A 44,803-nucleotide genomic window follows, 5' to 3' on the forward strand; every position below is an offset into this window, starting at 1 on the left:
CTTCGCCTATTTAATAATCAACTTATCACAATATGACAATCTGAATAGTAACTATTACCATATCAATAACAACTACTCCTGTCAACTTAAGTATATATGAATTCCAACGCAGAGCATTGGAACTAGTTCGGACTCGACTGATGTAAAAGCTATATGAAGCTCAAGTATTGTTAGCTATAGGATATGAGAAGCTTATAGTGGAGGGATTTAGTTATTATTCCTAGGAGTAAAGCTTTTGAAATTAATTTGCCTATAATTAAGAAGTTCTAGACTATTACTACCAACTATGAAGATGATAGTGTTTATGTTCTACATTTTCGTGGTTATGTTTATGCTTATGGACTAATTGCGCTTTTATAAGTGTTGGCATATCTTCTAAAAGTGCATCTACTCTTCCGTCGTAAATAATCTCGTGATTTGCTCCAATAACAATAGCTCTATCTGCTAACTCTTTTCCTAGACTGATGTTATGAGTTGATATTAAGGCTGTAACATCTAATGAATCTAAAAACTCCACTAGCCAGCCTGTAGTTGGTGGATCTAGATGGGCTGTTGGTTCATCTAGTAGTAAGACCTCAGGTTCAGCGCAAAGCAAGGATGCTAAAAGCACTTTTTGTTTTTGTCCACCACTAAGTGAGAGTGGGCTTGATTTTAGAATATTTTCTATATCAAACTCTTTTGCATAGTGGTGCACTCTATCTTCTATATTATCAAAGCCAAAGTGCTTAAGCCCAAAGGCTATTTCATCATATACACTTGGATTAAAAAGCATGGAAGATGGATCTTGCATCTGCAATGAGATGCTTTTTCTAAACTCTTTTGAGTTTGCTTTTAGGTATTTTTTATTTACAAGATTCTCTTTAAAGTAAAACTCTCCACTTTTTGCATACAAAAGACCATTTAAAAGTTTAAGAAGTGTTGATTTTCCTGAGCCGTTTATTCCAAGAAGAAGTACTTTTTCGCCCTTGTCTATTTTAAAACTAACATCTTTTAAAACTTCTATCTCGTTTAGCTGAAAGTCTTGGTAGTTGTAGGAGAGGTTTTTACACTCAATCATCTATTAGTCCTCTTGAGCGAAGTCCCATACTTTGCTCGCTTGATTTGTGGAGCATTGTAGCAAAAAGAGTGCTAAGTAGTGGCTGGATCTGTTTTTTACTTAGTGATGCTCCTCTACTTTTAAGTCCATCGTAGTAGTTTTGTAGCATATTTTTAAGTAGTATAATTTGTGCGTAAGTAAAACCATACAAAATGGCTAAAACTTTGCTAAATTCTAGTGCTTTATGTAAATTTATGCGCCTAACTAGAGTAAATGTCAGTAAAGTTATTGCAAAAGCTCTAAGGTTTATAAGAACAAGTGCAAAACTATCTACAGGTATAAAGAAGCTATAGATTATGTAAGAAAGTGAGATACTAAGATTAAAAAGAGCAATAACTAATAGTGCTTTTTTGAAAATTTTGAATCTTGCTTTACCTCCAAGAACCATGGTAATAATTATGCTTGAGAGCATAATGAATTCATTATGAACAAAACCCAAACTCAATACAACAACTCCATAGGTAATGAGCCAAGATCTGTCACTCACCAAAAACACTCCTAAACTGAGTTCGTAAAAACTTCACACTACTTAGTGTAACCAAACCTTCAATTATGGCTATAAATATATGTGGAATAACTACAGAGGGTAGTGTAACGCTAAGTCCAAAAGGAAAATAAAGAGGAGTTTCGCCATCAGACGCAATAAGTGGTTGAATACCAAGAACAAGGGCAATGATTATTGATGGGAAAAATATACTACTCCATCCAGCCATAAATATCGCAATGTTTTTTGATCTAGATGCAAAAAGCTTATAAAACAAGTAGGAGCTAAAACTCCCAACAAATCCCATCGCTATAATGTTTATTGGGTATGAAGTGATTCCACCCTCTCCAAACAAAAGTGCTTGAATGAGCAAAACCAAAGAGATAGAACTAAAAGCTATCCATGGGCCAAAAAGCAAAGAGATTATGGCTATTCCACTTAGATGCATAGTAGTTCCACCAGGAAATGGAATAGCTATGAGCATCATCACAAAAGAGATGGCACTTACTCCTGCAATTAGAGGAATTTTTTCAGCGTCTATCTCTACTTTTTTATATGCTAGAGCTAAGAGAGATGCACTGATGGCAATTGCTGGGATATATGTTTGTGGAGATATAAAGCCATCAGGTATATGCATTCTTACTTCTTAAAAGAGTGAGCTAAATGTAAAGAGAAGTCTATAATCCTCTTTGCCCTCAGCCCCTTGTTGTAGATCTTCTTCATTTAAATTTGTCCATGTTGGTATTTTAACGCCAACTGCTACAGAAGTAGTTTTATAAGAGAGTCTTGCTCCTGGAGTTAAGTATATCATCTCGCCACCTGTTGCCTCAGCTCCCCTGCCATTTTCTATATCTCTTCCAAGATGCATGTAATTTGCTTCGATATTTAAATCCAAACGCAATTTACTAGCTGGTTTTGAGTATAGCATATAACTCAGCGCTGTGTTTACTCTAAATTCATCTCCAAAATCTACTTTGGTGCCATCAAAATGAGTATTTTCTAAAAATGTATTATACGACATATCTCCTACTAGAGTCCAGTCATTTCCAAACCACTTTGTAGCACTAACCCCAAACATAAAAGATGGCTCTCCAAAGCCAGTTTGCATACCTGAATCGATTAGTGATCCATCAGCAGTTGTAGCATCAGATTTTCCTGTTGGTAGAGTAAAACTAAACGATGTTGTAAAGTGCCAATCTTGCATGTCATCTAAACTCTCACTGCCTGGTGTAAGCATTAGTCCATCATCATATTTCATACCTAATACAAATTGAAACGAAATATCGTGAAAACCTGATGTGCTAAAAGCATCATCTTGCGATTTTACATAGTAAGGAACAAAAACATAGGCGCTAAAATATGAGTTAAACCCATAACCCAAACCATACATAAAATAATCACTTGACTCTGCTTCACCGTCTCGCGCACTAGTATATGTTTTATATTTTGCATGATCGACTTTTAAGTAAGCTAGTAGCGAACCCTCTGGCAGAGTTGAAGATGAAGTAGTCTCAAGTGGTGCACCAGGACCTTCTACTCCTGCTAAACTGATAGATGGAACCCCATGGTGTGCAAAAGCACTTGTTGAGAGTGCCAAAAGCATAGCATAGATTTTATTGCATTTTTTCATTTTTATTATCCTTTTTTTTAATGTAAATTAGTCCAAAAATACCAAGAAGTATCATGAGACCAATAAGTGCTTTTAGAAGTGTATTGTTACTGTTTGTATCAACTTGAGCTTGCATATCTTTACCAACTTCTATATCAACAATCTTTCCATGCCCATCCTCGGAAAATGCTTTTACTTTCCATTTTCCATCAATGTTTGGCAAAAAAGAGACACGAGAGAGTGCATCAGATCTGCCAACAGCAAATGGAATCTCGCTATTGGGTGCATATACTTCATAGTTTTGAAATGAAAAATCATCCTTTTGTGAAAATGAAAAAGAGACAACTACACTCTGCTCTTTTGAGATAGTGTGATTAAGATTATGCGAAAAAAGAAGCGTTGTAAAAATAACTAGCAAATAGATTGTTTTCATTTTAAAACTTTTATATTTAGTGTGCTTGAGTGTATAATCTCATCACTCTTAATGCCATCACCTTTAAGCGTTAGAGAGGCTTTTATATTTTGAAGTCCGGCTTCTTGGATCCGTATATTTATCTTTCCATCTTTATCGCTAACACCCTTAACTTTGTCTGCATATGCCACACTTACACCAGCTCTAGATTTGCCATCATAAGTAACTAATAATCTCGCTTTATCTCCTACTTTTATATTTGAGAGCTTGTTGGTTAGACTTAATTCTAGTCCCTTGTTGAAAATTTGCTCAGAGTCATCACTATCGATCCTTTTAACAGACTCTATACTCTTAAAGCTACTTATTGCCATCTTAGTTTCATCTTTTGACTGCTTTTTTGTGCCATATGGTGTTTTTGTATAGTAGACTTCATTTAAAAGTACAAAGAGAGTGTCACAATTAGCTTTTAACTCTTTACTCTCTACCTCAAAAACTCCTAAATTGCTAGAGCAAAAAACTCTATCGATATCCTCTTTTTTTATCTCTTTTTCTTCTCCATGCGAATGATTCATATGCATATGTCCATAGTGAACAACAAGTGCGTCATCGATCCACATATCGTGAGCGAAGAGTGAGTATATAAGTGCTTGTGTTATTATTATTTTTTTAATCATGGCGAGATTATGAGATATAAATGGTAAAATCATTCTAAAAAAAGTGAGGTCTTATCTAGAAATGGAACAAAAGCTTTGTTTTTACTGTAATAACAGGCTATATCAGCTTAAAAATAGAGTGGTTAAATGCTCCTCATGTGCAAAAAAATATAGTCTTTTAAAATTACAGCGTGATCTTAATGTAGTTGATACCTTTGTAGAATCAGCCACAGCAAGAGCATGTGCCATAAAACTAGATCTTAGTTATCAAGTAGTTTTTAACAGATATGAGTATATGCGAAAGCTACTTATTCGCCATTCGCATGATTATTATGAGTACAAAAGAGAGAGATTTGATGAGTTTGAAGAGTATATGTATATATGTAAAAGCAAAAAAAAAGATTACTCTAGCATTATTCAATCACAAAATTTTATAACTTTTGCATATGAGGAGAAAGTATATACATTTTTGCTTCCATCATTAAAGAGGTTTGGGACAAAAGTTGAAGATGCAGAATCAAAAGTAGCACATAAAAATGAGTTCAAAAAATTTATGTTAACGAACCGTATCTCTAAACTAAAAACTAATGAGAGTACAATTACAAAATTTTGGAGATTTTTTGAAATCTTTATAACACCGTATAAAGGTGTTAAAAGTGAATATTTTTTAAGTTATTTAAAAGAAGCGGAATTTAAATTTAACTATACAAAAAAAGAGCAAAGAGGGATTTTAAGAGATCTATGGAGAAGTAGATCTACTATGTAAATAAAGCTGTCTCAACGCTCCAAATATGATCCATTTGTTGCATATTTGATTGTTTAAGCCTTTTTAAAAAGTACTCTCTTGAGACTTCTTTTGCACCTAAACTTTTAAGATGTTCTGTTGGTACTTGAGCATCTATAAAATCATAACCCCACTCTTTTAAATGTTTAACAAGCATAGCAAAAGCCGACTTTGATGCATCGCTTTTGTGGCTAAACATAGACTCTCCACAAAAGACTCCACCGACAACTACACCATAAAGTCCACCCACTAATTTTCCCTCATAGTAGGTCTCCACAGAGTGTGCTAAACCCAAATGGTGTAACTCTTCATAAGCTTCTATGATCTCATCTTGTATCCAAGTATCTTCTTGAGATTTTCGTGGAGTTTTTGCACAATGCATCATTACATCTCTAAAGTTTGTATCAAACTTATACTCAAATTTTTTCATACTTTTTTTTAAAGATCTGCTTAGTTTAAAATCGTCAAGATCTAAAATAAGTCTGGGGTTTGTTGACCACCAAATTATGGGATCATTTTTGCTATACCAAGGAAAAATCCCATTTTGATAGGCTCTTATGAGTCTTGATGGATTTAGATCTCCTCCCCATGCTACGATGCCATCTTCATTAGCATCTCTTGCATCAGGGAAGTCTAACGTATACTTATTTAGCTTTGGAATCATCTAGTTGTTTAAACCTTAGTATGAGCTTGTCTTTAAAGCCAACTTCAACCTTACCACCATTTTTTAGTTTACCAAAGAGTATTTCATCGCTTAACTTATTAGTGATGTTATCTTGTATATATCTCTTTAATGGTCTAGCCCCCATCTCTTTTGAGTAAGCACTTTTAGCTATAAATTCTCTTGCATTTTCTGAGATAGTTATAGTCACTTTCTTCTTTTTCAAGTCACCATTTAATTCGTTAATAAATTTAACTACTACATCTTTTACGGTCTCTAAACTCAATTGTTCAAACTCAACAATAGCATCCAATCTATTTCTAAACTCAGGAGTAAAAAATGACTTTAACTCTTCATCTTTAGCTATTGAAATATCTTTATTAAATCCCATAACAGATCTCGCACTCGCTCCAATATTTGAAGTCATAATGAGAATAACATTTTGAAAATCTGCCTTATATCCGTTGTTATCAGTTAGAGTTGCATTGTCCATGATCTGAAGTAAAATATTTACTAGATCTGGGTGAGCTTTTTCTATTTCATCGAGAAGTAAAACTGTATAAGGATGTTTCTTTATAACCTCTGTTAGAAGTCCACCTTGCTCATAACCAACATATCCAGGAGGTGCTCCAACAAGCCTTGAGAGAGCGTGTTTTTCCATATATTCACTCATGTCAAATCTCTCAAAATTTACACCTAGTACTTTGCTTAGTGAGTGTGCTAGTTCAGTTTTACCAACTCCTGTTGGACCTGAGAAAAGAAATGAAGCTATAGGTTTGTTTGCTGGAGTAAGACCTGCTTTAGAGATTTTTATGGCTTTTGTAACCTCTGCTATTGCCTTGTCTTGACCTATAACTCTTAACTTTAGTTCGCTCTCTAAGTTTATAAGCTCGTTTGTCTCATCTTTACTTACTTTAGAGTTTGAAATGCCTACAATTTTAGAGATCGTTCTTTCTATGTCCAGAGCTGTAACTTTTCTGTTTTTTCTATCTTTAAGATGAAAAGATGCGGCAGTCTCATCTATAATGTCTATTGCTTTGTCAGGTAAAAATCTATCTGTTATATACCTTTTTGATAGATCTACTGCACTCTTTAGTGCCTTTTGTGTATAAGTTACATTGTGATGATCTTCATATCTGCTCTTTAGTCCTTGAAGTATTTTATAGCTCACTTTTGCAGATGGTTCGTCAATATCGACCTTAGAAAATCTTCTACTAAGAGCCTTGTCTTTTTCAAAACTATTTCTATACTCTGCAAATGTTGTAGCACCCATGCAAGTTAGCTCACCAGAAGCTAGAGCAGGTTTTAACTGGTTTGCTGCGTCCATAGTTCCACTTGTAGATCCCGCACCTATTAGAGTGTGGATCTCATCTATAAACAAAATTGCATTTGGATGTGCTTTTAACTCATCCATAACACCTTTTAAACGCTTTTCAAAGTCGCCTCTATACTTCGTTCCAGCTAACATGGCACTTAGATCTAGTGCGAAGAGTTCAGCCTCTTTTATAATCTCTGGTACTTCACCACTTACAATGCTTAGAGCCAAGCCCTCAGCAATTGCAGTCTTTCCAACTCCAGCTTCACCAACTAATATAGGGTTATTTTTCTTGCGTCTACAAAGTATTTGTATAACTCTGCTTATTTCACTATCTCTTCCAATTACAGGATCTATCTTACCCTCTTTAGCTTTTTGCAAAAGATTTATAGAAAACTTACTTAAAAATGATTCGTCAACTTTAGTCTCTTTATTTTCACTATGCGAGATTAGCTCTAAGATATCTAGTTTTGATATACCATGCTCACTTAAAAGAGTGTAACTAAAGCTCTTTTGCGCATCAAATAAAGCAACTAATAAATCTCCCACATCTGCATTTTGTTGTCCAGCACTTTGAAGATGGATAATCATATTGTCAATGAGTCTTGATAGTGCTACAGTCTCATATGGATCTTGATCGATATTTAAAGGAAGAGGATCTATGCTAGTTGAGATGTAGATGCCTAGAGCCTCTTTCATCAACTCAATATCTCCACCACACGCTCTGATGATGTCTGAACCTTCTTTTGAGTTTAGTAGTATAAAAAAAACATGCTCAATTGTGAGGTATTCATGTCTTAAACTTTTTGCATATAAAATTGATTTTTGAAATATATCATTTAAACTAGTACTTATCATTTTACTCTTCTTCCATTACTGCTTTTAGTGGAAAACCACTCTCTTTTGCTTTTTTATGCACTTGCATAACCTTAGTCTCGGCTATCTCATGAGTATAAATACCACAAAGACCTCTATTTTTTTTATGAATCTCAAGCATAGTCTGCTGTGCATCTGAGAGACTTTTATGAAATATGCTAATTAGAATATCGACCACAAAGTCCATTGAAGTATAGTCATCATTTAGTAAATAGACCTTGTATTTTTTAGGATATCTGATTTCTACTATAGTTTCTTGTTCTAAATCTACTCTTGTTGCCATCTCTATCTGCTCGCCTGTAGAAAATCTTTTATAATATCTTTTGGATTCTCTAGTCCCATAGATACGCGAACAAGACCATCAGATATACCTAAAAACTCTCTCGTTGCTTCATCAAAATCCCTGTAGATTGTAGATGCCATATGAAGAGCTAGCGTTCTACTGTCGCCAATGTTAGCAGTTAGAGTAGCTAGTTTTGTTTTGTTTAAAAATTCAAATGCTTTTTCTTTAGTTTTAAAGTCTATACAAAACAGAGATCCACATCCATTTTTAAAATCATTCAAATACCTTTGATGATGTTCGTGTGAGCTTAGAGAAGGATGATTTATATCAAGCCCATTTTTGCTTAGCTCAGAGCTTACCACTTCTATACTCTGTGATATTCTTGAGAGTCTAAGAGGAAGTGTCTCTAGTCCTAACATCGTCTGATAACTAGCATGTGCAGAAGCACTCATCCCAAAGTCTCTTAAAGCTCTTTTTTTAGCATTTGCAAAGAGTGCTATTTTGCCTGTGCCTTTGATAAACTTTTGCAAAAACTCATATCTTGGAGATTTTAGTTTGTCCTCGCCCTCATTAATTGCACGAAAAACTGCGCAACCACCAAGAGCAGATGAGTTTCCTGAGATAATTTTTGTAGTTGAATAAACACTAATATCAGCTCCAAGAACCAGCGGTGAGATGCAAAGAGGAGTTGTAGTGTTGTCAATTATGAGAAGAACACCATGTTTATTTGCAATAGAAGCTATTTTTTTAATATCTGGAAGCTTCATGTTTGGGTTTCCAACGCTCTCTAAAAAGATAATTTTTGTGTTTTCATTTATTGCATTCTCAATTGAGTCAAAGTCATCAACATCAAAAAAATGTGGCTTAATCCCAAAGCGAGAAAGAGTTTCTGAAAAAAAAGCGTAAGTTCCACCAAATAGACCTCCTATAGAGATGATCTCATCGCCCATTGAGACAATAGACATAACAGCAAGTGTTGTAGCTCCCATGCCTGAACTTGTAGCAATTGCACCGACTCCGCGATCCATCTCTGCCATTATGGACTCTAGCCTTGCATTTGTTGGATTTCCCATGCGAGCGTAGAGTGGTTTTTTAATACTTCCATCAAAGATGCCCTCGGCAATTTCAGGTGTCAAGTAGGAAAAAGATGCAGAAGATGTTATAGCAGGACTTACTGCCCCATCTTTACTTCCCACTGCTTGGACAAATTTGGTACAATACTCTTCAAAACGATTCATTAATATGCCTTATATAATTGTAAGGGATTATACCAAAGTAGAGATAAATGTGAAAAAAAGAATTTTTGTTACAGCCACAAACACAGATATAGGTAAGACTTACACTACAAAACTGCTTTTAAGAGAGTTTGCAAGTCGCGGTTTTAGAGTTGGCGCTATAAAACCCATTGAGACTGGAGTGATAGATGCAGATGCCAAAGATGCGAAAGAGCTTTTTAGTGTTTTAAAAGAGCTTAACTCTGAATTTAATGAGCTCTCCATAGAAGATATAGTGCCCATAACTTATGAGCTACCAGCCTCTCCCTTTGTTGCATCGGGTGGTGAAAAACTAGATCTAGACAAAATTAAGAGATCTATAGAAAAACTAGAAAGATATTGTGATATTCTCATAATTGAGGGTGCTGGAGGGCTTTTTGTTCCAGTAGATGCAGATCTTGTTATGCTAGATCTCATAAAAGAGTTTAACGCTTCAGCTCTTTTAGTTACTCATTGCTCACTTGGATGCATAAACGATACACTGCTTAGTAAAAGAGTTTTAGAAGATGCCAAGATAAAACATCAAGTTGCATTTAACTGCCGTGAGGAAGATGAGAATTTTGAGGTAATATCTTTACCTTACTTTTTAAAGAGTGGATTTGAAGTTATGAAAGTTGAAGAAAATATTGACACTATTTGCGATGTCTTGTATAATCTCTAAACTTTATTTTAAAAGATGAATATGCAACATTTAATACGCACAGATGACTTTAGCATTGATGAGATAGAAGCTCTTTTTGTAGATGCAAGAGAGTTTAACAAGGGTTTATTTGAGAGAATTTTACAAGACAAGATTGTTATAACACTCTTTTTTGAAAATTCAACTAGAACTAGAAGCTCTTTTGAGATAGCTGCAAAGAGGCTTGGTGCTGAAGTTGTTCATCTTGATGTTGCAAAAAGCTCAACACAAAAGGGCGAGACTTTAGTAGATACTGCAATGAATCTTGATGCAATGAATCCACACGCTATGATAGTTCGCCATCAAAATGCAGGTGTGCCAAAAATCCTCTCAAACCACACCAGATCTGCCATTATAAACGCGGGAGATGGTGCTCACGCTCATCCAACTCAAGCACTTCTAGATCTCTTTACTTTAAAAGAGCACTTTGGAGATGTAGGGGGCAAAAAAATAGCCATAGTTGGAGATATAAAAAACTCAAGAGTTGCAAACTCAAACATAGAGCTTTTAACTCGCTTTGGCATGGAAGTTATCTTGGTCGCTCCTCCGCACTTTTTACCAAAAACAAAATTAAGAACTACTCACTACTTAAAAGAAATCATAGATGAGGTTGATGTTATTATGAGTCTTAGAACTCAAACAGAGAGACACTCTTCACAGAGCTATGCTTCACTAAAAGATTACGCTAGTGACTTTTGTATCACAACAGATCTAGTAGGAGACAGAGATATAGTTCTTCTGCATCCTGGACCCGTTCATAGAAATGTAGATATTTGCGATGCACTGCTTGCAGATGAGAGATGCAAGGTACTAGAGCAAGTTACAAACGGTGTCTCAATTAGAATGGCGGTTTTAAAAAAACTCATTTATAATGTTTGAAAAACTAAACGCACTTGGAAAAAAAAGAGTACCTTTTTTAGTTATAAGTGACTTTTTGGCTTCAAAAGTTGAAGTTATAAAGCTCGCTGATTTGCATCTTCATGATATTGAATTTTCTATAGATCAAGAGTATACTTTTAAAAAACACAACGAGATCTTTGTCAAAGAGAAACCTGACTTTAAAGCTTATAAAGAGAAGTTTGACAAAGTTATAGAACATATAAAGTCTGGAAATACCTATCTTTTAAACCTAACCGCACCCACTAAAATAACCTCAAGGCTTACTCTTAAAGAGATCTATAAAAATGCTAATGCAAAGTATAAACTAAGGTACAAAGATGAATTTGTCTGTTTTTCACCTGAGAGATTCATCACAATAAAAGACTCGTACATCCACACTTATCCAATGAAGGGTACTATTGATGCATCCACTGAAAATGCAGAAAATAAAATTCTAAGTGATGCTAAAGAATTTGCTGAGCATACTATGATAGTAGATCTGCTTAGAAATGATCTCTCTATGGTCGCGCAAGATATAAAAGTGGAAAAATTTAGATTTGTTGAGATGATAGATGCTGGAGAGAAAAAACTTTTACAAGTTAGCTCTCATATTAGTGGGTTTGTAGGATCTTCTTGGCATGAGAGAGTGGGAGACATAGTTCAAAAGCTTTTACCTGCTGGAAGTATAAGTGGAGCGCCTAAAAAGAAAACTTTAGAGATTATAGAAGAAGTAGAATCTTATGAAAGAGATTTTTTTAGTGGGATCTTTGGTCTTTATGATGGAGAGAGTTTTGATAGTGGCGTTATGATTCGCTTTATTGAGAAAAACAAAGATGCCTATGTTTATAAAAGTGGCGGAGGTATCACACTAGATAGTGAGGCAAAACTTGAATATGATGAACTCAGAGACAAGATCTATCTTCCTTAAGTCTATGAGAAATATTACACAAAATTTTATATATTTTTTACTCTTAATAGCCTTTCATCTAGGTTTACTACACCTTTTTATTTTGGGATATTATGCTCTTTATTTTGTGATTCTATTTTTTATCTCTTATGGAGTTTATAGATTTTTTAAAAATATCTCTTATCTAATTCTTTTTATGTTTTTAGTGCTAGTATTGATTTTTACAAATACTCAGATATATGAAGATATGGTTTTTGAGAGTTATCTATATTTTAACGCAACACATTTGAGAATCTTCGTTAACAGTGAAGTTTTATACGCACTTTTGCTACTTCATCTTATCGTTTTTATTAATTTAAAAAAGTTTGAGAAGATTTGGGCTATAATGAACAAAAAAATATTTAGGATTTGAAATGTATATAGAAGAATTAAAGTTTTCATTGTGGGCTGATTTTATTGAGAGAGACTATCTTGATGGTGAATTTAAAAAACTTGTAAAACATGGCACTATTAACGGTGCTACTTCAAATCCAGCAATATTTAAGAGTGCAATTTTGACTTCTAGTGCATATAAAGAGCAACTCGCATCATTAAAGGGACAAGATCCTAAAGCAAAGTATGAAGCAGTTGCAATATTTGATATTCAAAAAGCAGCAGATATCTTAAAACCACTCTATGACAAAGGTGATGATGGATATGTAAGCATAGAAGTTGATCCATTTTTTTGTGATGATGCAGATGCTACCACAAAAGAGGGTAAGAGACTTTTTTGTGAGATAGGTAGAGAAAATGTGATGATAAAAGTTCCAGCTACAACTGCTGGATATATTGCCATTGAAGAGCTTGTCGCAGATGGCATCCCTGTAAATGCAACACTTATCTTTAAAAAAGATCAAGCTATCTCTTGTGCTAAAGCAATTGAGAGAGGACTTCAAAGGTACAAAAAAAGTGTAAATAGCGTAATTAGCATTTTTGTAAGTAGAGTAGATCGCGCTATAGACGCAAGGTTAAAAGAAGCAGGAGTTGAAGTCGCTCTTAGTGGGATCTACAACTCAGCTGACATATATAGTGTTATACAAGAGATGAATGTAGAGGGTTGTAGAGCTCTTTTTGCAAGTACTGGTGTAAAAGATGACACACTTGAAGCCTCTTACTATGTAGATAAACTACTCGGATACAACTGCGTAAATACCGCACCAATAGAGACCATAAAAGCTTTTGATGAAACTGAGATAAAAGAGCAAACTTTGCCAATAGATCCAAACATTATAAAAGAGCATTTTAAAAGAGTTAAAGATGCTGGAATAGATCTAGATGAGGTGCTCGATGGGCAGATTGAAGATGGACTTGTTTCTTTTAAAGAAGCATTTAAAGACATATTGGAGTCATTATGAAAAATGAAGTTGATGTCTCAAAGTTAACTTTTGCCCAGCTAAATAGAATAAGATCATATCTTAAAAAGATGATAGAGTTAAAGGGAAGTGACCTTCATGTAAAAGCAAACTCGGCTATAAGAGCTAGAATAAATGGAAACATTGTTCAGTTTGCAGGAGATATATTTTCCAAAGAGGATGCTTTAACATTTGCAAAAGAGCTTCTAAAGGGAAGATTTAACGAGTTAGTTGAGAACAAAGAGATAGATCTAGTCTATCCATTTGATGAGAGAAATCGCTTTCGTGTAAATGTTTTTTTTCAGATGGATGGAGTCTCTGCCGTTTTTCGCGCTATTCCTATCACTATCCCAACTTTGAGTGAGTTGAAGATGCCTGAAGTTGTAAGAGAGCTTGCAAACAAAGAGAGAGGGCTAGTTCTTGTAACTGGTGTAACGGGTAGTGGTAAATCAACTACGCTTGCCGCTTTAATAAATGAGATCAACTTAACAAAGAAAAAGCATATCATCTCTATAGAAGATCCTATAGAGTTTGTTCACAAAGATAAGGGTTGTATTATAAATCAACGTTCAGTTGGACAAGATACACTCTCATTTGATAAAGCTCTTCGTGCAGCTCTTCGTGAAGATCCAGATATTATTTTAGTTGGAGAGATGCGAGATCGTGAAACAATTAACCTTGCACTTCACGCTGCAGATACAGGACACTTAGTTTTTTCAACTCTTCACACCATAGATGCAAAAGAGACGATAAATCGTATTATCTCAACTTTTCCAACAGATGAGCAAAACCGTGTAAGACTCTCGCTCTCAGGTGTAATTCAAGGCATAATCTCACAAAGGCTCATTCCTACAATAGATGGTGGAAGGGTAGCGGCTATGGAAGTTTTAGTTCGCACCCCAACTATTGAAAAACTAATTATGGAAAATCGTGATTATGAGATAAAAGATGCAATAGAAAAAGGTAAAGAACACTATAAATCTCAAAGTTTTGATCAACATATTTTAGAGCTCTATAACAGTGGCATTATAACAAAGGAAAAAGCAAAGGATAATGCAACAAGTGCATCTGATTTGGAGCTTAGAATGAGTGGACTAGTCTCTTCTAAGACTACAAAAAATCCAAATTCAGGTAATAGCAAAGAGACAGATTTAAATCAAGAAGAAGATATCTTCGATTTAAAGTAGAATTTAAAGCTTACTTGTGTATAATTCCAAATATTTTTTAATTAAGGATTTAATATGTTAGAAGGCATAATTAGAGAGAGTATTGGCAAAAAGGGCACTAAGGCTCTTCGTCGTGATGGATATCTAATTGCTAACATCTACGGAAAAGGGCTTGAGAATATCAATGCTGCATTCAAAATGAATGAATATATCCGTACTGTTCGCAACAAAGATACTTTAGCATTTCCAGTTTCAGTGAGTGGTAAAGAGATGAATGTTGTAGTTCAATCATATGAAGCACATCCTGTGACAGGTATTTTACTACATGTTGATTTAATGGTAGCACAACCAGGTGTTGTAACTACTTACAATGTTCCAGTAGTTCCAGTAGGTGAAGCAATTGGTCTTAAAAACAAAGGTCTTGTTCACAAAGCTAAACCTCGTTTAACTGTAAAGGGAGCTATAGAGAATGTTCCAAGTAAGTTTGAGATAGATGTTACTAAGATGGACGTAGGTGATTCTAAACTTGTTCGTGATCTTATAGCTATTCCTAATGTAGTTATGTGTGATGCTGATCGTGTTGCAGTAGTAAGTATTATCAAAGCTAAGTAGTGATGCTAATAGTCGGACTGGGTAATCCTGGCCCGGCATATTCTAAAAATCGCCATAATATTGGGTTTATGGTTATAGATGAGCTAGTTCGAAGAAATAGTGCTCAAAAAATATCTTCCTCGTCATTTAACGCTGAACTCTTTAAGTTTTCAAATCATTTTTTATTAAAACCACTTACCTTTATGAACCTCTCTGGTAACTCAATTGCTGCTGTAAAAAACTTCTATAAGATTGATGATGTGCTTGTAATACATGATGATTTAGATCTGCCCTTTGGAGCCGTTCGTTTTAAGCGAGGTGGTGGTCATGGCGGACACAATGGACTAAAATCAACTGATGAGAAGATCTCAAAAGAGTACGCAAGAGTAAGGCTTGGCATATCAAAGCCAGAGCATAAAGGCGAAGTTTCATCTTATGTTTTAAGTGATTTTAACGAAGAAGAAAATAAGCATTTATCTAGCTGGATAACCCATGTATGTGAAGCTATAGAGCATTTAGAGACTTCTTCTCTTGAAGATGTTAGCTCAAAGTACTCAGTTAAACAATTTTCGCTAAAATAAGATTTAATTTTTAATACTCTTAGACTCATTTTTTGAGAAGGAATAATTTGCTATTATTTAAATATATCTCTTTTCATTACTTGAAATTCTTCTTTATAATACTTAGTGCTTTAGTGATGTTTTTAGTCGGTTTTGATTATATGGATAATGCTGACTCCCTATCTGAATCTGCTAACTTAATGCTTATCTACCTTGTGTATAAGGCTTTTTTTGCCATTGATATGCTCTTACCACTCTCTTTGATTTTTGCGATGATTTCTACAAAGATTTTTCTTATTCGCTCAAATGCCTTAGTCTCCTTTTACTCCCTAGGTTATTCAAGAATTGATGTTTTAAGACCTTTTGTTGTAGTTTCAACTCTTGTTATAGTTTTGTTTATATCGCTTCATTCCCTTTCTAGTTTTTCTCGTGCAGAAGAGTTTTCTAAAAATATTCGAAAAAATTCAGCATATCTAAGCCCTACAAAAGATCTCTTCTTTACACACAAAGATAAGTATATATACTTCTCCGAGATGCTACCTCTTCAAGAGAAAGCTAAAGGTATTAGAGTTTTTACTATCAAAGACAATGTCCTAAAAGAAGTCATAGTGGCATCATCTGCTGTTTATAGAGATGACTCTTGGTATATAAGAAAAGCAGACATCATTACAAAACCAGATGATATGAGTTTTGACTCTCCGGGTATGAGGATAAAAGAGGGCAAAGGATTGAAAATACTAGAAGGTTTTAGACCTAAGATGCTAGATCAAGTATATGAGGGGAAGGTAAACTTTACTATAAAAGATGCCATAGATGCACTCTTTTTACTAAAAGATCAAAATATAAATATAAGTGCTATAAAAGGAGCGCTCTATAAAATTTTTATATATCCATTTTTTGTTCCTTGCTTGGTTGTAATCATCTTTTTCTTTGTTCCAATTAGTGTTAGGTTTTTAAATGTATCTCTTTTTAGTTTTGGTGCGATTCTTGCAACTCTGCTTTTTTGGGGAGTTTTGTTTATGCTTATAGAGATATCAAACAACAAAATAATACCTAGTGAGGTTGGAGTTGTAGCCCCTGTGGTTATACTCTTTTTAATAGCCTTGCGACAATGGCGAAAGTATCGCTTAAGAAGATGACGTAATAGTTGTTTTGACATAACAAAAACATAAGCACTTATAGGATAAAATCACTTAAAAATTATTTGGAAATTTCATATGAACTTTAAACAATTAGCATCAAAATACAAAACACCACTATATGTCTATAATCTTGATTATATGAGCGAGAGATATAAAGAGCTAAAAGAGGCATTTAAAGGCAGAAAATCAATCCTAGCTTACGCTGTAAAAGCAAACTCAAATCTTAGCGTGGTTAAACACTTTGGAGATCTGGGAAGTGGGGCGGACTGTGTCTCTATTGGTGAAGTTCGTCGTGCTTTAATGGCTGGAATTCCACCGTATAGAGTTATCTTTTCGGGTGTTGGAAAGAGTGATAACGAGATCAAAGAAGCGATTTTAAGCGATATTTTATATATAAATGTAGAGAGTGAAGCTGAACTATTTCGTGTAGAGCAGATCGCAAAAGAGTTGGATAAAGTATCTCGTATAAGTGTGAGAGTAAACCCAAATATAGATCCAAAAACTCACCCTTACATCTCAACAGGACTACATGACAACAAGTTTGGAGTAGATATAAATAGCGCTAAAAGAATGTATATCTTAGCTAAAAATTCTGCTTCACTAGATCCTGTAGGTATCCACTTTCATATAGGCTCACAACTAACACACTTAGAGCCAATCTATGAGTCAGCAGTTATTGTAGCAGATATGGTTCGCTCACTTGAAGCCATAGATATAGAACTAAGATTTTTTGATATTGGTGGTGGACTTGGTGTGACTTATGATTCTGAGGTGACGATAAAACCATATGATTATGCACAAGCTATTCTTGGCGCTATAAAGGGACTAGATCTGACAATCATCTGCGAGCCAGGTAGGTTTTTAACTGCAAATGCTGGATACTTTTTAACTAAGGTTTTATATGAAAAACAAAATGGAGATAAGAAGTTTGTGGTAGTTGATGGCGCTATGAATGACCTGCTTCGTCCTAGTCTCTACAACGCTTACCATAAGATAGAAGCACTAGTAGAAGATAAGAGTAAAACTAAAGTGGTAGATATTGTCGGTCCAGTTTGTGAGAGTGGAGACTTTTTTGCAAAGAACTATGAACTACCAGAAGTAAAACGAAATGATTTACTAGTTATTCATAGTGCCGGAGCTTATGGCTTTGGTATGGGAAGTAACTATAATACAAGAGGTAGAAGTGCTGAAGTTGCGGTAAAAGGCGGCAAAGATAGGCTCATAAGAGAGCGAGAAGAGTTTGAAGACATCATAGCCTTAGAAAAACAATTTTTGGAAGAGTAGATGTACTTTATAGATGTTCAAGGCACACTTATAAGCGATGAGGATAAATCTCCGATTCGTGGAAGTATAGAGTTTATAAAGAGATGTAATGAGAAAAATATTCCATATATGGTTGTAACAAACAACACTAAGAGGGCATCAAAAGATTTTTACAATTTTTTAATCTCACAAGGTTTTAATTTTAGTTTTGATAAGTATCTAGATCCACTTATGATGCTTGAGTCTCGCGTAGGAAAAGACTCTGTTGCTGCTTATGGTGCTGATGAATTTTTAAAAACTCTCAAAGGTATGGGATACAGCTTAGACTATAAAAATCCAAAAACAGTTCTTTTGGCTATTAAAGAAGATTTTACCAATGAAGACTATGCGCAGATGATAGAGTTTTTACTTGGGGGTGCAAAATTAGTTGGTATGCATGAGACTTCTATCTATGCAAAAAACTCTAAGAGATACCCTGGAGTTGGAGCGATTTTAAAGATGCTAGAGTTTGCAACTTCTACTAGTTATGAAGTCGTTGGAAAGCCAAGTGTTGCTTTTTATGAAGAGTCTTTGAGTGGTTTAAAAAAACAAAATCCTCAAGCTAGATTTTGTGATATTACTATGATAAGCGATGATGTTAAAGGAGATCTTTGTGGAGCAAAAGAGATGGGAATAAAGACCTTTTTTGTAACAAGTGGAAAGTATAAAAATGAAGCAGAGATAGTTCCATTTTTAGATCCAGCCCTAAGACCAGATAAAACCTATGCAGATATGCAAGAGATTTTGGAGGAGCTATGAAGAGCTTAGATGATTGTAGAGTAGCTATAGATAAGTTAGATTCACAGATGCTAGATCTACTCAATGAGAGAATGAGAGTAGTTCACAGAGTAGGCGAGATAAAAAAAGAGTCTGGCGGCGCTATTTATAGACCAGAGAGAGAAAAAGCCATCATTGACAGGCTTGAGGCTCAAAGTAAAGAATCTAGTGGATTACTAAATAGAAGTGCTATTGCAGCTATATTTTTAGAGATCTTTGCAGTTTCAAGAAACCTAGAAAAACCAGAACTCATAGCCTACTTGGGACCTGAGGGAACATTCACACATCAAGCCGCAGAGAGCCGTTTTGGTGCTATGAGTGACTACCTCTCACTAGGATCTATCTATTCGGTATTTAAAACTCTTGAAGCAAAAAGAGCTAAGTTTGGAGTAGTGCCGATAGAAAACTCAAAAGATGGAATAGTTGGGGAGACTCTAGATCTGCTTGCAAAGAGTAGTGTGAAAATAGTCGCAGAGCTCTATATGCCCATACATATGTCTTTTGTCACAAAGGCAACAAAGCTTAGTGATGTAAAGAAAATCTACTCAAAAGATAAAGGTTTTGGACAATGTAGAGAATTTTTATCTGAACATGGGCTTGTAAATGTTGAGCAGATCCCAGTTGACTCAACTGCAAAAGCTGCAATACTTGCAGCACAAGATAAGAGTTCAGCTGCTATCTGTTCTCACATAGCAGCAAAACTCTATAGCGTTCCAACAATGTTTGAAAATATAGAAGATGAACATGATAGTTCTACTCGTTTTGTTATTTTAAGTGACTTTAAAAACGCTATAAGTGGAGATGATAAAACCTCTATTTTGGTAAAACTAGAAGATGCAGTAGAAGCCGGTTCACTAGTGCATTTTCTAAAAGATTTTGATGATGAAAATATAAATCTTTCAAAGATAGAATCTCGTCCATCAAAAGGTAATGTAGGTTTTGGTTATTGGTTTTATATAGATTTTTATGGGCATATTGATGAGGCTCATATTCAAAAAGTGCTAGCAAAGCATGACGCTGAGGTGACTTGGCTTGGAAGTTATGTAAAGGGTGAAGATGAAATTTAATACTAAGATGAAAGATATTAAAAACTATGAAGCTGGAAAGCCTATAGAGCTTGTAGTGCGTGAGTTTGGGATTGAACCAAAAGATATTGTAAAGCTTGCCTCTAACGAGAATCCTTATGGATGTTCTAGTAAAGTAAAAGATGCTGTCTCAAATATTTTAACAAAAATGTCACTCTACCCAGATGACTCTATGATGGATTTAAAAGCGGCACTTGCAAAAAGATTTGATTTAAAAGATGAAAATATAATCATTGGCTCAGGAAGTGATCAAGTTATAGAGTTTTTAATTCATGCAAAAGCACAAGAGGGTACGAAGATTCTTATGAACTCTATCACATTTGCAATGTATGAGATCTACGCTAAGCATGTTGGAGCTGAGATTTTGCGAACTGTTTCACAGGAGCATGATTTAGATGAATTTTATGAGATCTATAAAAAAGAAAAACCTTCTATTATTTTCATATGTACACCAAACAATCCAACAGGTGATGCGATAGATGCACAAAAACTATTTGACTTTTTGATGAAGATAGATAGTGATACTTTGGTGGTAATTGATGGTGCTTATATGGAGTATGCAATCTCTAAGGATTCAAAAAAAGAGGTAAAGCCAAAAGAGCTTATAGAAGAGTTTGAAAATGTAATCTACCTAGGAACTTTTTCAAAAGCTTATGGACTTGGCGGTATGAGAATTGGTTATGGACTAGCTTGTTCAAATATTATAAAAGAATTATATAAACTTAGACCTCCATTTAATGTTACAACGCTCTCACTTGAAGCTGCAAAAGTAGCTCTTGGTGATGAAGAATTTGTTAAAAATAGTGTAGTTGCTAACTTTAGTGAGATGAAACGTTATGAAGAGTTTGTAAACGAGAAAAAAATAGATATAATTGAGAGCTATACAAATTTTGTTACTTTATGTCTAAATCCGAGCCAAAACTCTTCACAAATCGCAAATTTGCTTTTGAAAAAAGGGATGATTGTAAGAGATTTAAGTAGTTATAACATGAATGCTATTAGGGTAACAATTGGAACAAAAGAGCAAAACAGCCGCTTTTTTGAGCTGATACAAGAGATATTATAAACGGGAAGTAGATGAATTTTAAAGTACTTTTTTCTCAGCTAGTTATTCTTTATACAAAGCTTACTAAGCAACAAAGAGCTATTATTGCTATGGCTATCGTAGGGATAGTTGCTTTTTTAATTTTTTTGGTGGTCTATACTGCTAAGAAGAAAACGGCTGATGATTATGAGATTTTATTTAACTCTCTAAGCTCACAAGATGCAGCTAAGATAGTTGATCAGTTAGAAAAAGATGGAATATCTTATAAACTAGAAGACAACAACATAATAAAAGTACCAAAAGATGTGGTCTATAAAGAGCGTATAACCATTGCGTCTATGGGCATTCCTAAAAATACTGGCGTTGGTTTTGAACTCTTTGATACTCAAGAGTTTGGAGCTACTAGTTTTGATCAAAATATCAAATATCTCAGAGCCTTAGAGGGCGAACTCTCAAGAACTATAAATGCATTAGCTCCAATAGAGTCGGCAAGTGTTAGTTTGGCTCTTCCAAAAGATACACTCTTTATCGCTAAACAAGTAGATCCAAGTGCCTCTGTTATGGTGACTTTAGTTGATGGAAGAAAGCTCTCATCTAAACAAATAAGAGGTATAAAAAATCTTGTTGCCTCAGCAGTGCCCAAGATGAAATCTTCAAACGTGATGCTTGTAAACTCTGATGGGGAGACTTTAGGTGATGAAGATGAGATGGCTCAAATGGGCGAACTCTCGGTGGTACAACAGCAATATAAAACAAAGGAAGAGAGAAAAAGACAGCAAAAAATTATGCAAGTTATCTCTCCGTTTGTAGGTGGAACAGAAAAAGTTGTAGCCCAAGTAAATATAGACTTTGACTTCTCAATTCAAAATTCTACTTCTGAGACATTTGATCCTGAAAATGTTGTAAGAAGTGAGCAGGTAAGTGAAGAAAAAAGAGAAGGAAGTGCACCAGCAGAAGTTGGAGGAGTTCCTGGGACTGTTAGTAATATAGGTCCAGTAGAAGGCTTAAGAAGTAACCAAACTAGTGAAAAATATGAAAAAAATAGTGGCACTACTAACTATGAAGTTGGCAAAACAGTCTCAACTACAAAGTCACAATTTGCTCGTATAAAAAAGATTAGTGCGGCTGTTATAGTTGATGGAAAGTATAAGTATAAGTTAGATGAAGCAAATAAACCAACAAATGAGCTTGAATATTTAGCGCTTCAAGATAGTGATCTTGAAGCACTCTCTTCACTTGTTAGCCGTTCTATTGGCATAGATGAGGCAAGAGGCGATCAGGTAAGTGTTAAAAATCTCCAGTTTAAAAGAGATGCAACTTTGAGTGAGATTGATGGGGTGTCAAGAGCTTTAACATTTTCTCAAACTTACATAGCACCATTTTCTGGGTTATTTAAGTATCTATTTGTAGTTATTTTGCTTCTAATACTCTACAAAAAAGTTATCTCTCCGTTTGCACTTAGAATGCTTGAAGTTTCAAAAGAGGATGATGATTTAACCCGTCCATCACTTGAGATAGAAGATGATGAAGAAGAGGACTTAGTTGAGAAAGTTCAACTGATGCGTAAAAAAGTTGAGAGTCAACTAGGTGTTGGAGAAGGCTTTAATGAAGATGAGTTAAAGCATGAAGTTCTTCTAGAAAAAGTTAGAAACATGGCAGAAGATGCGCCAGAAGAGTTAGCAGCTCTTCTTCAATCTCTATTGGTTGGTGAAGATGAACAACCTTATGTAAGAGAAAAGAGGTAGATAGTTTATGAGTTTAAATCCGACGCAACAAGCAAAACTAGATGAAATGAGTATGGCTGAGAAGATCTCTATACTGCTAATGCAGTTAGGGGAAGAACCGACAGCAGCAATCTTTTCAAATATGAATGTAGATGCAATAACAGAAATCTCAAAGTATATTGCAGGCAATAAAAGTGTTGAAAAAGCGATAGCGACTACTATACTTGAAGAGTTTCATGCAATATTTCAATCTGGTCAGTTTATTACATCTGGTGGTTTGGAATATGCGAGAGAACTTTTATATAGAACTTTAGGGCCAGAAGAGGCTAAAAAAGTTTTAGATAAGCTCTCTAAGAGTATGCAAAATATTCAAAACTTCTCTTATCTATCAAAAATTAAGCCTCAGCAGCTCTCAGACTTTATCGTTAATGAGCATCCACAAACTGTAGCTTTGATACTAGCTCATATGGATCCAACTGAAGCTGCAGATACTCTTCAGTTCTTCCCAGATGATCTGCGTTCAGAAGTTGCTATGAGAATGGCTAGACTTGGTGATATTTCTCCATCTGTAATTAAGAGAGTCTCAGCTGTACTAGAGTCTAAACTAGAATCTTTAGCATCTTACAAAGTCGAAGTTGGTGGACCTCGTGCGGTTGCTGATATCTTTAACCGTCTAGGGGCAAAAAGTGCAAAAGCTACACTATCGCAAGTTGAGCAGATAGATGAAGAACTAGCAACTCAAATTAAAGAGATGATGTTTACATTTGAAGACATTGTTACTCTTGATAAGACCGCTATTACAGAGATCCTTAAAGCGGTTGATAAAAAAGAGCTTATGCTTGCTCTTAAGAGCGCGCCTGAAGAGCTTAAAGAGAAATTCTTCTCTGGTATGAGTGAGAGAGCTAAAGAAGCATTTGATGAAGAGATGCAATTTTTGGGTGCTGTTAAGATGAAAGATGTTGAGAATTCTCAAAGACAGATTGTTGAACTTGTAAATGGACTAGCAGAGGCTGGATCTATACAAATGGGTTCAAACGATGAAATGGTAGAGTAGAGATGGCAACTGTAATCTCAAATGAAAAGCTTGTACAGCACAATGTCGACAAATATACTTTTAAAGTACTAGCTATGGGTCCATCATCAAATGCTAATGTACAAAAAAGTTCTTTAGAAAAAGTTGAAGAAAAAGAGCTAGAAAAACCTCAAACGAGTGTAGACTCAAGCTCAATAAGTACAAATTCAAAAGACTCACTTATAGAGTCACTTATGAAAAAAACCGATGAGATGTCATCTAACTTTATAAAGTTGCAAATGAAGTTAGAATCGATGAGCCAAGATCATAAAAAAGAGATAGAAAAAGTAAAAGAAGAGTCATTTCAAGAAGGTATAGTAGAGGGTAAAGAACAAGCTTTAAAAGAAGAAAAAGGAAGCATCAAAAACTCTTTAGAACAGTTTGTAAACTCTATAAAAACTTTGGAAAACAGTGCGTCAGAGTATGAAAAAGCATTAGAGGGGATAAAGTCTGAGCTAATCAGTGCTGCAATTGATATCTCAAAAGAAGTTATAAATGTTGAGCTTTCAAAAAACTCAAGTGAGATAGCTGAAGTGTTATCAAGGGAACTTATAAAAGATCTTCAAGGAGCCTCAAAGATAAAACTAAAGGTAAATCCTAAAAACCATGGAGATTTATCGAAAAATCTAGGTTCGCTAGAGCATGTTGAAATAGTCTCAGATGGTGCAGTTAGCGAGGGCGGAGTCATTGCTATTAGTGATGCAGGAAATATAGACGCGCAAATCTCTAAAAGATTTGAGAGAGTTAAAAGAGCGGCCTTAAGTGAATAAAAAATGATAAATGTAAAAGAAAAAAGTATAAAAGAACTAGAAATTCTTTGTCAAGATATAAGAGAAAAAATTTTAGAAGTTGTTAGTAAAAATGGTGGACATTTAAGTTCGACGCTAGGTGCAACTGAACTAATTGTAGCTATGCATAAAGTTTTTGATGTAACAAAAGATCCTTTTATTTTTGATGTGTCACATCAATCTTATGCACATAAACTACTTACGAAAAGATGGGAAGATTTTGACACGCTTCGTCAGTTTGGTGGAACTTGTGGATATACAAAACCAAGCGAATCAGAGTATGATTACTTTGTAGCTGGGCATAGCTCTACCTCTATATCTTTAGGAGTAGGTGCGGCTAAGGCTATAAAGTTAAAAGGTGAGCAAGAAACAAGAGTTCCTGTTGTAATGATAGGTGATGGCTCAATGACTGCTGGAATGGTCTATGAAGCACTAAATGAACTAGGAGAGCTAGACTATCCGCTAGTTATCATTCTAAACGATAATGAGATGAGCATCGCCAAACCCATCGGTGCAATAAGTAGAATGCTTAGCTCGGCAATGGCATCACCAATCTATCAAAAGTTTAAAAAACATACTGAAAACTTTGTAGATAACTTTGGAGAGAGTGCTCACTATATAGCTAAAAGGATGGAAGAGTCTTTAAAACTCATCACTCCAGGAATCTTGTTTGAAGAGATGGGTATTAACTATATAGGACCTATTGATGGGCATAACCTATCTCAACTTATAGAGATAATGCAGACCGCTAAAAACCTAAAACAACCAGTTGTTATACACGCTCAAACCATAAAAGGTAAGGGTTATGAGATAGCTGAAGGCAAAGAGGAGAAGTGGCACGGTGTTGGTCCTTTTGATCTGAGCAATGGTCACAGTTCTAAAAAGTCTTCAACTAAGAGTGCCACTCAGATCTATACAGAAGCCCTAATGCATTTAGCAAAAAATAATGACAAAATAGTTGGTGCTACCGCTGCAATGCCAAGCGGAACAGGACTTAGCGAACTTATGGAGGCGTTTCCTGATAGGTTTTGGGATGTAGCCATTGCTGAGCAACACGCTGTAACATCTATGGCGGCTCTGGCAAAAGAGGGTTTTAAACCTTTTTGCACCATCTACTCAACATTCCTGCAACGTGCTTATGATCAAGTTATACACGATACCTGTTTGATGGATCTCCCTGTTGTTTTTGCACTAGATCGTGCTGGAATAGTTGGTGAAGATGGAGAGACACATCAAGGCGCATTTGATATTAGTTTTTTAAGAGCTATTCCAAATATGACACTCTTCGCTCCAAGAGATGAAAAATCATTTCATCAAGCTCTAGGCTTTGCATCAGAATTTGAGCATCCATGCTCACTTAGATATCCAAGAGGATCATTTATAGAGACAGACTTACCAGAGTCAGCCCCTTTTGAATTGGCAAAGTCTCAACTACTTCGTTCAAATGGTAGTGGTATATTATTTGTTGGTTATGGAAATGGAGTGGGACGAGCTTATGAGACAGCTGAGCTACTAGAAGTTGAAGTTAGCATTCTAGATTTGAGGTTTGTAAAACCACTAGATGTTGAGATGCTAAAAGATCTGTCTAAAAAACATAAAAAATGGTTTATCTTTAGTGATAGTTCTAAAATGGGCGGAGTTGGATCTGCTATCTTAGAATTTTTCTCAAAAGAGAAGATCTCAGGTGTAGATCTTGTGAGTTTTGAGTATGAAGATGAGTTTATAACTCATGGAAATACAAAACAAGTCGAAGAGTCTTTGGGACTTCTACCAAAACAATTAGCTAAAAAAGTAGAAGCACTTATTTAATTCTAATGTCCTCTTCCTAATAGTTCTGATGCTTCGATAATAACTAAGAAGCCATCAGGATCATGCTCCTCCATTAAAGCTCTAAGTGCTGGGATTTTGTTGTTACTTATGACAAGCATCATAAGTTGTCTATCTTTTTGTTTTTCAAGACCTAATCCACTTAAAATAATCCCCTCTTTATCAAATCTTTTTACTATATGCTCACTTATAAGTTCTATTTTTTTCGATGATATATGAATCACTTTTTCAGTTGGGCGACCAGATATAAGTATATCCATGCTTCTTAAAGTCATATAAACAGCTATAAGACTCCATAAAGTGCTCTCAAAACTCTCAAATGCAACTCCAGCGCAAAGAACAATAAAAGTATCTAATGCAATTATCACATTTGACTCCTTTAAGTGCATTTTTTTTGCAATAATTCTAGCTACTATTGAAGGTCCACCAGCTGTTGCATTACCTGCAATAATAAAACCAAGACCTAAACCAATAAAAATACCACCAAATACACTAGCTAGGATAGATTCATTTGTCCAAGCTGATAATTGTAGATACTCATGAAAAAGATCTACTATAAAGGACGTAACTACAATAACATAAAGAGTTCTTATGGCAAAACCCTTTCCAATGTACTTGATGCTCATAAGTACTAGAGGTGTATTTATGATAAACATTAGCACCCCCGTGGGAATACTAGTAAAGTGATTTAGTAAGATTGAAATACCTGGCGTTCCCCCTGAGACTATTTGGTTTGGAATTAGAAACATAACAACACCGGTTGCTAAAAGTGTGGCGCCTATAGTGATGTAGATGTAACGAAGAAACTCTTTTGGAATGGGTGCATTAGCGAATTTATTTATCAAAACAATAACCTTTAACTTATTACAGTGTGCCACTTGCAGATTAGTAAGGAAGTAGCTAGTTTAATTTTACAGAGGGTTGAAAAAGCCAAAATCAAATTTCAAATGCTATAATAATTCAATACAAATGAGATTTTTATTAGTAAAATTATATCGACACTATCAAATATGTGGCTGAAAATTACAAATCTCAAACTAGGAGTACAATATGTTAGATGGCATAGTTATCTCTCTTGCAAAACACACACTTCTGCATCACTTCTCTAAAGAAGAGGCTATAGATAAACACAGGCTGTTAAAGCAATATCCACAACTCTCTCAAAAGAGAGCTTCTTTTGTTACATTGCATAAAAGAGGTGCTCTTCGTGGATGCATAGGTTCTATAATTGCCCATAGATCTCTCTATGATGATATAGTCTCAAACACTCTTATGAGTGCTTTTAGAGATAGTAGATTCTCGCCATTAAAAGAGGATGAACTTAGTGAGCTTAGTATTGAAGTCTCCATCTTAAGCAACCCTAAAGAGATAGAGTATAGTAGTTATGAAGAGTTAGTAAAGAAAATTACTCCAAATGAAGATGGGCTAATTTTAGAGTTTGATTCTTACCATGGTACTTTTTTACCTCAAGTGTGGCAACAGCTTCCAAAAACAAAAGATTTTTTAGAACACTTAAGTTTTAAAGCGGGTGCAGATCCTTCCATATACACGCAAAAGCCCAAAATCTTAAGATATAGAGTAGAAGCGATAGAAGCAGAATTTGATGAGATAGCATCGTTATAGTATTTAATTTCTAAGGAGAGATTATGAGACGAGAAATGAGCGTGGTTGGTTCTTTTTATCCAAGAGAGGCCAAAGATATTTTAAGATATTTTAATAACTTCATTGCTTTATATGATGAGAATACTTCATTGGCTGATGTCAAAACAAAGGCTGTAATAGTTCCTCATGCTGGATATGTCTTCTCTGGATATACGGCAAATATTGCTTATAGGATCTTAGCAAAGAGTGGTGTGAAAAACTTTGTGGTTATCGGTCCATCGCATAGAGTTGCATTTGATGGGGTTAGTATGTGCGCATCAGCAGAGTATCTTACTCCTTTTGGTCCAATTGCAAAAAGTGAGCTTATATATGAGGTACTAGAGAGAAATTTTGGATTGTCTGAAAAAATAACTCACGCAGAACACTCAACTGAGGTGCAATTTCCTTTTATAAAACACTATATGAGTGATGCAAAAGTTGTTGAGTTAGTCTATGGGAAAGAGAGTGCTTCTTCTATATCAAAGATGATAGATCTAGTTTTGGGTTTAGAAGATTGTGGAGTCATTATCAGTACAGATCTTAGCCATTTCTATAACGAAGAGTATGCCAATAGACTTGATAATATCTGCATAGAAGCTATACAAAAACTAGATCTCTCACTTTTGCATCAAGGATGTGAAGCTTGTGGGATTTTAGGAGTTGAAGCTATGATGATGAGTGTAAAAAAAGAGCAGCTTGAGCCAATTTTGCTTGACTACAGAACAAGCAGTGATGCTAGTGGAGATGAGAGTAGTGTGGTTGGTTATATGAGTGCTTGTTTTGTTTAGAAAGCTTTTAATCAAGCATCATAATAACACCAGCAAATCTTCCAGTTTCCTTAGAGGATCTGTAGGAGAAATATTTACTCTCTTTGCAGCAACTGCACTCCTTGCTTATCTCGATGTTTTGCTCTTTTATGCCAGAAGTTAGGAGTTGAGACTTTAAGATTTTAGTAAGATCTAAAAAAAGAGAATCACCTCTTTGATCCATTGCAAATCCTAGATCTAGCTCTTGTGCAACTTGTCCAATCTCATGCCCAACCTCATAACAACAAACTCCTATAGTTGCACCTATTGTTACAACAATACCTTTTGCATCAGATCCAAAATCTTTTACAAAACTATCAACTACATTTTTTGCGATGTTTTGAAATGCTCCCTCTCTTCCTGCGTGAGCTACAGCGATAACTCTTTTGCTCTCATCATAAAAAAGCAGAGGGCTGCAATCTGCTACCATTACCATAAGAGGGATATTTGTTTTGTTGGTTATGAGTGCATCACAAGTTGGAGGGTTTGAGAAATCATCTTGTTTTTCTACTATATGAACTGTGCTAGAGTGGATCTGTTTCATATGAACAAGTGTTTCTTTCTTGTAGTTTAATCTAGAGGCTAAGATCTTGTGATTTTGTAAAACAGAGTCTATATTATCGCCTACATGAAAGGCTAGGTTTAACGAGTTATAGGGTGCTTTGCTAGATCCACCATTTCTTGTAGTAAATGCGTGAATGAGTTTTGAGTCTTTCTTTAATCTTGGGCTTTGATCAATTTTCATATAATAATTATAGCAAAACAAAAGGGTTTAATTTGAACAATCTTAGTATATATCCTCCTACGCTTGATGAGGGCACTATAGAGACAAAACGAGAAGAAATACTACAATATTTTAACAACACTTACACACTTTTTGAGAAGGTTTTTGAGACTTTAAAAAGCGATGAGATCTTTTATAAAAAGTCAGAACCATCAAGACATCCAATGATCTTTTACTTCGGTCACACAGCTACTTTTTTTATAAACAAACTTATACTTATGAAGATAATAGATAGACGTGTAGATGCTTCCTTTGAGTCCATCTTTGCAGTAGGCGTTGATGAGATGGCATGGGATGATGTGAACTCAAAAAACTATGCGTGGCCAAAGGTGCAAGAGGTTAGGGAATATAGATCTAAGGTTAAGGCTATTGTAGAAGATCTCATTTTAAACCTAGATCTAAAACTCCCAATAGAACAAAACTCTCCTATGTGGGTTATTTTGATGGGGATCGAGCATGAGCGGATCCATATAGAGACCTCACTTGTACTTCACCGTCAGATGCCACTTGAAGATGTTGAGCGTGCAGAAGAATTTAAAATTTGTTCGCATAGCTCAGAGGCTCCAAAAAATGAGATGATAAAGATAGATGGTGCTTATATAAAGCTAGGGAAAAATACTCAACATAAGCTTTATGGTTGGGATAATGAGTATGGAACTTATGAAGAAGAGGTAGATGAGTTTAGAGTTTCCAAATATCTTGTAAGCAACGCTGAGTTTATGGAGTTTGTTGAGAGTGGTGCTTATGAGAGGGATGAGTTTTGGGATGAAGAGGGCTTGGAATATCTCAAAAACACAAAGGCGAAACATCCTGCTTTTTGGGTCAGTGAAGATGGAGTGTATAGATATAGAACTCTTTGTGAAGTTATTGATATGCCACTTGATTGGCCAGTAGATGTAAATGCTCTAGAGGCGGAAGCGTTTTGTAGATATAAGAGTAAAAAAGATGGAGCGCTTTTTGTTCTTCCTAGCGAAGCTGAATATAGAGCAATTTATGAGCAAGTTAATCTTCAAGATCTACCTGAATTTCATCAAAGTCGCGCAAATCTCAACTTTTATCATTATGCTAGTTCTTGCCCTGTAAATGAGTTTGGTTTTCACACAAAGAGTGGCGAGTCTATCTTTGATGTGGTGGGAAATGTTTGGCAGTGGAGTAGAACCCCTATGCGACCATTTGATGGGTTTAAAGTGCATGAGGCTTATGATGACTTCACAGCTCCAACATTTGATGAGAAACACGCACTTATAGTTGGATCTTCTTGGGCTAGTAGTGGAAACTTAATCATGAAGCACTCTCGATATGCTTTTAGAAAACACTTCCCTCAAAATGCAGGCTTTAGATATGTTATCTCAGAGAATCAAAATGAGAGTAAATCAGATATATATGAGAGTGATGAGTTAGTTTCACAATATTGTGAGTTTCAGTATGGAGATGAGTACTTTGGAGTTAAAAACTTTGCAAAAGAGTGTGCAAAGGTAGCGAGCGAATTTAGCACAAACAAAACAAAAGCGCTAGATCTAGGATGTGCTACAACAAGAGCTAGTTTTGAACTTGCAAAGGAGTTTGATGAGGTTGAGGGGGTTGACTTCTCGGCTCGTTTTATTCAAGTGGGAGTAAGATTAAAAGAGAGAGGTTATGTTGCCTTTACATCTAAACTTGAGGGTGATCTCGTGCAAAATAAAAAGGTCACAATCAAAGAGTTAGGTTACGAGGGCATTGCTCATAAAGTCTCATTTTGGCAAGGTGATGCTTGTAATCTTAAAGCAAATCTAAACTCATATGACTTAGTTATGGCTACAAACCTCATAGACAGACTCTATAATCCAAAACTATTTTTAGAGACTATCCATGAGAGATTAAATAGCGATGGGATACTTATGATAACTTCTCCATATACATGGCAAGAGAGTTCAACTCAAAAAGAGATGTGGCTTGGTGGTTTCGTAGATGCTAAAGGCAATGAGGTAAGAACGCTAGATAGCTTAAAAGAGATACTCAGTGAAAACTTTGAACTTGTGCATCTTAGAGATATGGAGTTTGTTATAAAAGAGACAGCAAGAAAATTTCAACACACCATCGCACAATGCAGCATTTGGAAAAAGAAGTGAAGTATAGTTTTAAAACACACTCAGATAGAGAGAACTCAAAGGCTGAGAAATATACTCTAAGAGAGGAGTTGTTTGGCACTAAAGATGTGCTTCCTGCTTGGGTGGCTGATATGAATATAGATACACCTTATTTTGTACTAGAAGCAGTAAAAAAAAGATTAGAACATTCCATCATTGGCTATCAGTCGATGCCAGACAGTGCATTTGAAGCTCAAATAGAGTGGATGAAGAGTGAACATGGTATCTCTTATGCGCTAGAGGATCTGCTCTACTCTCACTCCGTTGTTGCATCTATGGATCTAGCGATCGATGCCTTTAGTGATGTGGGTGATAAAGTTATAGTACAAACTCCAATCTATCCTCCTTTTTTAGCAAGTCTAAAGGAGCAAAAAAGAGAAGTTTTAAATAATCCTCTTGTGCAAGGTAGTGATGGAAAATATAGTTTTGATATAGAAGATCTTAGATCTAAGATAGATGAGAGGACTAAACTTTTACTTCTTTGTTCTCCTCATAATCCAGTTGGTAGAGCGTGGAGAAGAGAAGAACTTGAAGAGATTTTAGAACTCTGTTTAGAACATAACATCGTAGTTTTTAGCGATGAGATCCACTCAGATCTAGTCTATGCACCAAACAAGCACATCCCTTTTGCATCGCTAAGTCAAAAGGCTAGAGATATCACCATAACAGCCATAGGAGTTGGAAAAACATTCAATATGGCAGGTTTTGCGATGAGTAGTGTTGCCATTGCAAACAAAGATCTCAAAGAAAGATTCCTTAAAAGTTATCATAGAGTGCATATTGGGCAAGGTAGTGTTTTGTCGCAAGTGGCTTTTGAGACCGCTTATAGAGAAGGCAAAGAGTGGTTAGGGGAGTTAAAAGTTCATCTCTGGGGCAATTATGAGCTACTTGTAGAGGTTTGTAAAAAACATAAAAATATCATAAAAGTTATACCAATAGAGGCAACTTACCTTGCATGGCTTGATTGTCGAGGCTTAGGGCTAAGTAACAGGAAAATAAAAGAGTTTTTTGTAAAAGAGGCAAAGTTAGGGCTTAATACGGGACTTAGTTTTTCAAAAGAGGGCAGTGGCTTTATGAGGTTAAATTTTGGAGTTAGTCGTGATGAGATGCAAGAGATTGTTAAAAGATTAGATGGGGCTTTGTTAAAGTTTAGCAATGAGTGATTTAGAAAAAATAGAGTCTTTTATAGATAAGCATCATGTTTTAAGTTTAGCAACTAGCGATGGAGATGAACTTAGTGTTTGTAGCCTTTTTTATGTTTATGAAGATCAATGTTTTGTGGTGGCGAGTAGCGATGATACTACACATATAAAACACATTTTAAAAAACCAAAAAGTAGCAGGAAATATTCTTTTAGAGACAAAAGAAGTAGGAAAGATCCAAGGAGTGCAGTTTCAAGGAAGTTTTACAATGCTTGAAGATAAGAATTTAAAAAAACTATATTTTAAAAAGTTTCCCTATGCAATTGCAATGAGGGCGAAACTTTGGGAGATAAAAGTTAGTTATTTTAAGTTGACTGACAATAGGTTAGGGTTTGGTAAAAAGATTATTTGGCAGGAGTCTTAAGCTCAAATAGTGAGCATTCGGTTCCACTACTTTGAAAAACCACAATAGATGGAATCTGTGCAGACTTGAATCCATAAGCTCTACATCCATGAGGCTGTTTTTTTTCCCAAGTAACATAATAAAATTTACATCTTCTACAATTTATTCTTTTCATCTATCTTTCTTTGTTTAAGTATGGAATATTAGCATATTAGGTAAAATAAACAACTTATTTCAAGATAAAAAGTTTCCCTAGTTCCAATGCTCTGCGTTGGAACTCATATATGTGTTTATAGTATATATAAACTCCCACGCGGAGCATGGGAGCCAAAAGGGTACCCCTTGAGGGTGTGAAATAAAATTAAGGAATATAATTTGGACAAGATATTATTGATGTTACAACTTCAATCGCAATTAAATGATGCAACAAATGGAGAAAACTGGGTTAAGGGATTGACCAAAGATGCTAAAGAGATAAACTGGGAAAGATGTATCTATATGGAGTGTGCTGAGATGATTGATAGTTTTTCGTGGAAACATTGGAAAAACATCAAACAAGAGCCTGACTGGGCAAACTTGCAGATAGAAGTAGTTGATGTATGGCACTTTGTGATGAGTTTGGCTATAGAGAATTACAATAAAACTCTAAGAGGTGGCATAGATGAGCTGGCTATCAATATAGCTAACTTAGAGAGTTTCTCTAAAATAGATATAAAAAATGATGACTTTGCATCTCAAAAAAAGATCATAGTAAAAGTTGAAGATATAATGCGTAAAGTTTTAAGCCAAGAAGAGCTTGAACTAGAAGCTCTTGTAAACGACTTTTTTGAATTAGTTATTTTGAGTGGGCTAGATTTAGAAACTCTTTATCGTCTCTATGTTGGAAAAAATATCTTAAATCAATTTCGTCAAGATAATGGTTATAAAGAAGGAACCTACATTAAAGTTTGGGCAGGAGAAGAGGATAATATTATCATGAAACGAATCTGGGAAGATAATGCTGATATAACACCAGATGCACTCTATCATGAACTTACAAAGTTATATCTTTCGATGACTAAGAGCTAAATATTTGAGCACTCTTTTAGAAGTTAAAAATTTATCTTTTGGATATAAAAAAGATTTTTTACTTTTTGACAATCTCTCTTTTAGTCTAAAAAAAGGCGAGATAAAAGTTATAGTTGGAGCTAGTGGAGCTGGAAAGAGTACACTTTTTGAATTGATTTTAGGAAACTTAAGACCTCTTAATGGAAGTGTTGAATGCAAAAGAGCATCTGAGGTTTTTCAAGATCCATATAGCTCTTTTCATCCAAGTTATAGCCTAATAAACCAGATAAAAGATGTAGCTTCTATAAGCGATATAGAGCAATATTTAAGTAAACTAAATTTAGATTATGAGCTACTTTTAAAACTTCCACATGAACTCTCAGGTGGTCAGCTCCAACGAGCCTCAATACTGCGAGCTATGCTTATGAAGAGTGAAATATTGCTACTAGATGAGCCAACCTCTGCACTTGATAATGTTATACAACTTGAAGTTATGAGGATGTTGCTAGGCTCATTAGGTGAGGTAGGAATGCTAATTATTACACACGACTTGGAACTTGCAAAATGGTGCGGGGATGAGATTATCGAGATTTGATTATGCTAAAAAATATTTAGTGATATAAAAACCACAAGCAGCCATAAAAACAGTTCCAAAGGCATTTAGAGAGATATTTACTAAAGCTAAAATAATATAACCACCCTCTAAGAGGAAAAAACTCTCTATGGCAAAAGCAGAATATGTTGTCAATGCTCCTAAAACCCCCGTGCTAAGAAATGATTTTGCATGCATAGAAAAGAGTGTAGTATACATAAAGTAAGCTATTAAAATCCCCATAATAAAGCTTCCAACAAGATTTACACCAAGAGTTCCAAAGGGGAGTTCATGGGGAACATTACTAGAGATCAGACCGTTGAGGTAGACTCTTAATATTGCACCGATAAAACCGCCACTACCTATGGCTAGGATTGTTTGATAGCTCATCATCATATACTTTTTGCATTTTTATTCTTAGATTATTTAACCAATTTTTATCTTCTTTTTTTGCCATAAAAGAATCTAAAAATATAACTTTTATACTGCCAGGTTTATAGTAAAACTTTTTTACATTGTAATACTTCGCACTCTGCATAATAACAACAGGTTGAACGCGAAGCTCATACTTATCTGCTAGCATCTTTGCCCCTGATTTAAAGGGTAGCATCTTAGATTTTGTAGAGCGTGTTCCCTCGGGAAACATAGTGATAACTCTACCATTATCTAATCTATCTTTGGCATCTTTTAGGAGTTTAAGTAAAGATGTCTTGCTCTCTCTTGTTACTGCGATATCCTTTGGTAATTTTAACGCTAAACCAAAAAAAGGTATATCAAATAGCTCTTTTTTTGCAACCCAAGCTAAATCTTTGTTTGTTATTGTTTCCATGACACAGATATCTAAATCACTTTGATGGTTAACTAAGAACATCTGTGCATCCTTATCTTCACAACCTTGGATCTCTACTGTAAAAAAAGTACTAAGCCTAATGAGCCAAGCCGACATTTTTCTAGCATATGGTTTAGGAACTATATAGTAGAAAATTATCATCAATGTTAGAGAAGAGAAAATTATTATTGTTGCAAAAAGCCAACTAATCTTTGCAAATATCTTCATTTTTAACCCAACCTATCTTTTCATTTTTAAGTTTTACTTTTACAAAGTCTTTTACGCTTCCCTCTTTTTGTAAGTAGTAAAGTGTATTTGTTTTTTCAAAAATAGTTCCATTATGCACTGGAAGCAGATATATCTTAGCGCCTACTTTTATACAAACCTCTTTTGAGGGAATAGCTATATATATAACATAAGCTAAAGGGATTAGTATGAAAACCAAGTATATATATTTTTTTCTCCACAAAATAAGTAAAAAAGCAACCAAAGCTATAATTGTTGCAAGGAGCATTTTTACTCTATCGTGAGATTGATCTTTAGGTTTTAAGTCAGTTTGTGTAGTGACACTATCATCATCTACGATTATAGGAATATTCAAACGTACAAAATTGTTTTGCAAAAGATTGAAGTAAGAAAAAGAGAGATTCTCAACCTCTTTTTTTATAACCCCGTAGTAAACCAACTTAGAATTAAAGTGTGACTCTGTTATGGACTCGATACCTTGTTTATACGCATTTTTTAACTCAAATGAAGCAATATCGCAGTTTTTAGCAGTGGCTACAAAGACTACAATATTATGTTCATCGTCATATGCAGTTGTCTTAAATTCTAAAAGTTCGAAGCTATCAGCTACTATATTTGCAAAATTATTTTTAGGGTTAAGTGTGACTACATTTAGTTTAAAGCCACTTAGAGTAGTATCTCTGTAAAGAGTGTCGTCAAAGCCCTCTAAAGTAGCTTTAAAGTCAGGTATCTTCGCATCGCTACTTGTTGTAAGAAAGTAAAAAGTATCATAGAAATATCTGGAGTCTTTTTCTCTATATGGTATTTCATTTAAAGGTTTTAGACCCTCATAATTTAAAAGTTCATAAGTAATATTTGAAAATTCTTTTACAGTTGAGAGAGTCTTTAGAGTAACAGGGAAGATCTCTCCTTTAATTACTCTTTTGGGAGTTGTTTTGAAGTTAAGATATAGAATTTTTGGTAAAGTTGCATCTATTGATATGTTGTCATCTTCAGTTGTGCTGAGTTCATTTGCACCTAGAGTTGTTAAAAGAAACAACCCTAAAAAGATTAGACGAATCACGCTTTTAAAAATCCTTGAAGCATAGCTACGCCATCATCGCTTCCTAGTATTGTCTCCATTGCTCTCTCAGGATGAGGCATTAGACCAAAAATATTTTTTTGCTTGTTGCAGATCCCAGCGATAGACTCAACGCTTCCATTTGGATTTTGTTCAACTCCATTTGCGTCAGTGTATCTTAGAAGTATTTGATTGTTCTCTTCTAGCTCTTTTAGTCCATCTGCATCTATAAAGTAGTTTCCATCATGGTGAGCGATAGGGATGTTTACAACATCACCAACACTTAGATTCTTTAAAAAATCATTGTCATTATTTATAACTTTTAGATGATGATGCTTTGATAAGAAGTGAAGATGTTCATTTCTCTTTAGTGCACCTGGAAGAAGCCCAGCCTCAGTTAGAACTTGAAAACCATTACAGATACCAAGAACTTTTCCGCCAGCTTTAGCATAAGCCTCAACTGCCTTCATAACAGGAGAAAATCTTGCAATAGCACCACTTCTTAAGTAATCTCCATAAGAAAAACCACCAGCTATTACTAAAAGATCAGTATCCTGTGGAACCTTGTCTGCTTTGTGCCAAAGTATCTCAGTTTTAGCTCCAAGTCTCTCAAATGCGTACTGAGTATCGTATTCGCAATTAGTCCCAGGAAACTGTAAAATCGTAACCTTTGTCATTATACTAACTCTATCTCATAGTCTTCAATAACTGTGTTAGCTAAAAGGTCTTCGCACATCTTAGTTACATCAGCTAGAGCTGTTTTTTTATCATCACAATCAAGTTGTAAAACTATCTGTTTTCCAACACGAACATCTTTTACACCATTGAAATGTAATGATTCTAGTGCATGGTGAACCGCTTTACCTTGAGAGTCTAATACGCCTGCTTTTAAAGATACATTTACTATTGCTTTTATCATTGTTTATTTCCTATAGTTATTTTCAAATTGTGTTATTTTGAGAGAATTCTATTTAGAACCTGCTCATAAGCTACTGCTAATCCGCCAAGACCTTGACGAAATCTATCTTTATCCATCTTTTCACCACTCTCAACATCCCAAAAACGACAATTATCAGGTGAGATCTCATCAACTAAGATGATATTTCCACTACTGTCTTTTCCAAATTCTAGTTTAAAATCAACAAGATTTAAACCTTTTTCAAAGAAGTAAGGACGAAGTATGTCATTTACTTGTCTTGCGATTCTACGAAGTTTATCAAGCTCATCTTGATACTCAACTAAACCTAAGATAAGAGCGTGTTGGTCATTTAGTTTTGGATCACCTAGCGAGTCATTTTTATAGTCAAATTCTACTAGAGTAAAAGGAAGGACCGTTCCATCTTCAATACCTAGATTTCTAGTTAAACTTCCAGTTGCAATATTACGAACTATAACCTCAATGAGGATAACATCGACCTTTTTATGAAGCATATGATTATCATCTAGCATCTCTACAAAGTGAGTCTGGATACCATTTTTTTCTAAGAGTTTAAACAACTCAGTTGAGATCTTGTTGTTAAGTGCACCTTTTCCAACTTCACTTGACTTTTTTTCGCCATTAAATGCTGTCAAATCATCTTTAAACTCTGAAATAACTAAGTCTTTATCATCTGTTAAATAAAGCCGTTTAGCTTTACCTTCATAGAGTAATTCTCTTTTTTGCATCTGTTTATTTATCCTTTTACTATGATTAATGCTCTTATGATATCAACGCTCTCTTTTAGTTGAATATCTTTATATAGTTGTTCTTTTGAAATTATATCTTTTTTATCGCCATTTTCTTCTGCTTTTTTGGCTTTAGTCTCAGTTTTTACAAGTTCTTCTTCGAGATGTTTTTTAAGATCTGCTTCTTTTATAGAAAAGTCATTTTCATCTTGTTGAACAACGCCTGGAAAGACTTCAATATCTGGTTTTACACCTAGTGCTTGAATAGTTCTTCCACTTGGAAGATAGTATCTTGCAATGGTAAGTTTTATAGCTTCATCTTGAGTTATAGGAAGCACAACTTGCACACTCCCTTTTCCAAAAGTGTTTTCTCCAACTACAATAGCTCTTTTATGATCTTGTAGGGCACCACTAACTATCTCTGAAGCTGATGCGCTTCCACCATTTACAAGGACTACTACGGGAACATCTGTCATAGTGTTCGAGCTCTTAGCGCTATAGACCTGGTCATCTGATGCTTTGCGACCTTTTTGAGATACGATATCGCCTTTATCAACAAACAAATCAACTAAACCAACTGCTTGATCAAGTAAGCCACCAGGATTATTTCTCAGATCTAAGACGATACCCTTTGTCATTGCTTTTTTCTTGTTTATCGCTTTTGAGACATCTTCAATAACTTTTTTATCAAAACTTGTAACTCTGACATATAAAATGTCATCATATATAGTCTTTGTATAGACTGATTCTATAGTTATAATACCTCTTACAATCTTTATAGCAAGTGGTTTTGCTTCGCCCTTTCTTACAATAGTTATCTCTATAGGCTCGCCAACTTTTCCTCTCATACGTGAGACTGCTTCATCTATAGTCATGTTTAGAGTTGATTCGTCATTGATTTTTAAGATAATATCACTTGACTTTACGCCAGCCTTATCAGCAGGAGTTCCCTCAATAGGAGCAATTACAGTCAAAGCTCCATCACGGATGCCTACCGTAATACCAAGACCTCCAAACTCCCCATCTGTTTGAACTTTGAGCTTTTTATAGTCTTTTTGTGTTAAAAAATTTGAGTGTGCATCAAGATTTGTCATCATCCCTTGAAGTGCTTTATCCATAAGATCTTCAATGCTTACATTGTCAACATTGTATTGCTCAACTATGCTTATGACTTTTGTAAACTTTGCAAGTGCTTCAAGTCTAGAAGCTTCTTTTTTTGAACTATCTGCAGTTTTTGCAAAAAGATTTGCAGAAAAAAGTATAGTTAATGTTACTGCTATAGTGGTAAAACCCAGTGTTATATATTTTTTGTTGCTCATATGTTTCCCCATTGTTTTTAAAGATGGACATTATAGTAAAAAGATGGTTAAATAACAAATTATTGATTTGTGAGATAAAAGATTCAGTTTTTTTTTATATAATACAAAAAATTTAAAATGTATTTTATTACAAAAAAGGAAAATTAAATGAGTTCAATCAAAGAGTATTTAACACAAGATCATAGTAGATGTGATGGTTATTTTGCGACTATGGAAGAAAATGCTAGCAAATCTTTAAGTGATGCAAAAGAGTCTTATGAAGAGTTTGCAAAAGCGACTGAGAGACACTTCCAAATGGAAGAGAGAGTTATGTTTGTAGAGTTTGAGACAAAAACAGGAATGACGGAAGGTCCAACTGCAATGATGAGGCATGAACACGCTCAGATGAGAAGTCTTATAAAACAGATGGGCGAAGCGCTAGAAGCTGATAACAAAGATAAGTTTTTTGGACTCTCAGAGACTCTTATGATACTTATGCAACAACACAATATGAAAGAGGAACAGATGCTCTACACTATGGCGCAACAACACTTAAGCGCAGAAGCTCCAAGAGTTGTGGATATGATGGAGTCTATGATTGTTGAGTAAAAAAAGTGCAGTTTAACGGTCTCTCACTAGAGCAAGCTCCTCCAATTTCAGCGCCACTTAGATTTTACTTAAGTGCACCACTTTTTGCCATTCTTGCTGGAATTTTGATGCTACTAAGTGATGTAAGTGCCTTACAAAGCAGATACTCTATAGATAGCATTGTCATTACACACACTATAACCATAGGTTTTATGAGTTTTGTTATGCTTGGATCTCTGACTCAGATGCTTCCAGTATTAGCTGGAGTTAAGATGTATCGAGTAGATCTTGTGACTAAGATCTCGCATATAGCTATGGTTTTAGGAACGCTTTTTATGATCGTGGGTTTAAAGTTTGAGGTGGCACTTCTCAATGCTTTTGCCATGCTCTTGCTTGGATCTGGATTTTTGGCAATGATAGTTGTGATTTTTATGGCTATAAAAAAAGTTAAAAACTTTACTCCTACAGTTACAGGGATGAGTCTGAGTTTAGTTTTTGCTCTTTTTAGCGTTTTAATGGGGATCTTTTTACTCTTTAGTTACATAGATCCAGATGCCTCTATTTATAGAAATATAGTCGCAAATACTCACAGTGTTTGGGCAATCTTTGGTTTTGCGGGAATTTTAATAGTTGGGGTGACATTTCAAGTTTTGCCAATGTTTTATGTAGCACCAAAGTTTAAAGATTTTTATCAAAAAAGAGTAGTTTTGTTTATCTCAATATCACTAATTTTGTGGATGATAACGAGTCTGTTTTTCCAAAGCTATGCAGTAGCTGCAAAGCTCTGGATCGTTCTATTTTTTGCTTCATTTGCAATTGTTTTTTTGCTAAAGATAAAAAACAGAAAAAGAAAAGTTAGTGATATCACACTTCTTTACTATAAAACTTCAAGCATTTTTTTAGCGCTAGGCTCTTTGTTTTGGATAGGGGACGAGTTTTATTTAAGCCAGCACATAGTTGTAACTTCAATCTTTATAGGGGGTTTTATACTCTCTATTATGATAGGAATGTTATACAAAATAGTTCCATTTTTAATTTGGTTTCATCTAAATGCGATGGGCTATATGAACATCCCAACTATGAATGAGATGATAGATAAAAAGTTAGCATTAATTCAGTTTATTCTTTTTGTTGGATCACTTCTTGGTTTTATCTTTTCTTACTATCTAGAGGCATATTTAAGTCTGTTTTCTATGGCTTTTATCATTAGTATGGTAATCTTGCAATACAATATCATCACAGCAGTTTTGATATATAAAAGAGTTAAAAAAACTAAACCAGATTTTGATATGAGTGCATTTGCATGATATCTAAAAGCATAGATCTAGATCTAAAGGCCGAGTAAATGTTAAAGAATAAAAATATAGTTTTAATAGGATTTATGGGAGTTGGAAAGGGTAGTGTGGCTCGTGAAGTCATAAAGCACTCTGATTATATGACCATTGATACTGATGATATAATAGAGAGTATGCAAAATAGAAAAATAAAAGATATTTTTGCCGAAGATGGAGAGAGCTACTTTAGAAAACTTGAATCTGATGTTGCTAAGTGGCTAGAGAGTAGTGTGAAAAATACTCTTATCTCAACGGGTGGAGGTTTTTATAAACAAGAAAATCTTAAAAAGATAGGAACAATCGTTCTTTTAGACTCTCCTTTTGAGAAGATAATCAAGCGAATTAAACATCATCCCAATGCTTTGAAAAAACTAAAAAAACGACCACTTCTAAAAGATCTTAAAAAAGCACAGGAGCTTTATAATGAGCGTCGTCCTGAGTATTTAAAAATAGCAGATATAGTAATAGATGTAACAAAAAAAAGTGCCGTAGAGTGCTCAAAAGAACTTCTAAAAAAGGTAAAAACACATGCGTAAAATAATAATATACTTAACACTACTTTTTGCTACTTCTATGATGGCATCGGAGATAAAATGGGCAAAAGATTATGATGCTGGGATAAAAGAAGCAACAAGATTTGTAAAACCAGTTTTGTTTATATCTTCAAGACATACATGCAAGTTTTGTGTCATCCTTGATGAAACAACTTTAAAAGATGAAAGAGTCGCCGAGGCACTAAACAGAGATTTTATATCTATAATTTCATATAGTGATGAGAATGATTTTATGCCAAAAGCACTTTGGCAACCAGGAACACCAGCTATCTGGTTTTTACTCCCAAATGGCGATCCTATGTATCAACCAATAATGGGTGCAATAGATGCAGATAATTTTGTAAAAGCGTTAGGTGTTGTAAAACAAGAGTTTGATGAGTATATAAAAGCGGGAAAATAAGATGATTTTTACAAATACAAAAAACAGTGATTTTGCTAAGAGTTTTGAAGAACTTTTGCAAAGAGGAAAAATGGACATAGCACAAGTTAGTGCAATAGTTACTGGCATAATAGATGAGATCAAGCTTGATAAAAATGAAGCACTAAAGAAGCACATAGCAAAGTTTGATAACTGGACTCCAAAGAGCGATGAAGATCTCAAAATCTCAACTGAGTCTATGAGTAGAGCTTATGATAACCTAGATCCAAAACTAAAAAAATCTCTGCACTTAGCATATGACAGAATCAAAGCTTACCATGAAAAACAAAAACCAAAATCGTGGTTTGACACAGAATCAAATGGAACGATTTTAGGTCAAAAAGTGACTCCAGTTGATAGCGCAGGGCTTTATATCCCAGGTGGAAAAGCTGCATATCCATCTTCACTTTTGATGAATGTTATCCCCGCTCAGGTTGCAGGTGTAGAAAAGATCATCGTAACTACTCCAACTCCAGACAATGAGCCAAACGAACTTTTATTAGCTGCTTGTCATCTTTGTGGAGTTAGTGAAGTTTATAAAGTTGGTGGCGCTAGTGCTATTGGGGCTATGGCTTATGGAACAGAGACAATTTCAAAAGTAGATGTTATAACAGGTCCGGGAAATATCTTTGTAGCGACTGCAAAAAAGATGGTTTTTGGTGATGTAAACATAGATATGATAGCAGGACCTAGCGAGATAGGAATACTGGCAGATGATAGTGCAAACCCAAGCCATTTAGCCATAGATATGCTCTCTCAAGCTGAGCACGATGAGATGGCGAGTTCCATACTTATAACTCCATCACAAACACTAGCTGATGCTGTAAAAGTAGAGATAGAAGTTTGGCTTAAAAAGCTCTCAAGAGAAGAGATAGCAAGAAAGTCCATAGATGAAAGAGGTGCTATTATAGTTACTGAAAATATGGAAGAAGCCATAGATCTTATGAATCAGATCGCACCAGAGCATTTAGAAGTTGCGACTGATAATGCTTTTGAATATCTAGCTTACATAAAACACGCTGGAGCGATATTTTTAGGACATAACACTCCTGAGGCTATTGGTGACTATGTAGCTGGACCAAACCACACTCTACCAACAGGTGGAACTGCTAAGTTTTTCTCTCCGCTTGGAGTTGAGAACTTTATGAAAAAGACCTCTATCATCTCTTTTTCTAAAAAAGCTATAAATGAAATAGGTGAAGAGTGCGCACTAATAGCAAGCACAGAAGGATTGACTGCACATGAGCAATCTGTAAGGGTTAGACTGAGTTGATATTGAGTTTGTCTCAATAGTCATGTAAAAATTCACAGGGGTGTATTTTCTCCCTCACTTAAGTAACATTATGTGTGTTATGTAATATATTTGCAAAATAACACACAAAACTAGCCGAGGCGATTTCATCTTTGATGAAAAGTTTCTTTAGAAAATGTAGTTTAATTTGAATATACAGTATTAAACGAACACTCTAACTTTAAGAATCTTATACATTATTTTCTTTTTTACTTAAAAATATTGCACCATGTCATATTTTTAACATAATTTCATTTTTAACACTCAAATATCGTGTTAGTTATTTATGTTAATTAAGATTTCTTTACATATAATGTGATTGAATAAATAGTTGTCTGGACGCTTCGCATCCAGACAACGGGGGCGCGGGTTGAACACCCACTTGTAATCTGTTGCATTCGCACCAGACAACAAGCGGGAGGAGCAAGCAACCATTGCAAAACCTAAAGGTTTTCCAACGGCAGTTACTCACCCGCGCCCCCGTTATAGGATAAGGCAAATTTTACTGAAAAAGCAAACTTACAATTAAGCTCAGATAAAATAATAAACTAAAATAATTTTTATGTAATGGATAAGTAGTGGGAAAATACCGCGAGT

General features: G+C 35.0%; 49 protein-coding genes. 29 read left to right on the plus strand and 20 right to left on the minus strand.

From position 1 onward, the window contains the following. Positions 1-277 precede the first annotated feature (277 nt). The 6 genes from M0Q24_RS06065 to M0Q24_RS06090 are packed head-to-tail and all read right to left on the minus strand — an operon-like array spanning position 278 to position 4,275. Entirely contained in the window at positions 278-1,057 is a 780-nt protein-coding gene (locus M0Q24_RS06065) for an ABC transporter ATP-binding protein (protein WP_295048467.1), read from the minus strand. Beyond that, positions 1,050-1,583: a hypothetical protein gene (locus tag M0Q24_RS06070; RefSeq protein WP_295048469.1), complete on the minus strand. Its 534-nt coding sequence runs from the start codon at positions 1,581-1,583 to the stop codon at positions 1,050-1,052. The genes M0Q24_RS06065 and M0Q24_RS06070 overlap by 8 nt, the downstream gene beginning before the upstream one ends. Next, positions 1,576-2,217: an energy-coupling factor ABC transporter permease gene (locus tag M0Q24_RS06075; RefSeq protein WP_295048471.1), complete on the minus strand. Its 642-nt coding sequence runs from the start codon at positions 2,215-2,217 to the stop codon at positions 1,576-1,578. The genes M0Q24_RS06070 and M0Q24_RS06075 overlap by 8 nt, the downstream gene beginning before the upstream one ends. Positions 2,218-2,226: 9 nt before the next feature. Continuing rightward, positions 2,227-3,210 carry a transporter gene (locus M0Q24_RS06080; protein WP_295048474.1) on the minus strand — a complete coding sequence of 328 codons (984 nt, stop codon included), beginning with the start codon at positions 3,208-3,210 and terminating at the stop codon, positions 2,227-2,229. Beyond that, positions 3,194-3,622, minus strand: a complete 429-nt coding sequence (locus M0Q24_RS06085; RefSeq protein WP_295048476.1) for an LPXTG cell wall anchor domain-containing protein — start codon at positions 3,620-3,622, stop codon at positions 3,194-3,196. Before M0Q24_RS06085 ends, M0Q24_RS06080 begins: the two co-directional genes overlap by 17 nt. Further along, complete coding sequence (locus tag M0Q24_RS06090) at positions 3,619-4,275, minus strand: DUF4198 domain-containing protein (protein WP_295048478.1); 657 nt, start codon at positions 4,273-4,275, stop codon at positions 3,619-3,621. The genes M0Q24_RS06085 and M0Q24_RS06090 overlap by 4 nt, the downstream gene beginning before the upstream one ends. 61 nt (positions 4,276-4,336) lie before the next feature. Here M0Q24_RS06090 and M0Q24_RS06095 point away from each other — a divergent pair, with 61 nt between their 5' ends. Next, entirely contained in the window at positions 4,337-5,020 is a 684-nt protein-coding gene (locus M0Q24_RS06095; RefSeq protein ID WP_295048480.1) for a transposase, read from the plus strand. Here the strand turns inward: M0Q24_RS06095 and aat are convergent. From aat to M0Q24_RS06115, 4 genes are read right to left on the minus strand one after another with little or no spacing between them, the layout of a single operon-like run. Next, positions 5,013-5,702, minus strand: a complete 690-nt coding sequence (gene aat, locus M0Q24_RS06100) for a leucyl/phenylalanyl-tRNA--protein transferase (protein WP_295048482.1) — start codon at positions 5,700-5,702, stop codon at positions 5,013-5,015. The genes M0Q24_RS06095 and aat overlap by 8 nt on opposite strands. Further along, positions 5,683-7,872, minus strand: a complete 2,190-nt coding sequence (clpA, locus tag M0Q24_RS06105; protein ID WP_295048484.1) for an ATP-dependent Clp protease ATP-binding subunit ClpA — start codon at positions 7,870-7,872, stop codon at positions 5,683-5,685. Before clpA ends, aat begins: the two co-directional genes overlap by 20 nt. A gap of 1 nt (position 7,873) precedes the next feature. Continuing rightward, positions 7,874-8,173, minus strand: coding sequence for an ATP-dependent Clp protease adaptor ClpS (locus M0Q24_RS06110; protein WP_295048486.1), 300 nt, complete (start codon positions 8,171-8,173; stop codon positions 7,874-7,876). A gap of 2 nt (positions 8,174-8,175) precedes the next feature. Further along, positions 8,176-9,411 (minus strand): aminotransferase class I/II-fold pyridoxal phosphate-dependent enzyme, encoded by a 1,236-nt coding sequence (locus tag M0Q24_RS06115; protein WP_295048488.1) that lies wholly within the window; start codon positions 9,409-9,411, stop codon positions 8,176-8,178. 49 nt (positions 9,412-9,460) lie between these two features. Here M0Q24_RS06115 and bioD point away from each other — a divergent pair, with 49 nt between their 5' ends. The 16 genes from bioD (at position 9,461) to dxs (ending at position 26,364) form a co-directional block, all read left to right on the plus strand. After that, complete coding sequence (bioD, locus tag M0Q24_RS06120) at positions 9,461-10,108, plus strand: dethiobiotin synthase (protein WP_295048490.1); 648 nt, start codon at positions 9,461-9,463, stop codon at positions 10,106-10,108. A gap of 21 nt (positions 10,109-10,129) precedes the next feature. Continuing rightward, a complete protein-coding gene (locus tag M0Q24_RS06125) occupies positions 10,130-11,005 on the plus strand; it encodes an aspartate carbamoyltransferase catalytic subunit (protein WP_295048492.1) in 876 nt (291 codons plus the stop codon). Continuing rightward, positions 10,995-11,933: an aminodeoxychorismate synthase component I gene (locus M0Q24_RS06130; protein ID WP_295048562.1), complete on the plus strand. Its 939-nt coding sequence runs from the start codon at positions 10,995-10,997 to the stop codon at positions 11,931-11,933. Before M0Q24_RS06125 ends, M0Q24_RS06130 begins: the two co-directional genes overlap by 11 nt. 392 nt (positions 11,934-12,325) lie before the next feature. Continuing rightward, entirely contained in the window at positions 12,326-13,306 is a 981-nt protein-coding gene (locus tag M0Q24_RS06135) for a transaldolase (protein WP_295048495.1), read from the plus strand. After that, positions 13,303-14,490 (plus strand): type IV pilus twitching motility protein PilT, encoded by a 1,188-nt coding sequence (locus tag M0Q24_RS06140; RefSeq protein ID WP_295048497.1) that lies wholly within the window; start codon positions 13,303-13,305, stop codon positions 14,488-14,490. The genes M0Q24_RS06135 and M0Q24_RS06140 overlap by 4 nt, the downstream gene beginning before the upstream one ends. 54 nt (positions 14,491-14,544) lie before the next feature. After that, positions 14,545-15,081, plus strand: coding sequence for a 50S ribosomal protein L25/general stress protein Ctc (locus tag M0Q24_RS06145; RefSeq protein WP_295048499.1), 537 nt, complete (start codon positions 14,545-14,547; stop codon positions 15,079-15,081). Positions 15,082-15,083: 2 nt separating this feature from the next. Beyond that, entirely contained in the window at positions 15,084-15,641 is a 558-nt protein-coding gene (gene pth / locus M0Q24_RS06150) for an aminoacyl-tRNA hydrolase (RefSeq protein ID WP_295048564.1), read from the plus strand. Positions 15,642-15,688: 47 nt separating this feature from the next. Next, on the plus strand, positions 15,689-16,759 hold the full coding sequence (locus M0Q24_RS06155) for an LptF/LptG family permease (protein WP_295048501.1): 1,071 nt from the start codon (positions 15,689-15,691) through the stop codon (positions 16,757-16,759). A 78-nt stretch (positions 16,760-16,837) separates the two neighbouring features. Next, the gene (lysA, locus tag M0Q24_RS06160; protein ID WP_295048503.1) at positions 16,838-18,046 is read left to right on the plus strand and encodes a diaminopimelate decarboxylase; all 1,209 of its coding nucleotides are present in this window, start codon (positions 16,838-16,840) and stop codon (positions 18,044-18,046) included. Beyond that, positions 18,047-18,823 carry an HAD-IIA family hydrolase gene (locus tag M0Q24_RS06165; protein WP_295048505.1) on the plus strand — a complete coding sequence of 259 codons (777 nt, stop codon included), beginning with the start codon at positions 18,047-18,049 and terminating at the stop codon, positions 18,821-18,823. Further along, positions 18,820-19,908, plus strand: a complete 1,089-nt coding sequence (pheA, locus tag M0Q24_RS06170; protein ID WP_295048507.1) for a prephenate dehydratase — start codon at positions 18,820-18,822, stop codon at positions 19,906-19,908. Before M0Q24_RS06165 ends, pheA begins: the two co-directional genes overlap by 4 nt. Beyond that, complete coding sequence (gene hisC, locus M0Q24_RS06175) at positions 19,898-20,992, plus strand: histidinol-phosphate transaminase (protein ID WP_295048509.1); 1,095 nt, start codon at positions 19,898-19,900, stop codon at positions 20,990-20,992. The genes pheA and hisC overlap by 11 nt, the downstream gene beginning before the upstream one ends. Positions 20,993-21,003: 11 nt before the next feature. Further along, the gene (gene fliF / locus M0Q24_RS06180) at positions 21,004-22,716 is read left to right on the plus strand and encodes a flagellar basal-body MS-ring/collar protein FliF (protein WP_295048512.1); all 1,713 of its coding nucleotides are present in this window, start codon (positions 21,004-21,006) and stop codon (positions 22,714-22,716) included. Positions 22,717-22,723: 7 nt separating this feature from the next. Further along, positions 22,724-23,749 (plus strand): flagellar motor switch protein FliG, encoded by a 1,026-nt coding sequence (fliG, locus tag M0Q24_RS06185; protein ID WP_295048514.1) that lies wholly within the window; start codon positions 22,724-22,726, stop codon positions 23,747-23,749. A gap of 2 nt (positions 23,750-23,751) precedes the next feature. Continuing rightward, complete coding sequence (gene fliH, locus M0Q24_RS06190; RefSeq protein WP_295048516.1) at positions 23,752-24,537, plus strand: flagellar assembly protein FliH; 786 nt, start codon at positions 23,752-23,754, stop codon at positions 24,535-24,537. A 6-nt stretch (positions 24,538-24,543) separates the two neighbouring features. Further along, on the plus strand, positions 24,544-26,364 hold the full coding sequence (dxs, locus tag M0Q24_RS06195; RefSeq protein ID WP_295048566.1) for a 1-deoxy-D-xylulose-5-phosphate synthase: 1,821 nt from the start codon (positions 24,544-24,546) through the stop codon (positions 26,362-26,364). A 2-nt stretch (positions 26,365-26,366) separates the two neighbouring features. Here dxs and M0Q24_RS06200 read toward each other — a convergent pair whose 3' ends face one another. After that, positions 26,367-27,227, minus strand: coding sequence for a YitT family protein (locus tag M0Q24_RS06200; RefSeq protein WP_295048518.1), 861 nt, complete (start codon positions 27,225-27,227; stop codon positions 26,367-26,369). A gap of 205 nt (positions 27,228-27,432) precedes the next feature. Here M0Q24_RS06200 and amrA point away from each other — a divergent pair, with 205 nt between their 5' ends. Together amrA and amrB are read left to right on the plus strand one after the other, a co-directional pair. Next, positions 27,433-28,005 carry an AmmeMemoRadiSam system protein A gene (gene amrA, locus M0Q24_RS06205; RefSeq protein WP_295048520.1) on the plus strand — a complete coding sequence of 191 codons (573 nt, stop codon included), beginning with the start codon at positions 27,433-27,435 and terminating at the stop codon, positions 28,003-28,005. Between the two features lie 23 nt (positions 28,006-28,028). Further along, positions 28,029-28,811 (plus strand): AmmeMemoRadiSam system protein B, encoded by a 783-nt coding sequence (amrB, locus tag M0Q24_RS06210; RefSeq protein WP_295048523.1) that lies wholly within the window; start codon positions 28,029-28,031, stop codon positions 28,809-28,811. A 7-nt stretch (positions 28,812-28,818) separates the two neighbouring features. Here amrB and pgeF read toward each other — a convergent pair whose 3' ends face one another. Then, positions 28,819-29,574 (minus strand): peptidoglycan editing factor PgeF, encoded by a 756-nt coding sequence (pgeF, locus tag M0Q24_RS06215; protein WP_295048525.1) that lies wholly within the window; start codon positions 29,572-29,574, stop codon positions 28,819-28,821. Between the two features lie 32 nt (positions 29,575-29,606). Here pgeF and ovoA point away from each other — a divergent pair, with 32 nt between their 5' ends. The 3 genes from ovoA to M0Q24_RS06230 are packed head-to-tail and all read left to right on the plus strand — an operon-like array spanning position 29,607 to position 33,305. After that, complete coding sequence (gene ovoA / locus M0Q24_RS06220) at positions 29,607-31,721, plus strand: 5-histidylcysteine sulfoxide synthase (protein ID WP_295048527.1); 2,115 nt, start codon at positions 29,607-29,609, stop codon at positions 31,719-31,721. Then, complete coding sequence (locus M0Q24_RS06225; RefSeq protein ID WP_295048529.1) at positions 31,718-32,902, plus strand: PatB family C-S lyase; 1,185 nt, start codon at positions 31,718-31,720, stop codon at positions 32,900-32,902. The genes ovoA and M0Q24_RS06225 overlap by 4 nt, the downstream gene beginning before the upstream one ends. Continuing rightward, positions 32,895-33,305, plus strand: coding sequence for a pyridoxamine 5'-phosphate oxidase family protein (locus M0Q24_RS06230; RefSeq protein ID WP_295048531.1), 411 nt, complete (start codon positions 32,895-32,897; stop codon positions 33,303-33,305). The genes M0Q24_RS06225 and M0Q24_RS06230 overlap by 8 nt, the downstream gene beginning before the upstream one ends. Here M0Q24_RS06230 and M0Q24_RS06235 read toward each other — a convergent pair. Beyond that, complete coding sequence (locus M0Q24_RS06235) at positions 33,286-33,459, minus strand: uracil-DNA glycosylase (RefSeq protein ID WP_295048533.1); 174 nt, start codon at positions 33,457-33,459, stop codon at positions 33,286-33,288. The two genes, M0Q24_RS06230 and M0Q24_RS06235, sit on opposite strands and share 20 nt — an antisense overlap. Before the next feature lie 200 nt (positions 33,460-33,659). Between M0Q24_RS06235 and M0Q24_RS06240 the strand changes: the two genes are divergently transcribed. Next, the gene (locus tag M0Q24_RS06240) at positions 33,660-34,352 is read left to right on the plus strand and encodes a dUTP diphosphatase (RefSeq protein ID WP_295048536.1); all 693 of its coding nucleotides are present in this window, start codon (positions 33,660-33,662) and stop codon (positions 34,350-34,352) included. 4 nt (positions 34,353-34,356) lie between these two features. Continuing rightward, on the plus strand, positions 34,357-34,926 hold the full coding sequence (locus M0Q24_RS06245; RefSeq protein ID WP_295048538.1) for an ATP-binding cassette domain-containing protein: 570 nt from the start codon (positions 34,357-34,359) through the stop codon (positions 34,924-34,926). On the opposite strand, the gene crcB is transcribed toward M0Q24_RS06245, so the two are convergent. From crcB to M0Q24_RS06280, 7 genes are read right to left on the minus strand one after another with little or no spacing between them, the layout of a single operon-like run. Next, the gene (gene crcB / locus M0Q24_RS06250; protein WP_295048540.1) at positions 34,927-35,313 is read right to left on the minus strand and encodes a fluoride efflux transporter CrcB; all 387 of its coding nucleotides are present in this window, start codon (positions 35,311-35,313) and stop codon (positions 34,927-34,929) included. Further along, a complete protein-coding gene (locus M0Q24_RS06255) occupies positions 35,282-35,980 on the minus strand; it encodes a 1-acyl-sn-glycerol-3-phosphate acyltransferase (protein ID WP_295048542.1) in 699 nt (232 codons plus the stop codon). Before M0Q24_RS06255 ends, crcB begins: the two co-directional genes overlap by 32 nt. Next, positions 35,958-37,061, minus strand: a complete 1,104-nt coding sequence (locus tag M0Q24_RS06260) for a hypothetical protein (protein ID WP_295048544.1) — start codon at positions 37,059-37,061, stop codon at positions 35,958-35,960. The genes M0Q24_RS06255 and M0Q24_RS06260 overlap by 23 nt, the downstream gene beginning before the upstream one ends. After that, on the minus strand, positions 37,058-37,735 hold the full coding sequence (gene purQ, locus M0Q24_RS06265; RefSeq protein ID WP_295048547.1) for a phosphoribosylformylglycinamidine synthase subunit PurQ: 678 nt from the start codon (positions 37,733-37,735) through the stop codon (positions 37,058-37,060). The genes M0Q24_RS06260 and purQ overlap by 4 nt, the downstream gene beginning before the upstream one ends. Then, positions 37,735-37,974, minus strand: coding sequence for a phosphoribosylformylglycinamidine synthase subunit PurS (gene purS / locus M0Q24_RS06270; RefSeq protein ID WP_295048568.1), 240 nt, complete (start codon positions 37,972-37,974; stop codon positions 37,735-37,737). Before purS ends, purQ begins: the two co-directional genes overlap by 1 nt. 35 nt (positions 37,975-38,009) lie before the next feature. Then, positions 38,010-38,723: a phosphoribosylaminoimidazolesuccinocarboxamide synthase gene (purC, locus tag M0Q24_RS06275; protein ID WP_295048549.1), complete on the minus strand. Its 714-nt coding sequence runs from the start codon at positions 38,721-38,723 to the stop codon at positions 38,010-38,012. 8 nt (positions 38,724-38,731) lie between these two features. After that, the gene (locus M0Q24_RS06280; protein ID WP_295048551.1) at positions 38,732-40,042 is read right to left on the minus strand and encodes a S41 family peptidase; all 1,311 of its coding nucleotides are present in this window, start codon (positions 40,040-40,042) and stop codon (positions 38,732-38,734) included. Between the two features lie 147 nt (positions 40,043-40,189). Between M0Q24_RS06280 and M0Q24_RS06285 the strand changes: the two genes are divergently transcribed. Genes M0Q24_RS06285 through hisD form a run of 5 tightly spaced genes read left to right on the plus strand, consistent with a single transcriptional unit; the run spans position 40,190 to position 44,188 of the window. Continuing rightward, positions 40,190-40,630, plus strand: a complete 441-nt coding sequence (locus M0Q24_RS06285; RefSeq protein WP_295048553.1) for a hemerythrin domain-containing protein — start codon at positions 40,190-40,192, stop codon at positions 40,628-40,630. A gap of 5 nt (positions 40,631-40,635) precedes the next feature. Next, a complete protein-coding gene (locus M0Q24_RS06290; protein WP_295048555.1) occupies positions 40,636-41,916 on the plus strand; it encodes a hypothetical protein in 1,281 nt (426 codons plus the stop codon). 38 nt (positions 41,917-41,954) lie between these two features. Then, positions 41,955-42,479: a shikimate kinase gene (locus M0Q24_RS06295; protein WP_295048556.1), complete on the plus strand. Its 525-nt coding sequence runs from the start codon at positions 41,955-41,957 to the stop codon at positions 42,477-42,479. Further along, complete coding sequence (locus M0Q24_RS06300; protein ID WP_295048558.1) at positions 42,472-42,897, plus strand: DUF255 domain-containing protein; 426 nt, start codon at positions 42,472-42,474, stop codon at positions 42,895-42,897. Before M0Q24_RS06295 ends, M0Q24_RS06300 begins: the two co-directional genes overlap by 8 nt. Position 42,898: 1 nt before the next feature. Next, positions 42,899-44,188: a histidinol dehydrogenase gene (gene hisD / locus M0Q24_RS06305; protein ID WP_295048560.1), complete on the plus strand. Its 1,290-nt coding sequence runs from the start codon at positions 42,899-42,901 to the stop codon at positions 44,186-44,188. Positions 44,189-44,803 lie beyond the last annotated feature (615 nt).

The organism is Sulfurimonas sp. (assembly GCF_023228785.1).
In the GTDB taxonomy this organism is placed as follows: Bacteria; Campylobacterota; Campylobacteria; order Campylobacterales; family Sulfurimonadaceae; genus Sulfurimonas.

What these genes read in the sequence shown, in the direction of transcription:
- M0Q24_RS06230 (WP_295048531.1), top strand. Translation starts at nt 32,895, where the DNA reads ATGAGTGATTTAGAAAAAATAGAGTCTTTTATAGATAAGCATCATGTT.
- M0Q24_RS06300 (WP_295048558.1), top strand. Translation starts at nt 42,472, where the DNA reads ATGCGTAAAATAATAATATACTTAACACTACTTTTTGCTACTTCTATG.
- aat (WP_295048482.1), bottom strand. Translation starts at nt 5,702, where the DNA reads ATGATTCCAAAGCTAAATAAGTATACGTTAGACTTCCCTGATGCAAGA.
- hisC (WP_295048509.1), top strand. Translation starts at nt 19,898, where the DNA reads ATGAAATTTAATACTAAGATGAAAGATATTAAAAACTATGAAGCTGGA.
- pgeF (WP_295048525.1), bottom strand. Translation starts at nt 29,574, where the DNA reads ATGAAAATTGATCAAAGCCCAAGATTAAAGAAAGACTCAAAACTCATT.
- M0Q24_RS06165 (WP_295048505.1), top strand. Translation starts at nt 18,047, where the DNA reads ATGTACTTTATAGATGTTCAAGGCACACTTATAAGCGATGAGGATAAA.
- pheA (WP_295048507.1), top strand. Translation starts at nt 18,820, where the DNA reads ATGAAGAGCTTAGATGATTGTAGAGTAGCTATAGATAAGTTAGATTCA.
- M0Q24_RS06255 (WP_295048542.1), bottom strand. Translation starts at nt 35,980, where the DNA reads ATGAAGATATTTGCAAAGATTAGTTGGCTTTTTGCAACAATAATAATT.
- M0Q24_RS06095 (WP_295048480.1), top strand. Translation starts at nt 4,337, where the DNA reads ATGGAACAAAAGCTTTGTTTTTACTGTAATAACAGGCTATATCAGCTT.
- M0Q24_RS06145 (WP_295048499.1), top strand. Translation starts at nt 14,545, where the DNA reads ATGTTAGAAGGCATAATTAGAGAGAGTATTGGCAAAAAGGGCACTAAG.
- fliF (WP_295048512.1), top strand. Translation starts at nt 21,004, where the DNA reads ATGAATTTTAAAGTACTTTTTTCTCAGCTAGTTATTCTTTATACAAAG.
- M0Q24_RS06085 (WP_295048476.1), bottom strand. Translation starts at nt 3,622, where the DNA reads ATGAAAACAATCTATTTGCTAGTTATTTTTACAACGCTTCTTTTTTCG.
- pth (WP_295048564.1), top strand. Translation starts at nt 15,084, where the DNA reads ATGCTAATAGTCGGACTGGGTAATCCTGGCCCGGCATATTCTAAAAAT.
- amrA (WP_295048520.1), top strand. Translation starts at nt 27,433, where the DNA reads ATGTTAGATGGCATAGTTATCTCTCTTGCAAAACACACACTTCTGCAT.
- M0Q24_RS06115 (WP_295048488.1), bottom strand. Translation starts at nt 9,411, where the DNA reads ATGAATCGTTTTGAAGAGTATTGTACCAAATTTGTCCAAGCAGTGGGA.
- M0Q24_RS06285 (WP_295048553.1), top strand. Translation starts at nt 40,190, where the DNA reads ATGAGTTCAATCAAAGAGTATTTAACACAAGATCATAGTAGATGTGAT.
- M0Q24_RS06090 (WP_295048478.1), bottom strand. Translation starts at nt 4,275, where the DNA reads ATGATTAAAAAAATAATAATAACACAAGCACTTATATACTCACTCTTC.
- M0Q24_RS06140 (WP_295048497.1), top strand. Translation starts at nt 13,303, where the DNA reads ATGAAAAATGAAGTTGATGTCTCAAAGTTAACTTTTGCCCAGCTAAAT.
- crcB (WP_295048540.1), bottom strand. Translation starts at nt 35,313, where the DNA reads ATGAGCTATCAAACAATCCTAGCCATAGGTAGTGGCGGTTTTATCGGT.
- purQ (WP_295048547.1), bottom strand. Translation starts at nt 37,735, where the DNA reads ATGACAAAGGTTACGATTTTACAGTTTCCTGGGACTAATTGCGAATAC.
- M0Q24_RS06135 (WP_295048495.1), top strand. Translation starts at nt 12,326, where the DNA reads ATGTATATAGAAGAATTAAAGTTTTCATTGTGGGCTGATTTTATTGAG.
- M0Q24_RS06110 (WP_295048486.1), bottom strand. Translation starts at nt 8,173, where the DNA reads ATGGCAACAAGAGTAGATTTAGAACAAGAAACTATAGTAGAAATCAGA.
- M0Q24_RS06280 (WP_295048551.1), bottom strand. Translation starts at nt 40,042, where the DNA reads ATGAGCAACAAAAAATATATAACACTGGGTTTTACCACTATAGCAGTA.
- purC (WP_295048549.1), bottom strand. Translation starts at nt 38,723, where the DNA reads ATGCAAAAAAGAGAATTACTCTATGAAGGTAAAGCTAAACGGCTTTAT.
- fliH (WP_295048516.1), top strand. Translation starts at nt 23,752, where the DNA reads ATGGCAACTGTAATCTCAAATGAAAAGCTTGTACAGCACAATGTCGAC.
- M0Q24_RS06075 (WP_295048471.1), bottom strand. Translation starts at nt 2,217, where the DNA reads ATGCATATACCTGATGGCTTTATATCTCCACAAACATATATCCCAGCA.
- clpA (WP_295048484.1), bottom strand. Translation starts at nt 7,872, where the DNA reads ATGATAAGTACTAGTTTAAATGATATATTTCAAAAATCAATTTTATAT.
- M0Q24_RS06125 (WP_295048492.1), top strand. Translation starts at nt 10,130, where the DNA reads ATGCAACATTTAATACGCACAGATGACTTTAGCATTGATGAGATAGAA.
- fliG (WP_295048514.1), top strand. Translation starts at nt 22,724, where the DNA reads ATGAGTTTAAATCCGACGCAACAAGCAAAACTAGATGAAATGAGTATG.
- lysA (WP_295048503.1), top strand. Translation starts at nt 16,838, where the DNA reads ATGAACTTTAAACAATTAGCATCAAAATACAAAACACCACTATATGTC.
- M0Q24_RS06235 (WP_295048533.1), bottom strand. Translation starts at nt 33,459, where the DNA reads ATGAAAAGAATAAATTGTAGAAGATGTAAATTTTATTATGTTACTTGG.
- M0Q24_RS06065 (WP_295048467.1), bottom strand. Translation starts at nt 1,057, where the DNA reads ATGATTGAGTGTAAAAACCTCTCCTACAACTACCAAGACTTTCAGCTA.
- amrB (WP_295048523.1), top strand. Translation starts at nt 28,029, where the DNA reads ATGAGACGAGAAATGAGCGTGGTTGGTTCTTTTTATCCAAGAGAGGCC.
- M0Q24_RS06295 (WP_295048556.1), top strand. Translation starts at nt 41,955, where the DNA reads ATGTTAAAGAATAAAAATATAGTTTTAATAGGATTTATGGGAGTTGGA.
- M0Q24_RS06080 (WP_295048474.1), bottom strand. Translation starts at nt 3,210, where the DNA reads ATGAAAAAATGCAATAAAATCTATGCTATGCTTTTGGCACTCTCAACA.
- hisD (WP_295048560.1), top strand. Translation starts at nt 42,899, where the DNA reads ATGATTTTTACAAATACAAAAAACAGTGATTTTGCTAAGAGTTTTGAA.